Below are 53922 nucleotides of genomic sequence, written 5' to 3'. Positions count from 1 at the left end.
GTTTCAATTGATAATTTGGCGGGACTGCCTGGGAATCGAACCAAATAAACGAAGACGTTGGCACACCAGCATTATGCGTATGTATCCTAAACAACTATGCAAAATTTGTGCAAAATTATTTTTATAAAATTAACCTATCCTTAATTTCAAGCCAGCACTTTTTATCTTTATCGGTGCTGGCTCTTCTTTTTTCAAACCGTTAATAAACTGAGTAAATGTTTCTGCCTGGAATACTTGAAATGGGTACTCTCCATCGATTCCGTAGCGCTGATCACTAAGAATCAATACATGTGGAAAAGGCGCTGCCATTATTCCGCTATTATATAAATCGATATATCTATCTAATTTTTCATTCATTAACTTATCTGAGTAAACGGTCCTTTGAACTTCAATGAAGAAATTAGTCTTTCTATATTGGCAGAATACATCCGGTTCCACAATTCCCTTCTTTCCATACTTAGGTTCAACTAAAAATGTTCCAAGGTTGCCCAGCCGCTTTATTTCCTTATAGACATTTAAGATAGCCAGGAAGTGCCCTATCTTTTGTGAATTTTGTTTTATACTGACATCGGGTCCAAAGTAAACGTATGGAGTAAACGCTGTTGACCGCTGGATTTCGCCATCTCGTAACAATCTTAATAAAACATTATTGGCCGACTTTTTGGGATCTTTTGTTTTTGAAAAATAAATCTCTGCTATACTATCCCTATCCATAACACGAAATTTATTGAGGTCCTTAATTATTGTTCTGTCACGATTGGTCAATGACATCTGCAAACACGTCCTTCTCAGTTAATGCTTGTTGCTGCTTAGTTTCCTCTGGCCGTTCAATCACTTCTTGCTTTTTATAGTTGTGGTTCTTCCAATCAGCCTTTTTGTATGGCATAAGAATTTTTTCTGTTTTATCCTCGTTTAGATATGGCGCTCTTAGTTCTGCTAGTTCATCTAGGTTTAAAAGAAATGTTCCGGGCTGATCCTTACTAATTTTTTCACTTCCCGGGGTTTCCCCAATCAATGCATTACGCTTATCAACAGTTCTAAAACCCATTCTCACTGATAACAGGCCTCTTACCTCTGTGGAAAGAATACGGTGTGAAGGGCGCTGCATAGATAAGATTAGATAAATACCATAAGCCCTCCCTAGGCTTGCAATCTGGAGCAAATCAGTCATTATATCGTCATCTTTAATCATTACAAACTCATCCACACAAAGAACAATATAGGGCGGTTTCTGTCCATCTTGTAGCTTGTTAATATGTCTTACTTTGTGGTCCTTGAGTAATTGGCCACGTTTAGTTAATTCCTTTTTTAAATGGGTTAAAGCTGGTGCAAAATCCTTTGTAAGATAACTGATGCTTTTTACATGCTCCACACCTTCATATAGGTTTAACTCACTCATTTTGAAATCAGCTAAATACAATTGAATCTGATCAGTCGAATAGTATTGAATTAAAGTAGACAAGATAACGTGTAAGATGGAGCTTTTGCCGCTGCCTGGTTCACCGTATATCAAAAGGTTCGGGCTATTGGTTGCATCATAAATCCTAAGTTTTTCGTTCTCATCTCCTCCACAGACTATTGGCAGCAAGATATTTTCTTTTTTGATGATTTCGAGAAGCTTAGGGTAGTCATAAATAATTTCAGGTATTTTCTTGCTTTCCTTAATGCTTAAAGTAAATTTTTTAAACTCTCCATCCAGATAAACCCCATCACCGAATATCTGCTGAAAGACATAGAATTTCTTTTTTAACAACTTTGGATCCACACCATTAGGAAGGGTAAAAACATAATAGTCATATTGGCCATTAGGAATCTGATGAATTTTAGGGAATATCTTTCTTTCATCAGTTCCAACGGTTTTATAAATCCCGCCTTCTTTAAATGCTTTAATGAGCTTATTTCGAGCCTTTAGGGTTTGGATTAGTTTCACCTTAACCACCTCAACAACGCATTAGTTTCAAGAAAATAAACCCCAAGCGCCATAGCTGTTAAGGGAATAGCTATTTTTAAAATAGTTCCTAACCAATGAATCCCTGTTTCCTCTAATACTTTATCTGTTACTGCAATGACTACCGTTGTCCCAGCTGATAATAATAAGCCTGCTGAAAACATTATTCTTCCCCCTTCAACTCATCGTAACAATCAAAACAAAGCCAGCCATCAAAGGCATTACTATAAATCCCATGTATACGATAGGTTTCTTCTCCGCAATTTTCACATGTGTGCATTACCATTCCTCCATTTCTTCTAAGTCTTCATCAGACCATTTATATCCACTTGGTAAATTCTCGTACATTCCACACAAGCTCCGTTGCAATCTCTGCACCAACCACAATCAGGATCTAACCACAATGCAATTTCTCCGCATTCATTGCAAACATTCATGACTATCACCCCCTATAAATATTTTCAATCTCCCCCGGACCCCCTCTTCAGGCCTTCCGGCTTCGCCTCCCTCTTAACAAATTTTGTTTTTGGCTTGATTATTTGATTTCTTCTTGTACAACCGAGGTTATGTTACTGAGTAGCTACTGTGTAAAAACTTTAAATTAACTTAGGTTGGTACTAAATAGATACTGTGTAGCTTTCGTGTTAATAGCCTATGCCCATAATTTCGTGATATTGCCTGTCCATCAAAGAAAAATTAAATTTTTATCAAATTATTATTTGAAAGGTTTTTAAGCAATCTTGTGGAATTGGTTATTTAAGGATTGGAGGATACATATGTTTGAGAATAAGCTCGACTACTGGATGGAAAAGAGAGGAATGAAAAATAAGCATATCGCAAAGCTTTGCGGAGTATCAGAAACAACCTTTTCGAAGTGGAGGAAAAATAAAACCCAGCCCGAATTAGATTCTGCGGCTATAATAGCTAAAGAGCTATCAATTACAGTTGATCAGTTAATATATGGAGAGGAAGAGGAAGGAATTTGAAGAAGTTATTACTTTTATTAATGGCAGCCGCCCTTTTAACAGGATGCCAAAAATACTCCGGAGGGGAACCAGTTAATAAACCAAAGGAAGAAAAGCTGAAAGTTGAGGAGATAAAGAAGGAAGAACCCAAAAAAGAGTTAACGCTCGAGGATAAAGTGACTGCCGCGCTACACAAAGGCTTTGGTAAAAAGTTTAATGATAAGGATAGTGTGCAGGAAATTAAAGCAATAAAAGGTGTGGATGAATCTGCCCGGGTCAACGTAAAGGTCTATGCCAAGGATAGTATTGGAATGAAAACAACCATGCTGAATAGCATTACATCTACATTGAAAGAGTTGCAAAATGAAAACGAGATTGAAACAATTTTCTTCATGATTATTTTTCCGCTAGTTGATCAGTACGGAAATTCCGAAGATGGCACAATTGCAAAAGTTGAAATCTCAAAAGAAACTCTTGATAAAATAAACTTTAAAAACTTTGTCTATAATCAGATACCAAATATTGCAGATGAATATTGGGAGCATCCAGCAGTAAGTAAATAATGGTGACATGGCCATGGCTGCCCATAAAGCCATTATGGAGTTTGAAGAAAGTGAAAAATAACCGTCTCATTAAGAGGCGGTTTTTATTATTCTAAGTGTTCTTGGTTGCCCAGGAAGCCACGTTATATAACCCTTTAACTTTAATCTTTCCAAATATCCTTGAACTGTGGATGATGAAGCCAGATTAACCATTTTTCCAATATCTCTAACTGAAGGAGCATAACCATGTTCATCTACATATGTGTTTATTGCAGCAAAAATCTCCAACTGCCTCTTTGTTAATTTATCCTTATGCATAATATCGATCCCCTTTTTGCTTTAATAGAGCAACAGCAAGAATCGACTCAACCCTAAAGATTCTTGTTTGCTTTTTAATTAAGCAAAAAGCTTTTATATAGCTATCATTAATAGCTCTTACCGATATGGTTCTTTTTGAAAATACGTTGTCTTTATTACAATAGATTATTTCGACTGGGAATTTCTCTTCACAAGCTCTTATGAGTAATCGATTCATGCTGCAATCCTCCTTTATTTATTAAAACCATACACGAACGAACGTTCCTTTTCAAGTTGATTCTCGAACAAATGTTTGTATAATAAAATTAAGGAGATGAATAAAATGATTCGTGACCGTGGATTAAAAAAATGGAAAGGGTTCTTCATGCCTGAACATATATCAATGCTAAATAAATGTTATGTGGACGGAAAGAAATTGAAGAAGCCTGTAATTGATGAACAGGAATTCGAAGAAATAGGCGTAATCGTTATGGAATCATTGAATTATTTAGTACAAATTAAGTTAACTGTTTGGCAGGAGGGTTATTTTAAATATCATTCAGGAGTGGTAAGCAAGGTGGATCAGTTAATGAAGTACATACTATTAGAAATCGAAGGAAGAAATGAACGAATAATGATTGGTAATATTACTGGGGCGGAGAGGATTTAAATGACCAGGATTCCAAATGATGATCGAGACATAATTGAGCAAGCAATGTATCTTCCAATGGTACTAACTGTGCTCGAAAAGGACCGCCTTATAATTGATAAAGCACCTTTCAAGCTAAAGCAGCCATATCTAAATCTTGTGGAGGAAACAATTAAGGCCGTACAAAGGGATTTTAAAGTTACAAAGGAGAATATGCGCAAAGGTAACATGAAACTGCAGCAGACCGGCCGTGATGATACATTTACGCAATTTATGTTTTTCTATAAAGGTTATGAGGAGCAGCATAATTACTTTAATCCCCGGATCCGGAACAAGGTGAATGAGCTGCTTGAACATTATTTATATAAACGATTGAATTCATAAATTTGTCACAAGGACTTTCTTCCTGGGTATCGAATACTTAGGCAGGAGGGATATGGGTGCTTGCATTTAAAAAGAACGGGGTTGCATATCATATTTTTGCTACAAAGAAAGAAGTGACAGTTATCGCCAAGACTAAAACATTTACAGTGCATGCTAAAGGCGAGAAATTTAAGGAGACAATTGCAAAGGCTAAAAAGGCAGTACGAGAAGAAGCCCCTCTCAAGTGAGAAGGGCTTTTATTTTTATTTAACGGTATATAATTTTGTAGTTTTGCTCTCGTTATTATAGATAACTTTTAAACCTAAGAGCTCTGCAAACTCCCTAACTTGCACGTATGTCCTACCATCTTTAATAATGGCCGGTATTGGATTACTGTCATTGAACAATACTTTTGCATTAGGTTCCACCACAGCCGCAACCTCCACTTTTGTTTCCTCCTTCTTTTTTAATCCAAATGCTTTATCAAGACCATTTACGTGACCTTGTGCAATTTTATCAATAAATGCAGCCTGTTTTAATTTAGCAGCATCCGATGAGTTATCAATAAAACCATTTTCAGTTAGCAAAGCCGGCATTTTTGATTCACGAAGCATGTGAAAGTTTGCCTGCTTCTTTCCACGATCGAAAAAATCTACTTGTTTCATAATCTCTTCATGAATGGCATTTTGGAATACTGCAGTTGCTCCACCTAATCCAGGATAGATAAAGTCCTCATATCCTGTTCCGCCTCCAGCATTGATGTGCACCGATAGCAAATAGTCAGCTCCCCAAGCGTTAGCCATGTCAGTACGTTGTTTAAGTGATAATGTTTGATCGTCTTCTCGGCTTAATTTGACCAGAACGTTTTCATATTGAGTCAGTATATCCCTAATTCTTTTAGAAATCGTTAAGGTTAGCACTTTTTCGAGCAAGCCATTGCCGACTGCCCCTGGATCCGTTCCACCGTGCCCTGGATCGATAAAAATATTAATCATCTGGATCACCACCTTATTTTTTAGTGACAATTTTTGATTGATCAAACAAGCCAGCTGCAGACAAACCAATCATTAAACCAAACATAATTTTTTCCTGCAAAGTCGGCACGTCTACATTAATAATACCCGCTAGCAATCCAAGTAAAACGGATGCTGCAGGTAAGTATCTTACTGGCATAAAACCTAGTCGCTTAATTAATTCTGTTAGTGCTAAAACGACAGCTATGATTATTGTAATCTCAAACATTATTTATCATTCTCCTTTTCTAAAGCATCAATTCTTTTGTGCGCGGATTTTACGCTTTCATCTATTCGAACAACCTCTTTATCTGTAGTTGCCCAGCGAAGCTCACTTGTTTTTAAGTCTAAAACAATCGTATTAACAGATTGATTAATGTTATCTAATTTAGTCTCTATTACAGCGTTTCTTGAAGCATCGCTTTTAACATCTTTGTCCCGGTTTCTGGCAAATGTCAAAATACCAATCACAGCACCTAGAATAGTGCAAACAAAACCTATGACAGTTATTAATATACCAATATTTACCGTCATAACTCACCATCCATTTACAAAATAAAAAGAGGACTGAATTTCTCAGTCCCCACACATTTATTAATTTAACTCTTTATACACAATTACTTTTAATGCTTTTAATTCTTATAAAGGTAATGTTCCCTATTGATCTTTTAAATATAATATTCTAAATTTCAACTCGTCATTGGCATCTAAGACCCCTATGACAATCTGATTATCTTCAGTTATTGTGACATACCTTAAAGTTTCATTACCTTCGGTCATAAAGTTTGTATCCGAAGGTGTCTCCATCTTTGCAAAGACAGTTTGTGTGTATTCAAGCGGAAGAATATTATCTATTCCTTCCTCTGGTCTACCGAGCCACTTAAACATGAAATCTTTCAGTTTCATTTGTTCAATTATTGATAAACTTTTCTTAAATGCTAGTTTGTCTATAGTTACTTCTGTCAACTTTACCACTCCTTGTAGTAGGTAAAGTTTATACGTAAAAAATCCTAACAGCAAGGGTATCCCGATTACAATCACTTTACATTTTAATTACTTGCTAGGTAAGTGTTTATATACCAGTTTTATTGCATAAAAAATACACCACGATGGGTGTTAATGTTGTTGTTTTCATTCTAATTTCCATTGATTGGTTCTGGCGGTGGTTGATAATCACCTGCTAAAAACTCTACACCGCTATCTTTTAGGTGCTCATAAACTTGTGGTTTTAAACTGTTTGGTACATCCTCAAATGCTGTTTTTCCTAAAATTACTCTTTGTGCAAATAATAATGCCATCATTAAATCATCTCCAATTATTTTTATTAAAATTTGTATTAAAAAACGGACTATCATGAATAGACAAGCATCGCCATTTCAGCGATTAAGTCCTCGTGAAAATCCGTTCTATCCGTAAGTGTTTGATTTTGTGCTTTTAATAAAGTGTTTTCCTCTTTCAATAAATCAAACTCTTCTTTTGGAACTTCTGTATAAACAATCCTTTTTTCAATCACTAAAGGATTAGGTGAAAATACAAGAAACTTATCATCAAAGTTTATTTGTTCACCTATAAAATACAAACCATCCGAAGTTTTTTCGTTAATAATGTTTTCCCTTTGTACATCAGTTTCATATTGAATAGTCAGATTCACACAGGTTCAACTCCATCCATAAATATAGGTACAGGCTTTTCGACCCTTATATCGATTTGCTCAAATCTCGCTTGTCCATAAGACAAAGTTCCATAAATGGAACGCCCTCGAACCTCTAATACATCCCCCGATTTTATGTTGAGGTCTATGTCTACATAAGCTGTATAACCAGTTGCAGGTGGACCGGCAACCGAAACACCATTTAGATAAAGTGCTACAATCCCGTATTGTGTAGGGGTCGAATCATACCAAAAATTTTGTAACCTTGTCCCAAATAATCGAACTCTTATACTACCATTCATTCTCATAGTAGCTTTCCAAAAGTTTGTAAATTCTTCATTTTTAGTAGATGTATACCTTCCATCCACTCTTTGAAAAGCAAGTACATTAATAGATGCCTTTGGAGAATAAGCCAATTCAAGAGTATCCACCCCTGCCACCAACTGTGCCGCAGTCGGTGGATTGCCCGTGACGACACCCCCTTTACTGACAATAGCGTCACGGACGGAATTTATCTTATTGTCAGTATCGGACTTTAAATTATCAAGTTCCGTTTGTACATTGCTTCCTGCGGTTGTAGTGACGTTTTCTGCGGTTAATTCCATGTTTTCAACCTGTTCTTTTAGCTGCGTAAAATGTTCTAAATGGGAATTGATAGTTTGCTCTAAACTTTGAATTCGCGAAGCCAAATTAGCAGCTACATCTCCGCTCAAAATATCTTGTAACGTAGCAAGCCAAGCAACAAAGTCTGCCTGCTTAGCTGTAGTAAACTCGCCAAACCAGCTTTGATACTGATTAAACAAGGTTGTTGTATCAACTTGCTGAACAGTACCGTGGACGATTCCACAAAGGCTTGTGTTTAGCCTTAGATCAGCTATGTTGGATTGTGTAATGCTCGTTATCCCTTTACCAACATAAATGTCAGCCAGAGCTATTTCATAAGCATCTGCATCTCTTTTTAACGTTGGAGCTACTGGAGTGCTTGCGAAAGTTCCCTTTTTAACAACGGGAATTATTTCTCGATTAAAATAGTTTAATTGTAAAACTATGCGATCTATTCGGTTTAAAACTCCGTCTGCTACATCTATTGATAAGTTATAGTCAGAATCATTTGTAGTAAAATAACCATTAATCCATGCCTTTCCTGCTTTTAAACTTACGGTCATAATGTTATTGGCCATAACTTGAAATCCGTTAGAAGGATTGGGAAAAACACCGTTAGCAATAAACATGGCGAAATAGGAAGCAAAGTCCTGGGCTTTATATCGCCTATCACCATTCACACTGTTAAAAATTCCGCTTTTAATTGTCATAAAAATCACCTCATCTTCTGTGCAATTCTATCTATTAATGTAGGAATATTGCTGCCGAAATTGACTTGAATATCCTTATTGTTCTTCTCGTAAATTTCCTTTACTGATGTAATTCTTGTATTAAGTGTTATTCCCCACCGGTTGTTCTGTATCGTCACCTTATCCCCTAAATCAAAGTCTTGTTTATAAATAAGATTAGACAATACAGAAATACCCGATTCAAATGTTTGAATGGGTTGTAGTTCAGCTAGTTTACTTTCCCCTCTACTAACGAGCATAGCTTCATATTCGTTTTCAGGAATAGGGGTATCATCCTCTTTTTCAAGCGAAATATCACGAGCATCTACAAATAACTCCCTGCGCTCAAAGCCAGTTACATTGTTGTTAATTACAGCCAATTTCCTTTCAGCGCCTTCACCTTGACCAGCGATTAAGGCCACATTCTTAAATCCCGCATAAGAATCCTTGAATGATTGTTTAAGTATATTTTCATATTCAAGTGAAAAGATTGCTTGAGGATTTACAGTTTGATTAACGGATAAGTCCTTCCCTTCATATACATCAAACAAAAATTTTTTATTTTCTAAATCAAAAAGAACACGCCAGCCAACTTCATATTTGAGAGCAAGTTCCTCTGTTAGATCAGCTAAATTTCCGTAAGAGTTAACCTCATTTGCTGGCTTACTAATTCCTCTGTTAAGAGATAACATTAAATTTGGAATAATCCGATTAAGATCAATTGGAGTTATTGCATTCATTTTTACAAACAGCTTTATAACTTCTTCAATGTTTCCTGTATAGGACTGTTGTCCCCACACAATCCGTTCTGAAATAAAGTTATCTATGAAGAAACCGCTGACTTCTATAGTTTCGGAATCTTCATCATCAAGGACTATGTCTTCGATGTAGGCTGCCTCTTCTGGACTATCATCCTTCATGATTATATTGCCTTTTTGAAGAAGTGATATTATTTCCGCAGCAAACTTATCTAAATCAGGAAGAGTTACATGCAGTTTAAATGAGCCAGTTTTATAAAACTCTCTATCCCAAATTAACGACTCAAAACTATCGATAATTCCTAGTAGATTAAATGACTTATCAAACACATAGATGTCCATTGCTACACCCCTGCATATTGTGGAGTATGATAAATATCTACTTCTAAAGCATCAAGGTTTTCATCAGCATCATATCGGAACAAGTTGTCTCCAATGTCTAATTGCAAGAAATTACTTCCGAAAACCATGTTGTTAAAGATGTTTGAAACCACTCCATTTTTGGTTGACTCCACTCGCTTTTTTCCTTGATTTGTGTTAACTGTAATTACTTCACCAGCTGTCATTATTCGATTCAATTTAAACCATTCTCTTGTGTTGACGTTAAATAAGGAAGGATTTCTTACAGTACCAAGTGCTTTAAATTTAATGATCAATCCAATAGGTACTTGTCCATCATTCTGCACATTAACAATCAGTGAAGGAGATCGAATCCCCATTTCAATCCCATCTAACGGTATCTCTAAAGGAAATTCGAAGTTTGATTCCCACAAAGCTATTTCTGTTTTTTGAATTTCAAGCTTTCGGAAGAAAGGTGATGGGCAAATTAAATCAACAACAGCTACTTGAAAGGTGTTATCTCTATTGCTTTCACCAGAAGGAAATGTTGGTCCATTCTCTACAACAGCATCTATTTCTAAGATCCCTGATCCAAAATCATATTGTAAAGTGCCTAGTCCTAGCATCGAATTCAATACTTGAGAAATAAGTGCCCTATTCCTAAATAGCTCTTCCTGGGACTGAGCTTTAATTAAGAAGGATAAAGTTATTGGTCGTTCTGAATAGTTTGCACCTGTGAATGTCTGTCCATCTTGAAAAGCTAGTTTTCTCATTTGTACATCAGTTCTTGCTCCCCCAGTACCTTCATGATTAAGCAGTATAAAAGGGGCTGCGTTTCCAAGTTCAACGCTTTGCCCCTTCGAATTTATGAATATGAATTTTTCTTTTATCATCTTAAGAGCCCCGCTTCCATTGCTAATTGGCGTGACACTTGTAGATTCCTTCGTGCTGTTTCAGCTGGTGAAAGATGTTTTGGACTATTTATTGTGATATTTTGGATAAGCCCTCCTCCTGTAAACGGGGTATGTCCTGAACCAGCATTCACTCCACCTGAAGCATTGATTTTTGGTATTTTTATATTAGGGACGTTAGGAATCGTTGCATAAGCAAGTTTTTTAGCAGAGTTAGTAACCATTGAAACCATATCATCTAACCCAATCACAAGTCCTTCTCCCACAAAGTTTCCGATTTGCACCATAACTCTTGATGGAGACTTAATCTGTAAAGCGCTTCTCATTGTAGCAGCTACAGCATCCGCTATTGATTTAGCTTTTTCCATTAATGCACCTTCCATCGAAGAAAGTCCATTTATCATCCCATTGATTGAATCCTTACCAATTTGAGTAAGACTAGACTTCATAGCGTTAAACTCGCCAACGCTCCCCTGTCTAATTTGCTTTATTTTCAAATCCCACTTAACCCGAAGTTTTTCCAATTGTGTAGCTGAGTTGGCGTGAAGCTCTTCAATTTTCTTTTGAGTATCTTTCTTTAAACCTTCAAGTTCTTCTGTCGCCTGTTGACGAGCCATCTCATTTTTTGTTCTCCAAAGCTCTGTGTACTCTTGAAGTTGGCTGTCAGTTAGACCGTTAAGAGCAGCAATCTCTGCTGCAGCTTGTGGACCCATACCGCGTAATTCAGCAAGTAACCCTTCATCTATTCCTCTATGAGCGAGAGTTTTAATATTGGCAGACCACTCTGCAAACGTAGTAACTTGACCGCGAAGATTCTCAATTAACTGCTGGCCAGACACATCTGCCTTTTCTTTGATCTCATCAAATATTCCTGCGAAGCTATACAATGACCTTGTGCGGTCCTCAACAGCTTTTCTATACTCATCATTGAGAGCTCTTTCACCTTCGATCAACTTTTGATTGATTTCTTGCATTTTGCCTACGTATTCATCATTTAGAGCTGTGAGTTTATCGTGGATTTCCTTCTTCACTCGATAAATATTTTGCTCCGCTTCTTCACGTTCCTTGGAACCGACTTTAAATCGAGCCTGGACTCGTTCCCATGCTGCCAATTCCTCAGCAAGAGGCAACTCATTCATTTGCTTCTTTTTATCAATCCAATTCTTAGATGAATCGAATTTTTCTTTTTGAAGAGCCTCGAGTTCTTTCACATACTTTTTCTCAAGGTCTAGGATTGCTAGATTTACTTTGCGTACCTGATCGGGAGTTTTTGCATAATTAGCACGTACTTTTTCTAGCGATTTAATGTGAGCAACAGCATCAACTTCTCCGATTTTAAAACGATAATTAGCAGCATCTAGAGCTTCTTTAAAGTTCTTGGCTGCGGCTTGTGCGTTTTTCTTGGCTGCCTTTTCCACTTCTTTTTGTTTTTTACCAATCCCATCTGCGAATCCTTTTCCAGTTTCTTCTCCTAGCTTTGTAGTAACTTTGGATGGGGAAGCAATTCCGAGAACTTTTTTGATGGTTTTACTAACTCCATCAGCAATCTCTTTCACTTTATTCCACACAGCTGAAGCCATTGATCCAATACCATTGACAAGTCCTGTTATGATGTCTTTACCGACTTGACGAAGATCAATGCCACGGAAGAAAGCCATGACCTTTCCCCAAAGATTTTGAATGGTTGTATTGACAGTTCCCCAAATCGACTTGATTGAGCTTAACATGGCATTAAAAGCAGTCGTTATTCCGTTCTTTATCATGGTTGCGCCGTTTATCAAAAAGCTAATTAAGCCTTCCCACAAACTTTTTAATCCATTTCCTAGGGAGGTAAATATAGACTTAACAACGCCGCTAAATGCTTCAAATGTGGACGCCCCTCTTGCTTTAAAAAGATTGAAGAGAGTGATCACCGCATCAACAAAGTTCCGGAAAAACCCTACTACACTATCTACAAATCCTTTTGCTAGATTTTGTCCGGAAGTGGTGAAAGCTTTAAAGAGTCCTACAATACCATCAGCCATACCTTTTACAAGATTGACTCCTAATTTAGCTAGATTAGTAAGTAATGTGCGTAGACCTCCCACAAAGGTTAGGGTCATCCAGCCAATGATTAAATCAATTGCTCCTAAGAATATTTGTTTAATCCCTTCCCACATTTTGCCGAAATCTCCGGTAAACAGCCCGCTGAACACTTTAATTAAGCCCATGATTACATTTAACGCGCCATCAATTACTTGCTTAATAGCAGTCCACACCATATCAACAATAAAGAGTATTCCTGGCATAACAAAGTCCACAACCGCCATAATTCCATTAAATACATTCTCGAATGCAGCTAAAAACTGCGTTCCATTCTCATCCCAAAACTGCTTAATCTGAGCAATTTTTTCACCTATGAAACTAGCGACAATCCCGAAGGCTTGAACGGCAACATCTTTCACTTTGTTAAAGATATTTGTCACTGAATCTCTAAATGTCTCACTATTCTTCCACAATGCGACTAAGGTAGCTCCTAGTCCGACTATTGCCGCTACTGCTATTCCAATTGGTCCAGTTAATATCCCGATTGCTCCCCCTGCTCCTCCAATGGCTCCGCTTAGTCCTGCAAAAGCAGTTATAGCAGAACCAATTCCGGTTATCATTAATCCCAATGTAGCTAAGACAGGGCCAATGGCTGCTGCTATAGCACCAATTGCGATAATGATCACTTGGATAGCTGGATCAAGATTCTTAAACCATTCTGCCGCCTGTTCTAACATGTCTAACAAAGGTGACATCGCATCCAAAGTGGACAATAAAGCAGGAATAAGTGCATCTCCTATTGTGATGCCAATGAGTTTAACTCGATTCCACAAGATCTGAAATTGTGATGCTGTGGTCTTATATCTTTCCTCAGCCTCTTTTGTTAGTGCTACATTTTCCTCCCAAGCCTTTGTACCAATTTCAAGAGATTCTCTAAATAAATCTCCTGCACCACTGGCACGTAACAATGCATCACGAACTCGAATCTCTGATAAACCTAAATCCTCTAGGACTCCAAAAACATTTTTTCCTTCCTTACTCATTTTGTCGAGACCTTCAACAAAAGCAATAATGGCTCCTGCAGAATCTTCTTTAAAAAGTTTCTGGAAGTCTTTTGCTGACATTCCGGCAACGTCTGAAAAAGCTTTTATTGCATCCTCACCATTTGCCGATGCGTTTGCAATCTCAATCATTACTCGTGAAAAAGCACTTCCTCCTGCTTCCGCTTCAATACCAACAGAAGATAGTGCTCCTGCAAAGGCTAAAATCTGTGCTTCTGTTAACCCAACTTGTGATCCCGCCCCAGCAATTCTTAATCCCATAGCCACAATCTCGGATTCCGTTGTAGCTAAATTGTTTCCAAGGTCTACAATCGTTGCTCCTAATCTATCAAACTGATCCTGTGGCATTTGTGTGATGTTAGCTAACCTCGCAAGAGCAGTAGCTGCTTCATCACTACTCATATTTGTTGCAACGCCCAGGTCAACCATAGTCCGGGTAAATCCCATGATATTTTCTTTTTTAATCCCTAATTGTCCGGCCGCTTCGGCAACTATGGCAATTTCTGTAGCCGCTGCAGGTATTGTTTTGGACATTTCAAGGATTTCTTTCTTAAATTGAGCAAATTCCTTTTCTGTCGCATCCACGGTTTTTCGAACACCTGCAAATGCTGTTTCAAAATCAATTGCTGATTTAACCGATGCAGTAGCTAAACCGACAATAGGCAAAGTAACTGCAGCAGTGAGAGTTGAACCAATAGTTGTTAAATCGCTTCCGATGTTTTGCATTTGTCTACCAAACTGCCTCACTTGGTTTTGAGCTTGAGTAAATGTGCTAGACATTCCGCTCGCATTCCCTAATATCCCAACGGTTAAATTACCTAATAAACTCATGGTTGACCTCGCTTCTCTGGACGTTTAATACGATCACCATAATATTTGTAAAAAGCTTCCCGGTCCGGTGTATCATTGTAGTCCTTTTTCTGCTTTTTCGGCTCTTCTTCAACACCAAAAAGGCCAACCGCAATGCGATTGACCAAGATGATTGATTTATTTTCTTCATGTTCCAGGCCGAAATCGTAATACATGAAAATTTGATCTAAGGACATATAATCAAGCATGTAATCCGGGGTTGCCCAAGCAAACATACTGCCTACTCTCGCTAATATACGCCCCATTTCTATTGGTTGGGGCTTGCCTCGTTTTTTCCCTCACCATCAGTTCGATCTTTAATTGGTTTAAGAATAAATTCAACTAATGCCAGAAGTTGATCAAGGCTAGTATTGTCAATAATCCAATCAGACGTAATATCTGGTTGTGACGGCTTGCATATTTTGACCACTAAATCTAATAGAACAGGAAAGCTTTCTTCTGAACCACTTTTTAAAACATCCGATTTCTTAGCAATTTCTAATGTTACTCGAGAGGGAATTTTTGAAACGTCGATTTCTTTTCCTGCTAGTCGAATGATGCGCTGTTCGGGGATTAATTTATCTAAATCAAGAATTTCTTGAGCCATTTTTATTCCATCCTTTCAATTCAATATAAAAAAGCACCCATAAAATGAGTGCTTAAACTGTTGGTACTACTCCTTGCTCGTCGTAAATTTCGAATAGTTGCTCACCCGGATCACGCTCTGCATCTAAAGTTCCTGTCATTTCAATCGGAGTCATTGCTGGATCTTCTCCGTCAGCTTCAGGGAAGGTGATATTTAAACCGCTTGCCGCATTCGCTTTGAATATCTTGATGCTAAATGCTTCATTTTTATCATTATAGTTAGTGATTTTAACAATTCTAGGTTGGAAAGTGCTAAGACCGCCAGACAATAGTTTAATAGCCGCCTTTTTACCCGCTTGAGAATCCGCTGCTACTTCCTCATATTTATCGATTCCGCCACGAAGTACATGGAGTGTTTTAAGATTAATCTCCATCAAGTTGCCCGCAATCTTGGCTGTATGATTCGTGATTCCTGCCGTGATTACTCCAGCGTTATCAGATTTCACTTGGATTTCATCCCATGATTCTTCGAAAGATATTCCTCTCATAGCACCAAGGTCAATGAGTGTTTCCTCTGTTTCCCCTACTTCGAATTTTGCTGAGCCAAAACGGATTGTACTTTTCTGTTGTACCGTTGTCATATTCCTCATTGCATTCACTCCCAATAAATAATTTTTATATCAATAATTGCATTGTGCAACATTGTATCTTTTTCGTATAACATGTATTTACCTGCAGAAACACCTTGAATTACACGAGTGTTGCCCATTTTACCTTTAAATCTTTTTAAAGCATTTTCAATTTCTTTTCTAACTTGCTTCGCCTCTGTGTATCTAGTAGAAAAGCAAGAAAACTGAAAACGCGGGAACGCTACATCAATGTCATGATGACCTGGTGCCGATATTTCGTTGTATGCTATAGCTGGTTTCGTTCCATTTTCAGGTATAACACCGGGATAAATTCTACCACCAACTAAATCCTTTAATGGCTGGTAGTTTTTAAGATAATTAACTAAATCAGTTTCTAGCAAGCTATCAACTCCCTTGCCTTGCTATGGCTGCTCTCAAGCCTGCAATAAGGTGAGCCCTTATCTTCGATTTGCTTTTATCTAAAGAAGGTCTCATGAATGGTCTAGGCTCCTGGCGCGATGTACCGAGCTCGTAGAATGTGATGTAATATGGATCGGTTTTTCCCGTACCGTTTCCGACGACAACATTAGCATAGAAAACACCTTTGTCATTTTTACCTACTTCAATTCGCAAAGTGTTTCTTGCCTTACCGGATAAAATAGGTACACGTGCATCAGCTTCACGAAAGACGATTTCGGCGCATTCCGAGATAAGATCATGCAGCTCTTTTTGTAGCGCTTCGTCAGCTCGTTGTAGAGCTCTAATAATATCCTCCACCCCATCGACTCGAATCCTCATATTGCTATTTTGTCTCATTCGCCTAGCCATTATTGACGCTCCTTACACATAATCTGCAATTCTTCATTTGCATAGTTAGTGTTGATTACATACAAGAATTCAAATTCATTATCGTTATAAATCGCCTTCATAGTACGATCAATTCCAGTTCGATAACGAATAGTTATTCTTGCCGTAACCTCTGCGTTTACCTGTTGAGCCGTAAACAACTCTCGACCCCTTAATGGTTCAATAGCCGCCCATGTTTCTGCAATAGGAATCCAATCGTCTAATGGTTGTCCTACTTCATCCACATCATCGGGACCAGGTGCTTTGAGTATACTGATTCGATGTCTAAAGCGCCCAGAATTTTTCTTAGGATTATACTTAAATGGTTTCACTTGAATCACCTTCTTTGAGAGCCTTCTCAAGTGCTAAACTATAAATCTGGCTCAAAAAGTTGTTATTAAAAAATTCTAGAGCATCGTTATAAACATACCGGGAACGTTCAAAAACAAGCTCCTTGAACACTTCATCTATATTAATGTCATAAGCCCCGCAGATTCTTTTAAGGTCAGCATTAGACGCAGAAAGGATGCGTCTTAGGTTTTCATCTTCATGATCTCCCAAGTGCATCCTCTCTTTGAATTCTTCTAAAATAGTATCAGTGATGCTCATAAACATCACTCCTCAACTTTTTCGATAAACCTACATTTGTATTTCGGATGCTCCTTAGAAAGCTCACTAATACGTTTTTTTGTAGGTTTATAATCACCCTTTGGATAAATACCCCCTACTTTATAGTGGATATTCCCGTTCTGTAAATCTATAAATTCATTGATTACTTTATACATTTAACCACTCCTATTAAACTGCCGGAGTTCCTGCTGCGAAATTAATATCTAAATCATATAGAAGTGCAGTCTTATTATCCTTTGGCTTACCATTAGCAAACTGTTTAATCGTATAAAGCATTGCGTCTTCAATCGCGAGAGTTTGGTCAAATTTGTTAAGTTTGTACCCACCAGCAATAGCAGCTAAATAAGCGTCTTTTACGAAAAATAGCGCCTTCTTCTCCGGCACTTCTTCTGATTCCACAACCTGGACATTATATGGCAAAGAAGTAACCCATTGCCCGTTGGCTGTTTGAATCGTGTTACGTGCCTGCACACTGATTGCATCAACTGGATTAACAAGCATTACTACCTTATTTAACACTTTGCGTGCTTTACCATCAGCATCAACAGAAAGCGCCTTAATTACATCGTGTAATTCGCCAGCCACAACTTCACCAAATTGGGATGGCGCGAATGTTAATGTACCGCTAGATGTTTTATCAGTTACCGCACCTGTATCTTTATTAACATTTTTCATAAGTCCAATCGGCTCGTTTTTCGATGGTCCTCGACCATTTACAAGTCCATATTCAAGGCCAACAGAATAGGATTCTACTAAAAGTGTACGAACATAACGCTCAACCCATTCTGGACCAAGTTCAAGCATATCCTTTGGAATAACAGCAAATGCAGTAAGCTTTAATTGTCCAATTTGCTCTTCATGGAAGGCGCTAGACACTTGACCTTTAATGTCTCCGAACAATGCGCCCCATGCGTATGCTTTAGTCGGATCAGAATAAATAAAGCGAGTAATTGCACCTAAATCCTTTAATCCGATTACATCTAAAAGTGGATGCTGAGATACTAAATCCTCAAACACACGCTCTTGTGTAGTTACTGGAAGTATCGTATCTTCTGCAAAGCCACCGCTATGAATAACTTCGTTAAAGAATGTGCGCTCTGTTGACGTTAATACATTTTGGCCACGAGCAGCTAAAATTTGAGCATCATGTACTTCATTGCGAGCTTCATTTGTAATCTGTTCAGTTAAATCTGATTGAAGGGCAGTAAACATTTCATCGAATGCTGTTTCCAACTGTTCAGGAGTTGAATTTTCAGCTTTCATAACATTCATGTACGCTTGTTTCTTTTCTTTAAAATTTTTCATTGTGCCTTTTAATTTCATAACCATAGTTCGTTACCTCCATTTTTTTAATAAATTAAAAGAACCTTTTCCATTTTCCACAGTTGTTGTGGCAGTTGGAGAAGGTTCTTGTTCTTGGTTATTTGGTTTTAAAATATTCTTTAATTCGTTCATAATTTGGCGTTTTTGTTCATCACCTAAAACTGAATTACTTGCAGTAATATCATCGTCTAATGCAGTACCCTTTGCTTCAGTAGCAAAGCCGATTTCAACAGCCTTTTTAGCACTGAACCAAGTTTCAGCATCAACCTTCTCTCGAATTTCCTCACGACTAACATTTGCTTTTGTCATGTAAATATCAATAATACCCTCTTCTAGTTCATCTAGAATGTCAGCTTCTTTTCTCATTTCAGTTTTAGTACCCCACACAATGTTGCTTGCTTCATGAATCATCATCATCGATCCAAGACCCATGATTAATTCATCTGCTGCCATTGCAATAACTGAAGCAGCTGAGCAAGCCCATCCATCTACAAAAATTGTTACTTTTCCTTCATGACGTTTCAAACGATTGTAAATAGCAATTCCCATAAAGGCATCGCCGCCTGGGCTATTTAAATGAATTTTAATATCGTTTTCACCAGCTTGATTTAAAGCCTCGTCCATGTCACTTGCGGAAAAACTATCACTCCACCATGATGTACCGATAACACCGTAAATTGTAATCTCACTAGTTTTCGTTTCTTCATTGTGGACGACATTAAACTTTTGTGGGATTTCTTTTAATTGTTCAGTATACGACTGATTTTTGAATAACTTAAAGAAATCTTCTTTAGTCATATTTCTCACTCGTTTTCACCTCCCTCCACAGATTCAGCAGATTGATAGTTTTTAGTGATGACAAACTTATCTAATTCCGGATTATCGGAAGGTTCATCACCAAATTTCACCCTAACCTCATTTCGAGTATAAGCTCCAGAAGAAACTAGTTTATCTACTGCTTCAGCATTCTCAATAACATTCATATCAGTAACACCTCGGACCTCTACCTTTGTACCGTTAAGATAATCCTCTTTTTCAATTAACTTTGCATTCAACTCATCAGAGATTTTTTTTATTAATGGTCCAATGCAGAACTTCACATATGCCTTAATACTAGTTTCATACTCCGATAATTCCCCATGGATCAGAGCATTAGGAATGCCCAAAATATCTGCAACATCATCAATTAAGGATTTCTTGAGTTTAATAATCTCTTCGATGGATTTTCCGTTAACATCACCCTTAGAGACCTCGTTATAATCAAAGCCTTTTAATTTCGGGACGATGGCAACCAGATTATTCTTAAATGCATTGAACAATTTATCGATAAAATTCTGTAACTTGGTTTGATTTTCCTCATTAAGGGATTGTGTGGAATCAATACTTACAGTACCGCGGATCTGATTTGCCCTCTTGCTTGTTTCAATCATCCTACTAAACAAATCACCAAAATCTTCAAACATACCTTCCATAAATTTTGATAATTTTTCATTGTTGTAGGTAAGGTAAATAACTTCATCCATCTTGAATGAGCGTTTGAAAGTATAGTCTTTGACAGTAACATCAGTAAAGACATCAGGATAAACTGCATAATCATTTCGGGTAAAATCATCAGCAATCAGTAGATCATTGTTATCTGATAAGATGACTAGAACCTCATTCTCATGTATTAATTCATAAATAAACCTCTGCCAAAAATCTGCTACGGATTGATCTGTGTTTGGCCTAACATTCATCAAATAATGCCAATCGTTTAGCTGTCGCTTTCCATTCTCCATAAATCTAAAATCAGATTGGCTTATCGTCCGGCCGATAAAGTTTATACATGTTTCTAAAGCCATCTTTTTTAAATAAGCTCGATGTGGAACGTTTTCGGAAAATAAATCAAGATCAAACATCGATTCAAGTTCCTTATTGCGTCTTAATACGCTATCTAAAAATCCCATTTCACATTTTCACCCCCTCCCTAAAAGTTAAGTGCATCTAGTATATCTAAGGCATCTGAAGCATCGTAATTATCTAAATCTCTAGATGCCCATACACCATATAAAAACATCATAAAACCATCCGTTTTGCGTTTGACTGGTTCTTTTTTGCGATATAACTTATTGCCCTTACCATCAATAACAACCAATACATTGTTTGTATACCATCGCATTACTGGATTGTCTCCAAAAATAACATTATGATTATCGAATGCTAATTCAATTTTTGGAGCTAACAACGCACTTGCCGCATCTGGATTACGTATGATTTCAACCTCGAAGCCTTCTGCCTCAAATAATGGTCTCAAAATCTCCATCCGGAAATTATCGCCGACAATCTTAATGATATTCCAACCTTCGTTTCTTTTATCAACAAACCATTTAACAATTAAATGTGGATCCATCGTATCTTTGTGGAGGACTGTTAAAAATCCTTGCTCTTCCCATTCTTTAATAGGTGCGAATTTACGATGGTCTTTTTTATTGTTACCTTCCGCTTTATTGCCGCTATATGCATAATGCTTATCAGCAAAAGGTTTACACACAAATGAATGTGTTAATTCTTTTGGTAAGATGAATTTATCGCCTTCCACAAACAACAAACCATTGGCTACAAAGTCGCGAATAGAAGCATAGTCAATGCAACCAATACATTCACGTTGTTTTAATTTCTCCAAATCGTATTCTTGATCTGTCGCTTCAATTTTGTCCCATGATGTTACCGATTTTTCTAAATCGACTTTCGGTAAATTCATTCTCTTCGTGATGAAGTTTTCATAACCTGAAGAATCGTTTTGAAGTTTGCGATATTGTTTCAAGACCTTTTTGTAAAGCGTTTTTGCATAAGTAGATAATGACGGATGGAACATTGGATTAGCTTTTTGCCACATGTTCATATCGTGCATTTCATCTTCGTTATCGATGCAGCACATAAATGGGAATAATGAATCTTCTTTTACCGATATCTCACGCTTCAAAATACTCAATGCGCGTTCTTTTAAACGGTCAATAAAGCCATCGCGAACAAACCCATCGGTACCAATAAAAAATTCCCGGCTGTCTTCAACTTTACCAAGACCACCCGAGAATACATCAACTACGTCATTATTTTCATATTCATGCACTTCATCATAAACTACACAACCATCACGCAAACCATCTTTCGTACTGGCATTAGAGGTATGAAACTGAAAGATTGATTTTGTATCAACTGATTCGATAACAGCCTTTTGATGTTTGAAGTATTCTTTCAAAGCATCATTCATATCAATCGCATTATAAACTTCCGTAAATGATGTTTTTGCTTGTTTTTCACTATTGGCCACAATTGATACATTATAAAAATCAATGCCATGGAGTTCACTTATAAAATAATTAACAAGCGCTGAAACAAAACCATTCTTACCAGCACCACGAGCCATGTAAATAAAAAATTCATCAAAAACTAAGTCATCTGAATCCTTATAACGCAAGAAAATGAAGCACGTTAAAAATTTTTGGAATGGTTCTAATGAGAAATACCATTTGTCAGCAAACTGAATGAAATTTTCAATCTGTCCACTATCAAAATAAATATCCCGCATCATCAAGATGTCTTGTTCTAACCATTCGATGAGCATAATTCGCTCTTTATTTAAAGTGATTTCGCCTTCTCGCCACTGACGAATATATTCATTGATATAGCTATAACTAATCAAATTAAACTACCACGCTTCGGCTTGCCTTCCACAGATGATGATGCAGGGGCAGGAGCTGCTTTCAATTTGAATTTAATCGATTTTTCCAATGCGATTTTTTGAGCATTGATTTTCATCTTCTCATTCATACTAGGATGACTCTTTATGAATTTTTGAGAGCCATTTTCGATGACAATACTTACTCCGTCACGATCAATCACTTTATCGCATTCTGCATCTAATTCATTCAGCCGAATTAAATCATTTACTTTCTTTACTTCCAGCAAATCATCAGTATCGATACGTGCTAATAATTGTTTTTTTAATTCGTTAAAATTTACTTTTTCCATATTACCCCTCCCCCCAATCACCCCTAATGTGAAGGACTTATTTTAAATATTTTCAGAGAGTTGACCCCGCGACCGGTCTGCAGCCAAAATAAAAATGGCAAAATTATTTGACGGGGGGCATTACCACTTTTCGTCATTCCATTTATTTTCCTTTATTGGTTTAAATCCTTTATCGTGAATCAGATTATGATGATATATACAAAGTGTCTCAAGGTTATCCAATTCAAGAGCAAACTCTGGATGATGTTCAATCTCTTTGATGTGATGGACGTTTAACTCAACCTTCTTCCGTTCACCCTCTTCCTTTACGGAATCCACATGAACTAATCCTTGACGCTTACACTCTTTGCACTCATAGTTATCCCGTCCCAATGCTTGCTGCCTTAATTCATCCCAAGCAGATCCATTATAGAACTTTTTCTTTTGTTCTTTAGTTTTATATTCCATCATACTAACAACAAGTCCTCGCTCTAACCCTCATAGGCTTATTGATCAGCACCTGAGATCGCAAACGATTATAATCACTCTGCTTGACACTTACAGCTGGATGAATCAACTTTGGATACTTAGGTAAATGTTGAATATAATCTTTAGCTAAAGACTTAAGTACGCTCCATGCTTTCTTTATCTGTTCAACTAAAGGTCTACAAACTTCAGCAAATGCCTTAATTGCTTGAGATAGCTTTTCATAATCAATTTCCATTTCTCTCACCCTGCTTTCTCCAAAATAAAAAGCACCTCTCAAATTAGAAAGATGCTCTTAAGAATATTCTAACTTTCTTATTGTTCTATTTTATTTATTTTACTTTTATATTCCTTATATAATTCTCTTAATAAGGCTACGTCACTATTGAACTTATTTAATTGAAATTCGTTATTAACTTTATCTCTAACAATAACTTTAGTGATAAACTGTAGATTGAATATGAATCCAGTGAATTTATTTATCACTTCGTAAACTTCTAATGAAAACAAATCAACATCTAGCTGCTCTAATCGTTTCTTTAAATTAATTAACTCAGCTATATTTTCTTTAATTTCTTCATCGTAATTAACCTCATAAATATTTAATCCCTTTCCCCTTTCCATAATGAAGAATTCTAGATGGTCTACTAACAATAACATTTGATAAAGTATCCAGCTCAGACTTACATACCCTTTGGTTTGTCTTTCAAGATATGTAGTCTCCCTTATTAAACGATCATTTTCAATTTGTTGTTTTGTCGCTCTATGTGTAATAAAACCGGCTAGTCCAGTTCCTAAAAATGTTGAAAGTAATGTCAAAATCGCTATAGTCATTCAATCACTCCTAGTATAATTAAAAGCACCCGATTATTCGGATGCCTGTGTTTCTTTTCTTAAATTCTTCCAACTTGTGATAAGTTCCTTATTAACAACATCATTCGAAGTTATTATTAAAGTTTCAAACGTTTTTACTTGATTGATAAAACTACTCCCTGTCTTACATAACCAATTTGTTATTTCTTCATCTATTAATCCACAAGGACCGTTTTGAATAGCTGATCCAGAAACCCTTAATTCTAGTAGATTTTTATTACCTTTCGTAAATAAGACTGCTTCATAATCTCCATTTTTCACAGTCCTATTACACTTAATTTCCTCTACATTCTTTTTCTTGTATTCTTCTTCTCTAATTTTTTCTTCACGATCTCTTTGCCTAACTACGGCTTGCGCCTGTGTACTTTTGTTTTGCATGTCATATCTAAACCCCATTCCACACACCTCCTCCACTCTCAATTATGAGAAAAAGGAACCAACTGGACAAACACTATCGTTCGTCAATTTATGACAATACCCATAACAAAAAGCACTCCCGAAGGAATGCTTAAAGTCTAATATTTTTTTAATTGAGATTCTAATTCATTAATACTTACCAATAGTTGATTATTATATTCATTAATCATTTTCTTAATATACAAGAGACCATCCATCGCATCCTCAAATGAAGATTCCTCAATAAATTTCCACACAGGTAGTTGTTTTTCTTCTTTTGAGTATAAATCAACTTTGATAACCCATTTTCTATCTGCTTCTAGAACATATAGTAAATTGTCTTTAGAATTATAACCAACAATTGGTCCTCTACCAGATTGATATTTAATTCTAGGGTGAGTGAAAGTAAGTTGTTTTTCTCTTACCCAATCAATAGCTGGTTTTAATTGGTCAATCGTTTTAGAAAATAAATTTTTTTGAGCTTCTAATAATTCTTCAATCTTCTTCCTATTTGCTTCATAGTGTTCATGAACAACCTCAAAATCTTTAATTAGTTCCTCTGAATTAATCTCTATACTCATTATCATGCACCTCCTTCCGCCTAATTAATTCGACAAAAGGAGATGTTTTCCTGCAACTATTTTACTATTTTCTTCTTATCGCACCTCCAACACATTTATATGTATCTCTTCTTGCTCCCATCAAGTCCTCAATGTCTCTTCTGCTTAATGCAGCCTCTTTCTTTTTCTTCTTAATTACAGGTTTAGCTGATGGTTTAACTTCCTTCTGTTCTATATCTCTTTCTGATCTTCTAAGCTGATTAAACTTCCGAATATCGTTCTTTGATGAATGATCAATGAACTTCAATTTAATCACCTTCTTTTGCAAATAAAAAAAGCACTCCCGAAGGAATGCTCAATAAATTCAATTCTATTAATTATTGGTATTTTGCCATCTTGCCTGGCATTTCAAAAACATTTCTAAGTAACATTTCAGTGAAATCTAAAAGCTCCAAAGCATCTTCTCTTTTCAGGTTAGGTATTTCGTGAGTAGCTTCATTTCCCTTTTTTCTAATATGATCGACCCAACCTTTACCGCCTGGTGGAATAAAGTGATTATTATCAAGAAAATCTACATAAACTGCAAATTTTTCTCCAGCTTTAGCCCCTTTAGAAAAAGCTACATTCATAAGTAACTTCCTACATGATAATGCAGCAGAGTTATATGCATGTACTGATATACAATTTCTTGCCTCGTTATAGATTTCTTTAATTTCTTTCGGAAGAAATGGAATATCTTTTCCTAATCTCGGCTGTGGCGTTTGCAAATTATCATTTATTTTATTAATAAATGTAGGCAGATTGCATTTAGGACAAATTGCTAATATACCAGATGTAATGTCTCTAAACATATAGTCTTGAGTTGTAGAATAATATCCTTGGGATGGTGCAACATCGTTGTTGCAGAACCCGCAAGTATAAGACACAGAACCGATGTTACTTACATTTTTCCATACACCACGAAAGTCCATTTCCTCTTTTTCGTTTTCCTCGTCTGACATTAAATCAAATTCCCTATTCATTATTACCACCTCCCTCAATCTACTCAATTCGACAAAAGGAGATATTCCCCTGCAACTATTTACCTATTAAACAAAAAGAAAAGACGACACTCCAATATGAGCGCCGTCTTGATAAACTTGCTATGCTATAAATTTAACATATATAATTCCTAATGCTCTGCCCTCTTCCTGACAAAATCCTGCCATTTATTAATTAGTTTGCGATTCTTTTTTTTACTTGTAATCTTTTTTCTGTACTTAAAAAATGTTTATAAATATCAACCAAAAAGTTATTTGAAAAGGAAAGTCCTAATGCTGCAATACTACACAAATCACCTATGTACTGAGGTATTGAATTAGATATTCTGTATAAAACATACGCGGGGATTACAACGATACAGAAAACAACTAATATTAACTTCCACTTATTTAAATATTTTTCCTGTGTTTTATCATATAAATCAGAATTGTAAATGCTGGTTATTATACTAATAAAAAATATTGATATTGCCAAAATCAAAGAAATTACACTCATATCATTCATTAATTTAAATCCATTACCTTGAAATGCTTTACTAATAAATAAGCCTATAAATACTAATAATATTACTACCTGAAATATTTTATTGTATAGATTAAACATTATTCAAACACTTGCCAATTGTATAATTTTTCAAATAAATAATTTGAATACATAATGTAATCATTAAATTCACCCACATCAATTGTTCTATTTACAATCGACACATTGTTTTGATACATAAGTATATCACTATTCTCAAAAATCCCAACACTTCCATATACTACATGATTACTATTCTCTAAAAATATGAGTTCTTTTGCTGTTTCAATATCTTTTATTTTTTTATTTATATGAAACATGAACGAAATTCTCTCTAAGTTTTCATCTACAAAAATTACTAATTTGAATTTACCCTTTTCTAGTTCAAAACCTACAATAAATGCTGGATCTTCATTGTCTTTTTTATATTTTAATTCTAATTCGTCTAGAATATTCTCTATTTTCTCTAAAATTTCCATTATTTAATTATCCCCTTTAGAAATCTATTAACCTAACACCCTTCGTACCATTCAATTTTATATTAAAATCGTTTTGGTGGTAGTGAATACCTATAGTTTTATTGATAAAATATTCTAATATAAAATTAGTAATAACACTTAGGGTATTTTTCACTTCGCCTTCCTCTTTTGTAACAATTGAAAAATATATATTCTCTTCATAAATAGTAACAGAAAGGTTTTTTTCAAATTGAAATGCATCAAAACTATTCTTATTTCGTTTATATTGTAAATTAAAAAATTGCTCAGTTATTTCTTTTAAGTATTTTTGCTTTGTCTCATTAAAGACCAATGAAAATGCTAACATTGGCAATACTCCCTTATAAAAAATTATTTTATTTACTTTTTTTTTTGCAAATTAATCCTTAAAGAAATAACTACCTAGTCGAGTTCCCATTATTTTTTCTGTAAATCCTTTTTTCTTTTCTTGTTTATCAAAGGGCTTAACTTCATTAATATGATTGTAATCTGTTAATTGACGTTGTAATTTATCAAAAAGTTCAACATAATCCGCAGTAATTTCTTTCTCCCAGTTAAAATGACATTCTTCAACCTCTTGTAGAAAACTAGCAGAAAGCCCTACTTTCCTTGCAATCCCAATCATTTGTTCTCTTCTATCCTTAGTGAAGAAAAATAATCCGAATTGAATCATTTCTTCTTCAACTACTTTATTTCTCTCTTCTAAATCTTTATCCTCAAGTTTTATCTTATATCTTCGCTTAGTTATACTATATCTTTCTTCACGCAAACTATCAAAATCGGTCATTTCCCATAAGACCACCTATCAGTGCCGTTATTTTATATTAAACATTAGAAAATTTGCACTTTCTAGGTAAATTTTATCATTTACTTTTATGAATGTACATATGAAACACACAAAATGAAAAAGCACCCAATTAAGGATGCTCACTTTTATAAACCTCTATCTTCAGCAGTAAAGCAAGCTTATAAAATATTCTCGCTTTTAGTCGATAATACCTTCTTTCACTGTAACCAATTTCATTATAAAGCTCATAATCAAAAATCTCTTCATCTTCAAGGTACCTTTTTATTATGATTTCTCTTTCTTTATAATTTAGTCGATTTACTGCCTTACGGATCCGTTCAATGTATTCTTCTCGTTCCCTTTCAAAATCCATTTTATCAATAACTACACTTTCTGTAGATGAATGAAATTCATTAGAAAAAGCAGGAGGAACAATTGAATAAGATACTGTTACTTTTGGCAGCTGTTCTTCTGGAACAGTCAATAAGTAAAAGCGATATTTCTCAAGAGCTGCTTCCACAGCCTGCTTTGTTTTCTCTCTATCTATTTCAGGAAGTATAAATGACATTTGACTATGCACAAGGATCCCTCCCTAGTGTTATAATAAAATTGAGCGCGCCGGGAGAAGTCCTGGCTTTTTTCATGTGAAAGGCGTGAACATTTCATAGACAAACATATTGATTTAAACACTATTTATGACTTTATCGAGTATCCAGACAAAATAATGGCCGTTGCGATAACTGCGACAAAACCCATTTCCAAAGCTCTATAAGCGAAGGCAAATTAATAAGAAAATGTAGTAATTGCGGGATGAAGAAGATCATTTAGCTTCTTCGTCCTTCTTAGTTTTTAATTCTATATCCTTAATTTTTTCTAAAGCTGCAAGTAAACGAGTCTTTTCTTTTTCAAGTAGTTGTTTGTTTAAAATTGGAACAGGCTCGTTTTTCATTCGTTTTGACAAAATATCACTCCTTAATTAACTGTCTCTAACTTTTGTTTCCTTAATAGACGATATTATTACTTACTGATTAGGAACTTTAATAACTTTCTTAGCAATTAGACTTCCAATTAAAGCAGAGAAAGCAGCGACAAATGGCATATAATACATTTTAATTTCATTCCATGGTGTTATATAACTTACAATGACTACTACAATCAACATAAAAATTACTGCAAATATTGACTGTTTTGTATTTAGTTTCAATAGATTCATAGCTTATCTCCACCTTTTTCCACGAAATTCACATATTAATTATATCTAACAGATCCTACCTTTTGTTTACTTACTCATTCAAAGTTTCTTCAAGTCTGTTATAAGAATCGTTATAATGTTCTTCTAGTTCGGAAAGGTCAATACCTAAAGAACCGCTTAATTTCCGAATAAGCCATAACGCATCCTTGATTACTTCAACTTCTACCTCTACCGTTTTCATCATCTTCCCCTCCTAATCAACTGATCTATCAATCTTGTTTTATAAAGGAATTTATAAAAACTTGTAGAATAATAGTATTGCAAGCCATTCATGAGAGGAGAAAATCAACATGACTACAGAATTAAATTCCTTGTTAAAAATTACCCTAGACTCTGAATTCTATCCAAAGACAACTGAAGAAATTAACAGAAAGATTAAAGAACTAGAAGAAAAAGTTAATACACTTAAATTAAAAATTGATATTCCTGAAGATTACTCAAAAACGATATCTAAATTCGCTTCTGTTCATCAAAAATCAAAGGCTCAGCTTAATAAGCTTTATCCTGAGTTAGATGCAGATAAATTTTTGAAAGTAATGATTTCTACACCAATCCTTACAAGTCAACTAGATTTACAGATTATTATGAAGCTTATATCTCTATATAACCAATCTAGACCTATTCAATATGGTGAGTCTAATATTTCTGCCACATTAACAGTCGCTGAGCATCGCCCTAATTATGAGCAAGAATCTATTTCGATCGAAAATTATATCAAATTGTTTTTTAATCAAATTCTACCAATTATTTTCTTCATAATTTCACAATACCAATCAAATGCAACTACTGAACAGTTAAACCACATGCAAAATCAGTTAAATCAAATTATTGAAGAGTATGAAGGAAATAAAATTGACGAAAAGTATGAAATTAATCTACCAGATGATTTTTCTGGCGGTATTAGCTCTTAAAGCAGGATAACTCCCTGCTTTTTTTTAATAAACATTTTTACTCTTGTGTTTCCATGTCATGAATCTCTTTGATATATTTAAAAATCGGATATATCTGCTGCGGAACAACAGCATTTCCTAACGCGATTAATCTACTCTTGTCCAATTCTCTGGAAACCCCATCATCCACTCTACGTACTGAGGGTTGATGTGATATCCAATGTGCTCTGGGTACTTCTCTCCAATTCCTCCCGGTAGTGTTTTCCCGTGTGATCCGTTTCTTTCTGATGGAGCTAACTTTCTGATTGGTTTGTAATTCTGACTTGCCGTTGGCGTGGGCAACAATAAATACCCTGTATCTTTCGTGATTGGCTCCGACAGATGCAGCCGGTATAACAAACGGCTGCCAGGTGTAACCGATGCTCTCCAAGTCATAAAGTACTGTGTCGAGACCCAATGTGATGTGCCCAGCAACATTTTCACCAACAAACCAATTGGGCCTGATTTCTTGCAGTAGTCGCTTAATTTCTGGCCAGAGGTGACGGTCATCTTCTTCGCCTTTTCGGTTCCCGGGAGAACTGAAAGGTTGGCAAGGGTATCCTCCTGAAATAAGCTCAATTGTTCCAACATCAACACCCCTTTCTTCCAACACATGTTTATTCAAAGTACAAACATCATCGAAAATCGGAACGGATGGCCAATGTTTTCTTAAGACCTTTTGACAAAATGGTTCACGTTCACAGAAGGCTATCGTTTCGATTCCAGCCCATTCAGCTGCAAGGGCAATTCCTCCAATACCTGCGAATAACTCGATGCTTTTCATTGGCTCACTTCCAATCTAGTAAACTTAATAATTCATTTGTTTATTAGTTTTTTAATAAATTGTATAACAATGTATTTTCTTACATGGTACAATTTTGATAACTAAAAAAATTAGGAGTAAATAGAGATGGAGCAACTTCAACTATTCTTCACTAATTCTTGGGTAATCAGTTTTTTGACTGGATTAGTCGTATATTCCATAACAAAAATTTGGGAAAATTTTAGAACAAAAAAGAACTATATTCGAGCTGTTGAACTTGCAAACAAAGAAGTTTTCAACACTTTGAAACTATGTGTACCTGAAGATACATTACCAAACATATATAGTCTTCGTGCTTTACACTTAGCCACTTCTAAAAGATATGGTGTTAAACAAAAAGATTTGGATTCACTTAGCCTGATAATTTTTGACCTAATTAAAGAAATTATGGATTCAAGCTTTCTTTCTTATAATGACAAAATACAATATTGCAGGAAGCTTGAAAGTTTAGAATCCTCTATAAATGAAATTAAAACTGAAACTGAAAATGATATTGACTCTAACCCCTTTGAAAAACAGATTTATAATATTATTAAAAATAAACAAAGTACCCTGCTAACTAACAGTTCTGCATTAATTCTTGGATTAGCTAGTGTTATTATAAGTTTTGGTATTGAAAAAGCTTCATTTAGTAAAATCACAGATAGTATAAATTCATTTGAAATTATCTTATTAATAATTTCGTTTGGTTCCTTACTAGTAGCATTAATATCTTTTAAGAAAAATTAATAATCTTTGATATGCTGGAGTAATAGGTTGATCTATATTACTTCTTTTGTTGTTTAATAATCTAACACTCCGGCTTATTCCTTCATGTTTGCATCCACCTTCTTACCCAACAATAGATCGCCCCAATTTCTGTAACATACTAGTTCATATTTTTCCCTACTTTTCTCTCATAGCCTCATGCATACAATCAAGGAAACATAATACAAAATCTATTTCTTTATCCTAGGGATCTCCGACCCACCCAACCTCTTACAATCCATTCCAAACCGAGAAGAACATCTTTTAAAGAGAGAACAGCGCACACACACTGCTCTCTTATCCTCTTCGATCATCCAAGGTTTACGATCATCAGCAATGATTACTTGCATAAGATTCGGTCCAATACGTGCTTATCGATTGAATTGAGTATTAATCGTTCTGTTGTCGTAAACCTTGTAAAACAATCCTTACATTCCCTTCGACGTTGTACATATTTATCATGAGCCCTGCTGTCATTAACTCTGGTGCTTGCTCCACAGACAGGACACTTCATTTATCCCACACGCTCCTTATATAATTCCTCGAGCTTTTCATCTGACAAGGTGATTAAATATTCTCTCAGAAACCCTGTGCGCCATTCTAGGACAGAAATCATTTTTTCTCTTTCCCAGGCATCGAGTTTCATTTCAATACCTCGCTTTCTGACGTTCAATATTTACGCCCGACTTTGTATAATAAGCAACTTCCATTTCAGCGATTGAAAGCCCAAGTTTCAAACCAATGCATATCAAATTTTCAAATGCAGCTTGCCAATAATCTTTAGTATTCAATTCATTCTTAAACAGATAATTGAACAAATACAGAATTGGCACCTTTTTATATTCATGCGGATTAATCTCTAAAACCTTTCGATCAAACTGCCTTGATATTCCGATGGATAGTAGGAAGGCCATACAATCGGCTAACTCCTCTAAAGTCTTTGCTTTATCCATTTCATGCGATTGTTTCCAGTATTTAAAGAATGAAATTTCGTTCGCAAACTCAGCAACCTCGACTTTAAATGCGATTACTCGTTTATGGATATTTTCTAGCTCATTAATGTCCGATCGTGTATTTCGGGCGATGACTAAATCTACATTGCGTTGCACATCATAAAGTGGTTGTAAATTCATCTTCTATCCCCCTATTCGATATTCTAGTTTTACGTTTATCAACTGGCTCAGTAATCGCTCTTTCAACATCCCATTTTTGGTTATACACCCTATTCATGACTGTGTTCATACCGATCCCATTTGACGATGCAATTTCAATTTGTTTCAAGCTCAACTTTGGTTTACGCGGCAGATAAAAAGCATCTTCAGGCTTCATCCCTTTACGTACTCGCTTTTGAAACGTGCTATACTTCAACCCAATTTCATCACACTTTTTTCGCCATAAAGAGCGATCTTTGGACGATTTATTAAGGGGTGTATTAACTGTTTTTTCAGCACTCCAACCAAGTGAGTAGAAGCGATGGTATGCAGTTTGACGAGATATTCCGTTTTGCTCTGCTAATTTGTAATCATCATCTGTTAAATGCATATTGTACACATCATATTTGGGTAGTTCTTCAAAGTTGATGTTCATTCTTTAACACCCCAGCTTTCACAAATATATTTCGCCAAGCCTTCTCCGTCCGATATTTATCAAACTCTTTACAACGGCGGGCAAGAGATTTGCCCAACCGACGTTTACGTTTTTTCATATTCGCCATTATTTAACTACCTTCAATTTCGGTTCTTCTGCATCTTCATCAATAGACAATTGACCATCTGGAACCGAGACATTTCCATTACCGTCCACAGAATATTTAATGCCTTCATGACCATCTTCATAGAATTCTTCAATCGTCATTTGAGAAGGTTGTAGAATTAGAGATACATTTTCACCAGCATAAGGATAAAGCTGATTTACCTTTTCTTCTGCATCGTTCTTAACATTAAACTTCAATACAGTTTTCTTATTATCACGTTGGATAGAAACAAACTCTGCTCCAATTGCTTCGACTTCGCTTTCTTCCACAGTTAGAAGAGTAATTGATCCAGGCATTTTTAATAATTCATCAGCATGCGGCAGTTCATTGCTAACTACATGGAACATTAGGACCTCTTTTTTATCATCCTTTTGCATTTTCTTGAATAGAACGTTTAATTTAATGTTTGTCATATTTTTTTACCCTCTTTCTTTTTTTAAATAATTCCAGTTTTAAGATAGTGTTTCGCTTGATAATAAAAATGGTGATATATCCAATTACCGCTGTATTTTTGATCTAAATACACAATCTCGAAATTGTATCTAGCTTTGAATGTATTGAGCCGCCCTAGCAAAGCTAATGGATTGTATTTTGAACGATACTCACCTTTAAGCATTTTTTCGTAACCATGGAGATCTTCCACAATTAAAGTGAAGGGAATGTCCTTTGAGCGAATCAATTCATTTTCAAATGCTGTTGCCGTATCTTTTTGGAGATTCCCTGTGATTTCATCTATGTGAGCCTTGCGTTCCACTCGACTGCTTAAATATATATCACGAGCAATTCCTAGCTCTTCATTTTTCGGTATCATGCAGCCATAATCTCCAGTGTCTATCTTTTGAATATTTACTGGAATATCCTTTTGGCGCAAATAATCAAGAATATGGCCATTTACATTTTCTCGAGTATCAACAACTATCGTTAATGTTTTGAGTATTTTATTTAATTCCGTATCCGTGTAATGATAAAAAATCAATTGTTAACACCTTCTTTATTTTTGAGTTTTGGCATATGTAATAGCACGGTTGTATAGTTCTTTAGCCAACGCATTAGATTCATCATTTTCAAATTCACGGTAATCGTCGTATATGTCTTTCCAGCCATTCTTCGCAAGCACGATCATCCAGTCATTGAATAAATCTAGTGAATCTACTTCAACGCATAACCAATCATTTATTTTTTCGTTATGCTGCCAGCCACAGATTTGATGGACCATTTTCATAAGAGTGATTTTCTCCGAGCTGGCATCTTTCCATGATTTAAACCATTCATCGATTGACTTAAAATTTTGTTCAGCAGCTTGCATTACTTGGGCTGGAATTAAATTTTGATTTTCTATCGCAATTCGATCATCGCTTTTATCAAGATAGATATTTGCACCCGATTTCCAAATTAGGCTTAGAATTTTTAAAACTTGCAAATCTATCACCTCTGTTATTCAAAACTACTAAAAAGTGTTACGGAAAAACGGTTAAAAATAGCACGTGTTACTAATTAGTAACAACGCTAATCCCTACAGCCCCAAGGGGTTTGAGTCCTTCGGTTACTTTTGTTACCTCAAAAAGGTATAAGCGCTCCTAATAAGTACTTATATATATATTTATTTTTTTGTTTATATATATATTTAGTAACAAAAATAACAAAAGTAACTTAAAAGTATCTCTAACCCTTGATATATAAGGCTTTTAGGTAATTTTAAATGTGTTATTTTTAGTAACACTTTCTCTGTTCTCATCGTTTTCTAGTAACTTTTGCTGAAAAAAAGTATTTTTTCGCTCTATCAAAGTAACACCATGAATGAAATACTTGTTTCTATTACCGCGTTCTCGTTTAAAACCTTGCGATTCCAAAATTCGATAGAATGCTCGATTTTTTAATTGATGTTCGCCATTTTTGAAACACCAATTTGCATAAACTTCATAGAGTTCTTTCGCTTCAATTTGTGCATTTTCTTGTTTGAAGCAACATTCGAACATAAATGGCCCGAGAATATCCATTTCTTCTTTGTAATCGCCAGTTGCCTTCATAACGATTGCTGGATCATTTAACCCCGACTGCTGCCACTTCAAGCACCCCTCAATCGCCCAATTCAGAATGCCTGGCATTTCCAAACTTAGTTTCTCTGGGAGCCTCTTATCTCGTTTTTCTTTTGGCAGCTGTAGATTGAACGGAATTAAGCGAATCCTACGCCAGATACCTTCATCGACACCTTTGATTACCGGCTTATGGTTTGTTGTAAAGAACACTTTGAATTCAGGTGTAAACTCGAAATACTCTTGTCGAAGGAACCGCGCGAGTACCGGCTCGCCACCCGTTATTTGCTTTACAAATGCTTCCGATAGTTGCTCACCATCTTCACTTTCGATTGCAGAAACAAAGCGGGAGCCTACTAATCTAGCAATGTCATTATTGGCGCCAGTTTCTTTCTTCTTGATGAAAGTATCTGATTTAGCTTGCTTACCGTATTCGCCCATTAGGTCCTTAATGGTGTTTATAAAAGTTGATTTACCATTGGATCCACCACCGATTAGAAAGACCATTATTTGCTCTGTGATTTCTCCAGTTAGAGAATATCCGATTAATCTTTGCATGTACTCGACAAGCTCTTGATCACCTTGAAAAATTTGATCTAAGAAGTTGATCCATTCTGGACATTTCGCGTTTTCATCAAATTCAATGTTGGTGATCTTAGTAAGATGCAAATTACGGTCATGCTGCTGCAGCTTACCTGTTTTCAAATCCACGATGCCGTTTTCGACATTGAACAAATATTTATGTCGATCAAAGTCTTCACGTTCTCCTGGAACCAATGGCATGAGGTCCTTAATGCTATTCATTCGAATATTTCTTCGTTCACACATACGGGCCCATTTTGTCTCTGCTTCATCATCGGATTTATATAGACCTCGGATCACCTTTGCAGTAATTTTTTCAATTTCTTTTTTGGTGTCTAATTTCCAACGTTTGCCGTCCCATATTAACCAACTCATATCGCTGACATACTTGATTACATGACCATATTCATAGGCGATCCGTTCTGCGTTTCCGAGCTCGGTTAATCGGAATTTCTTCTTCGGCTTTTCCTCCACAACTTCTTCAACATTGTGGAAGTCAAAGGAAAATTCCGCGAATTGCTCTTTGTTATCTAATATTGTTGTAGAAGTGGAAGAAATAGCAGTTGCAATGGTTCTTTCTCCGTATGTTTCATTCGTATCTCTAAAATGGATTACATCCCATTTATCACGCATGAGAGCTGATTCTCGGAACATCGTATCCATCCGAGTTGCTGAGTTACCTGTCCAAAATGCAAGATGGTTACATAGCGCTAAATCACTTGATGAATGATCACCATTGATTAATTGGCCGTTATACAGGGAACGGATTTCATCACCATTTTTACTGCGAAAAATTCTTTCCCATAAAGCATCGTTTGAAATCTTAATTTCGTCTTTTTCAAAATCTGCTAAGTTCACGCGGCCTTGAATGTCTCTATCATCGAAGTACTGTTCGAATACTTCCGCCAGCTCTTCTGTCCGTTCATAAACATCATTAGAATTTTCACGATTCCCGGTGAAGCTAAAATAACGGCCATAAGAGTAAACTTCTAAACCGTGCTTTGTACTTTTACGGCCAGTCCCTAAAACAGATTGTGGAAGTTTGCCTCGAATGATGATGTGAATGCCTTTTCCACTTGGAGAAAATTCAGTGTAGCTGTCTAATGAATCAATAATTTCATTAGCAAAAGTATTCGGCTTTCCATCCACAACACAGTTATCAATATCAATTCCGATGTAGTTATCCTGTCTGCTAAAAACGAACCCTATACCGTCATAGTCACCTTCCAAATAGAATTTGACTGCCGTTGCAAATGTTGACCAGGTACGTCTATTATTTGCCTGCGCCATTTCCCCAGTTATCTGATATGGCACCTTTGTTGGCTTGTTATTTCGCTTTTCCGATCTCCACAAAATCCATTGAGGAAGGGCTTTTAATTCAGCAGGGATTTCGTTAAAATTGTGCGGATTTTCTTTCATTTCGCCCTCCAAATAAGGTTTTTAGGTATAAAAAAGAGAGGCCAGCAAAAACCAACCTCTCTATTTAGTTATTTTTAGAACGGGAGATCATCATCCCCGATATTGATTGCACCAGCTGACATAATCGGATTTACATCGGACACATCATAATATTTTGCTTTAGCAGCAGTCCGTTTTTGTTTCTCACCATCAACCACTTTTTCATATTCTTCATGTTTTACAGTGATTTTTAGATTTTTATTGATAAGCTGCTTTGACATATCATCCGGGGAGCTAAATGGATGACCATTTGGGAATCCGCAAGCTTTAATTAATGAGTTGACGATCCTTACTGAAACTTCATGTTCAAATGTGAAAGTGTTGTAAAGAACCTTTGCACCTTGATGGTTTTGCGGAACATCACTACGAATCTCAAAATCTACTGATAATTTAGGTTTGCCTGCTTGAGTTTTTCCTGCTTCAGCGTTCACGATAACAGCCTCATATTTACCTTCTGCTACTAATTCAAATCCTGCGCTTGCGTTTGATTCATCAAATTTAAAGAATGACATTGTTTATTTCCCCCTGGTTTTAATTTGTGGATGACACTATTAGTTCTTCTTGTACGCATCCCTTGCGATCATCTAAATGGTTTTTTGCAAAGATGCTTTGATTACCTTCGAGCATAAATCCTCTCGTACCATCTGCCTTTCTAAGCAGTCTAGCGACTACATGTACAATCCCCATAACATGATTGACGATTTTATCCCTAATATCCGGGATGAATTGGTTATACTGCTGCCCATCGTCATGGATGATGTTGCGTGTAGTTTCCCAAGCAGTATAAATGACGTTGGCATCTAATCCGTTGAATGTTTCAACAACCTTTAGCAAGTGATTGTCGAATAGAGCATAATCTTTTAATTCCGGCATACCACTTTTCGTTTTTTCGCCTTTATTCATCAACCAAAGCTTTTGGTAATGAGTAAGGTTGTCCACAAAAACATTGTCATAGTTTGCGATATTTGCTTTTGCGAATGCGTAAAAGTCTAAAATACTTTGATGCGGATCGGCTGGATTGATCTTCGCGACATCTACATTTGAATAACCTTGTAACACCTGGCTAGTCCCATCAATATCGAGCACTATAGTTTTGCCTGGTAGCAATCCAGCAACGGTCGTTTTACCATCACCTGGCTTTGAATAGATGATGATTTTTGCCTTTTTGCTTTTTGTAATTTGAGCACCGTTTGTGAATTCCAATTAACTCACTCCTTTCTAATTAAAATAATGGAAGTATTTTATTAACCTCATCTTCATTCTTTTTAATAAAGGCTTCAATTTGTTCAATTGTTTCAATATGCTTTTCATTAGCCTCTTTCAGCATGTTGATCGATTCTTCTTTATTCTTAATTTGAATCAAGTTATCCCCATGCTGCCTTTTATGGTATTTCAGGGTGCGCTTCAATTCGTCTAGAATTATTTCCATCTAACTCACCTTCCCAGCGAATATCAATATCAGTTAAATCATGAAATCTGGCGAATTTCCTCATTTCTTCTTCAGCTATTTCAAAGGGAACTCCATTATCGAAATGAATTTGAAACCTCAAGTACACATCATCTTCGTTCGGTAATATCCCGTATTCATCGAAGCAATGCCTTATATAGGAAAATATTAAACTTTGAATATTTGATTTAAGTTCCACCCTGATCTTCCTTAAAAACTTGATCAAGATATTCATAGGTTTCTACTAGATCATCAAACAAATTGCTCCCGCCTATCACTAGATGATACTGTTCAAGGATTTTATAAAACGGCTCCAACTTTTCATTTTGTGGACTGAAAACCGTTCTTTCCTTCGAATCAAAATAAGGCATTATTTTTTTCCCTCCTGTTATTGATTTCTAGCTGTTACATCGTCTAAGATGTATGTATATATTGTTTTACTTTTGGACTCCTGTTGCAGCAGGGGTCTATTTTGCTATTGTAAATTCGAATCCTAAAAACTCAATCAAGTAATCTTCTAAACTATCCTCAAGTACCATTTCTCCATTTGGCAGCAATATTTCACTGTCACCGGCCAGGACTTCATTTCCAAATATATCTGTTCCCGAGTGTTCTGGTTGTGCGACTATGTTTGGGTATCCGGTTTTATTGATTTGTGTTACCATTGGATGCTCAAGCATTATATTCACCTCCGTTCTTTTTTGTTTGACACCCAACCCAATAGCTTAATACGCTCTTCCGAGGTTAACGCCAACCAATGTTTTGCTTTAATCTTCATTTCTCATCACCTCTTTTAAAGTTCCAATCACCAATCACAATCCCGACGACTACCAATAATGGGGCTCCAAAAAAGAGAAAAGATTCAGCCGCGTTTGCCCTCCTATTCAGTTTTCAAATTTTTATTCATGATTTCGTTCATCAAATTCTGCAAAGTGGGTAAAAAGAGAAAGCTCATTCAGCCTTAATCATCACTTGTGACTTTAACTCATTAAATTTCTCTAAGACGTAATAAGGCAGATCTACATATCTTACAGCTCTATAATTCCCATTTGATTGATGCTTCCAGTAGCCAACCAGTGGACAGCATCGCCTTCAAAGTGGCGAGCTAGAACTTTGTATTTACCATTTTCTGAAATCCACAGAAGACGAATCATTTAACTCCCCCTCCCAAAAATCTGAATAAAATTCCTCTCTAAAAATTCCTGCATCTGCGATGCTATAAACATCCACTTCTCTCCGCGGCGTTCAGGATAATATACAAACCCACCATTTTCTAAATCAAGTAACCTCTTATATGTCGGTCGGAGCAGAATGTTTTCCTTTAACCAGTCATCACTGTACCCGGTGACCTGCTCTAAATCCTTCATCGTCCACCAAATTTTTTCCATGGTTCACCTCCTATCCACTACAGATTTTCTGTAGTTGATCCTTAAAAAAAATAATTTCGTTTATTTTTACTTTTGTTAATGAAACAAATTTCATGGCGGTATCCATCCGAAACACTTTGCGATATTTCTCGTATTGGATGTACGTTTTTTCAGACATGCCAAGCCTTTTCGCTATTTCTACTTGTGTAAATCCTCCCAGTATTCTTGCTTGCTCAATGGTGTATTTCAACGAGCCCACCTCCTTCTTGATTACAACTCTACTACAGATTTTCTGTAGTTTCAAGAGAAAAATACAGTTTTTCTGTAAATTTTTTATTTTTATTAATTGTTAATACAGATAAACTGTATAAAACTACAGAAATAGTGTATAATTTTAAATAAAAGGAGGTGAAACAAGAAATGAAGGTTGGCGACAAAATAAAGGAATTGAGAAAAGCAGAAAGGTTAACGCAAGCGGATCTCGCTAAGAAACTAGGTGTTGCACCTACAGCGGTATCGGCTTGGGAGGGGAATCACAATAGGCCTTTAATGGATAAGATAACCGTTCTAGCTGAGTTGTTCAACAAGCCGATTACATATTTCTTCGATGTAGAAGAATTAGGCAATACTGGGGATGCAATAATTCTTCCGGTGTACGGTAACATTAGCTGTGGAACTGGAGCTGTCTTATATGAAGAGACTGGTACTTATGAGACCACCCCAAAGGATTGGCTTAATGGTGGAGAGTATTTCTACCTTAGAGCCAAAGGTGACAGCATGACAGGGGCCAGGATTCATGAAGGCGACTTACTCTTAATAAGAAGACAAGACGATGTAGAGAACGGAGAAATAGCTGCAGTTGTTGTCGAGGACGAAGCACTTCTAAAAAGAGTATTTAAGTCAAATGATTCTATTGTTCTTCAAAGTGAAAATCCTAATTACGCTCCAATCATATACAATCCTGAGCAAAACAAACAGATAAAAATAGTAGGAAAACTTAAAAAAGTAGTTTTAAATTTCTAACGTTAGTAATTTAAAATTTATAGGTGGGTAGCTCCCGCCTTTTTTTATAGGAGGAGCATTAAGTGGCCAGTATTCAAAAAGTAGGTAAGAGCTGGCAATACCGAGTTTCTTACAAAAGTAATGAGTTGGATAAAAACGGAAAAGTGCAGTATAAAACAAAAACACAAGGTGGATTTCGGACCAAAAAGGAAGCATCCATCGCAGCTGCTGAACTGGAGAGTAAATTTAAGAGAGGTCAAAACATCGATGCTGGCGAACAGTTTTTTTCAGATTATATGAGAAATTGGTTTAATATTTACCATAAGGGGAAACACAAAAACGAAAAACACGAAAAAGATATTGAGCGATCAGTTTTACTAGTAAAAAAACACTTTGTTGAAATTCGTATGAAAGATTTGACCAGGGACATCTATCAGGATTTTCTTAATAAGATCGGTCCTGAATATTCCCAGGAAACCATTAGAAAAAGGCATCTGTACATCAAATTATGCCTGAAAGATGCGCTCGAAGATGAAGTAATCCGCAAGAATCCGACATACAAAGCGGTAGTAAAAGGACTGAAACCTACCAAAGAAGAAGATATGAAATATCTCAATTTTGAGGAGTTGAAAAGACTTGTAGCAGAAATCAGAGAAAAAATGACCTCTCGATATTTATCCCGTTTTATTATATTGTTTGCTATTGCAACAGGAGCCCGATTTTCAGAAATATTAGGGATGACTTGGGATTGTGTGGATTTTGAAAATATGACTATCACTATCAACAAAACATGGAGCAGAGATAACAAGGGTTTCGGAGATACAAAAAACTACTCCTCAAAGCGGACAATTACGATTGATAAAGATACGTGCAATCTTTTAAGAATATTAAAAAATGAACAAAACAAAAATGCTGTCAAAACAGGACTAAGGAATAAAAAGAACCTTTGCTTTGTTAACACCAAATTAGAGTTAGTGACAAACAACGCTGTCAATAAAACCTTAAAATCTCTATGTAAAAAAGTTGGTGCAAAAGAAATAACATGCCATTGTTTACGGCACACCCACGCATCTATGTTGCTTTATAAAGGCGTGAACATTAAATATATTTCCCGCAGGCTTGGGCACAAAGATATCGTGACAACTCTACAGACCTATTCTCATATAATGGACGAGATGGAACAAAAAGAATCACGCCAAGTGGACGTGACCATGGAAGAACTTTATTGTGCAAAATAAATGCAAAATTATTTCTAAATCTATATGATTCTTTAGGATTCTGCGAAAATCCAAAAGAGCCACAAACGTTTTTATATCAAGGGTTTAACTTAGTTCAATCAAATTGTCTAGGATACTATGGCGGGACTGCCTGGGAATCGAACCCAGCTGACCACACACGGTGGTCACAGATAGTTTTGAAGACTACGGAGGACACCAGTACCCCATTCAGCCCCATATATGGACATGTTTATTATAGTATTTTAAAATATATTGGGCAAGTGAATTGTCTGAATTATAAAGTGTAATCGCTTAGCTTGTCTGTATACTGTCAAGAGTTTATAATAAAATAAGGAAAAATTATTTGTAGGTGAGTACATATGCTAGATGGATGGTTTCTATGGTTTATTCTATTTTGGGTGGTTGTTCTAACGGGATCATTTGCAATTGGCGGCTTTTTCATGTTCCGTAAATTTCTGAAAAAAATGCCTAAAGAAGATGGAAAATCAGATATGGATTGGGAAGAGTATTTTGTCAACCAATCTAGGCATCTATGGGATCAAGAAGGAACAACTCTCCTTGAAGAGCTAGTTAGTCCTGTCCCTGAGCTTTTCCGTGATGTAGCAAAACATAAAATTGCTGGAAAGATTGGCGAGCTTGCACTTAAGGAAAAAGTTTCTTCTATAAATGAAGATTTAATTATTAGGGGATATATTGTCGCAACGCCAAAAAGAGACCATAAATTTTTGAGAAAGAGGTTATCCGAAAAAGAAATCAATATGGCTCCATATGAGCACTTATTTTAGTCATTCCTATATTAGGAATGACTTTTTAATATTTAAAAAATGCCGCTGAAATTCGAGTTTCAAGCGGCAAGCACATGATTTAATTTTACAGTAATAAAATTTATTGCAGTTCACGCTGCATTTTAAGAAAGTTCCTATACATCGCTACTCGCCATGGAACAATCATACCGAAAGCCAGTATCCAAAACATACCGCTTAGTTGCCCAAGATGAATAGTAGAGCTCAAAATAAGCTTACCTGTGATCCTAATAATTAATAAACCAATTAATATAAAAATAAATGCTTTAGATCGCTTTAAATAAATTTGATTGTCCCTTATTTCAAACTTCGAGGTTTTTATCAATAAAATTGAAAATAGCATTCCTACTAGAAGAGCTTCTACGATCTCAAGAGGCGTAACTCTGAAAAAAGGATCAATAAACATAAGGGCACCAGTACTCATAAAAATCGGTGGCAAGATGATTTTTTTTGCAGATGCCGGCTTTTTTGCAGCCTTCATACGGATGAACATGGCGAGTATTGCCATACAAATGGCCCCAACCGATGAAATAATTACGAAGTTCATATTTTTACATCCCTTATCTTTTAATTTTATAACGGTATTATATCCATCATTTTAAGGAAAGGAAAGAAAACGAATAAAAGCTGCCTCAAATTCAGCTCTAATTAGGATTATTCCTATTTAGAGAACCAATTGAGTCAGCTTGCACAAGTTTAACTTAAAACCCGATTGACAGCCTCCAATACCCGGCCTTCATCAAATGGCTTGACAATAAAGTCTTTAGCCCCTGTTTCAATAGCTTCAACTACCATTTTTTGCTGTCCCATCGCCGAACACATAATGACTTTCGCACTTGGATACTTCCCTTTAATTTCCTTTACTGCCTCAAGACCACTCATTTCTGGCATCGTAATATCCATAGTCACTAAATCTGGCAACAATTCGCTATACAGCCTGACAGCTTCTTTCCCATTTTCCCCTTCACCGACAATTTCATGATCAGCTTTTCTTAAAATATTAGATAATGTAATTCTCATGAATTTTGCATCATCTACAATTAGTATTCTAGCCATCACCGTTTCCCCCTCGAATACTGCATTGAAACTTTAATATCACTTAATAATTGGATCATTTCTATAATGTAGAGAGAATATATCTATCTTTTCTTTCATCTCATGCGAAAAAGAGCACATATTCAAATATAGACAAAAATGTACAAAATTTCAATTTAAAGAGAACGACAAATTTCGCCTATCCTTCTATTTTATAAAAACATCAGTATTTTTGATAAGTTTTTAAAAACCAGTAAATCCGCCAAATAGCCCTTGGAAAACATTAATAATTTTTGTCATCCAATCAAAGAACAGCACAACACCCATGGCCATCATGATATAACCGCCGATTTTCATAAACCTTATGCTATACTTTCTAATCCCTTTAAGTTTTCCAATAAAGAAAGAGAGAATGAAAAACGGTATAGCAAAACCAAGTATGTAGGAAATCATATAAATCATTGCAGAATTAGGATTTGTAGCACCTAAGGAAACAACAGCACCTAATATGGGGCCCATGCATGGCGTCCAGCCCGCAGCAAAAGCCATACCAATCAAAACAGAACCGAGAAGGCCGGATGGCCGGTTTTTAAACTCGAACCGCCTTTCTTTAAGTAAAAACTCTGGATTAATAATACCAACAACCATTAAACCAAAGAAAAAGATAAAAATTGCACCAATTTGCCTAATTAAATCTTGATAATCAGCAAAGAACCGCCCTAGAAATGAAGTTCCAAAGCCAAGAGCGATAAAAATAAGCGAAAATCCGATTAAGAAAAACAATGTATGCAACATGCTTCTCTTTTGAAGCATCGCATGCTCCTCTTTGAGTTCCCCCACTGACATTCCTGTAATATAAGATAAAAAAGCGGGATACAATGGCAAACAGCAAGGTGAAATAAAGCTTAAAAATCCTGCACCTAACGCAATGAACACATTTAAATCAGTCATCATAACATCTCCTGTTCAAAACGATTCACTATTTATTCTAACAAATGTTATTATAAAATGATAATGTTTAGATTTGAACAATTTGTGTCCTTTCCTTTATAATACTTAACCAGGCCGTTTGTTCAATAAAATAAAATAAAATAAATATAATATAAGTTTCTTTTGAATTTATTCCCAAAATTCGCTATACTATTGCATATATTATCATGTTGTCAGGACAACTATAATATTTTTTGTGGAAATATTTTATTCTGAAAGGATAACTTACATTGTCTAACAAAGATTTACTCCTGTTAATTGAACAAAAGCGAATCGAACTCATACAAGTAGCGATGAAAGATGGATTGGCTTCATCTACAGCTATAAAATTTAGCCAAGAGCTTGACAATTTACTAAATGAATACTACCGAAAACATACTAAAAAAATAGCTTCCCATTAAGAAAATCCAGCCTAGGTTAAAATTCCTCTGCTGGATTTTCTTTTGTATGAAAAAATAAAAATTCCGGGATTCGTATGTTTTTATAGTTATACAACATCGCTGACTTTTTCAGAAGAACTATTTTGCAGTAAATACATTTTATGATATAAACTGCGATTCGCCAAAAGCTCCTGATGGTTCCCTCTTTCTACAATCTCACCTTGATGCAAAACTATTATTAAATCCGCATCTTGAATCGTTGATAGTCGATGGGCTATTGCGATAGTCGTTCTCCCTTTCCGCATTTTCTTAAGGGCAATTTGGATCGCTTCTTCTGTTTCCGTATCAATATTGGCAGTTGCTTCATCCAGTATAAGAATTTTCGGATTGGCCGCGATTGTCCTTGCAAAGGCAATTAGCTGCCTTTGGCCGCTAGAGAAGGTTGATCCCCTTTCAACGACCTGTTCATCGTAGCCATTCTCGAATTTTTCAATAAATGTATGGGCCTGGACGAATTGAGCTGCATCTATAATTTCTTGATCACTTAATCGATCATTGTGGAGTCGAATATTATCCTTAATCGTACCGAAAAAAAGAAAAGGATCCTGGAGCACTAGGCCCATCTTCTTCCTTAATTCCTCTTTCCTATACGATTTTAGTGACTGACCGTCTATTAAAATATCGCCTCTTTCAAATTCATAAAATCGCATCATTAAGTTAATGATTGAACTTTTCCCGCTTCCTGTATGGCCAACAAGGGCAACCGTTTCTCCCGGCTTTGCGGTAAAGGAAATATTCTTCAATACATCCCTTTCCCCATCATACGAAAAGCTGACATTATGAAATTCAATTTCTCCATAAGTAATCTCGCTTTTTGCATCTTCAGGCTGTTTAGGAGCAAGTTCTGTTTCATCAACTAGTTTAAAAACTCGCGATGCTGCAACAATGGCCTGCTGATACATTGAAAGCCTCATCATCATTTGATTGACTGGCTCAAAGAAACGATCTAAATAGCTAATAAACGCGTAAATAACTCCGATCTCGATAGGACTGTTGAAAGACGTGATTCCAAAAAAGCTGAGGATCAAAATTAATGCAAAAAAGTAAACTAAATCAATGGCCGGTCTCAATAGAAGACCATCAATTTTGATATTTTTCATCCCTGCATGATAATGCAGATCATTAATCTCGCCAAATTCCTGCCTAAGCCGCTTTTCTTGCCGGAAAACTTGAATCATTGCCATCCCTTGCAATGATTCACTAAGCTTGGCGTTAAGTTGACTAAGTCTCTCTCTCATATCCTGATAAAATACCGAACTATACTTTCGATAAGTCCGCATAATGAACAAAAGGATAGGCAAGATAACTAAACAAAATAAAGCCAATTTTACATTTAAGATAAACATCGCGATAAAAATACCTGTTAGCAAAAATGCTCCTTGAATAAAGGTTACGATGACACTAACAAACATATCTTTAATTGCTTCGGTATCATTTGTCACCCTCGAAACAATGCTGCCTGCAGGGGTTTTATCAAAATACTTTAGTCCGAGTTTCTGTACCTTCGTAAATACATCAACACGAAGCTGCTGTATGATTTTCAAAGCAATTTCTTGGAATTTCAATAATTGAAAATAGGATACTAGGACATTCATAATCTGTATCCCGATAAAAGCTGCCCCTAATGTAAACAGAGGTTCGAAAACTAGATTTTGCGGCCTTAAATAGTCGTCTATGAAAATTTTAATTAAGATTGGTCCGAGAATATCCCCAATGGTTGTCACTAGTAGAAGGCCGAAAGCTAAAACCATTGTTTTCATATGTGGCTTCGTATAAGAAAGAAGTCGAAAAAGAACTTTTCTCTGCTCCTCCCCTTTGATTCCCTTTATTTGATCCATCATTTTATCCTCCATGCTCAACAAGTTCCTCTAGCTGCTGTTGCAAATACATATCTTGATACCAGCCATCCGCTCTCATTAACTGCTCATGGGTGCCTCTTTGAACAATTTTCCCTTCATCAAGCACAATAATAAGATTAGCGTGCTGAATGGCACTTAGTCGATGAGCTGTAATAATGGTCGTCTTCCCTTCTCGCTCCTTTCTAAGCGCTGTTAAAATGGCTTCCTCTGTCTTTGCATCAACAGCTGATAATGAATCATCAAGAATTAATACTTCAGGATTCATAAATAACGCACGAGCAATTGAAATTCGCTGTTTTTGCCCGCCGGAGAGGGATACTCCCCTTTCCCCAACAACTGTTTCATAGCCGTCAGTAAAGAGTAAAATATCTTCATGTATATTAGCTAGCTGTGCAGCAGCATAAATTTCTTCTAATATTGCATCAGTTTTTGTAAAGGCTATATTATCCTTAACAGTAGCTGAAAATAAAAAGTGATCCTGAGGGACATAACCGATTGCTTCTCTTAACTTATCAAGCTGATAGTCATTTAATGGTTTGCCGGCAAACTTGATATTCCCTTTATAGCCTTCAAATTCACGAATTAATAATTTTAATAAAGTTGTTTTCCCAGCACCTGTCCTACCGACAATTCCTAACGTTTCCCCTCTTTTCAATTCAAAGAAAATATCTTTCAATAAGGGCTTAGCTTCTGGATAGGCAAATTCGGAAATATTAAATTCGATATGTCCGCTAGGAACCGAACTAATGGCACCAGCTTGATCAAATATATCAACTTTTTCATTTAAAAGAGCGGTTACACGGTCATTGGAAGCCCGCCCTCTTTCAACAATATTAAAAAGCCAGCCGAACGCTAGCATTGGCCATATAAGCAATCCTAAATAAGTGGTGAATGAAACGAGCTCACCAATTGTCATTTCGTTATTAAGCACAAATTTTGCCCCAAATGCAATAGAAAGGAAGTAAGAGATACCGACAATAATTGATATAGTAGGATCAAATAAAGAATCAATTCTTGCTACAGAAATATTTTTTTGCACTACATCCTCAGACTGCTTCCGGAAATCTTCAATATCTTCGTTTTCTTGTCCAAAGGTTTTTATAACCTTTATTCCCGTCACACTTTCCTGCGTTTTGTCATTTAACGCTGAGAAAGCCTCTTGTGCCTTATGAAAGCGCTTATGCAGCATCTTCCCATACCAGCTAGTTAAAACGGCCATAATAGGCATCGGAATTAAACTGATTAATGTCAGCTTCCAGCTAATCGTTGCTGCCATTGCGATGATGACAAAGCCCCCAGTTGTAATTGAATCAACGAATGTTAATACACCGGCTCCTGCAGTTTGTTGAATGGCTTGTAGATCATTTGTTGCATGTGCCATTAAATCACCAACCCGCTTCTTCTGATAAAAAGATTGGGACATTGTTGTAAAATGCTGATACAGGCGTTCTCTTAAAATTTTTGATAATTTAACAGCAGAGCCAAAAATCATTATTCTCCAATAATAACGCAATATGTACATGATAAGGGCTGAAGTGATTAAAAGGCCGATTAAAAATAAAAGAGTGTTTGTAGTTAATGTTTGATCTTGAATATGATCAACAAATAGACCTACTACCTTTGGAGGAACGAGCTGCAGCAAAGCTACAAATATTAACATTAAAATTCCGGTTAAATACGCTTTTTTTTCTTGTTTAAAAAACCACATTAAATCTAAAAAAACTTTCATATTTTGTCCTCCAAGATTGTAAAATAGCTCAAAGTCTTTTTCCTTAAAAATTGGTCTCGAGGCATACTTTTAGACCATATATGGATGGCGTTAATAGTTTATCAAATATTACAAAAAATAGGAAGATTTATATATAATGTTATTACTATAAGAGCCATTTTCTAAAAAAACAAAAAGCACCCATTACTGAGTGCTTGTCCGCCATTATTTGCCTGTTTGCTTGTTCATGGCGTTCATCATTTGATTGATTTTTTTCTGCGAAGGCTTTTGACCCATTTGCATCATCATCATTTTTAACATTTGTTCATTAATTGGCGGATTTTTCTTTAAATAGCTCATCATGTATTTTCTAGCAATGAAAAATCCTAGTGCAACACCAACAAGCAGTGCCACTACGATTAATAAATATCCCCACCAAGGCATATTGTTTCCTCCTTCATGTTGTCTACATACAGTGTACTAAACCAAAGGCTATTATACAATATTTGCTTGTGTTTTGTATCATATTTTTAAACTAATTTTCTTTCTTTTATTGGCTTTAGCCAGCCATAACGATGATGATTAATATCAATGGCCAAAAATGAAGCCTCGCTTTTCCTTAGTATTTCAAAAAAGCTCGCTTCCGCATCATAATTACCATTAGATTCCAATATTAAGCATTGATCTTTAATTTCTAGCCTGGCTCTGCTCTTTTTTCCTGTTTCTATATAGTATACACCTTTATTTGTCAGAAAATCTTTATTTTTATACATCTGCTGATTTATGTATTGATGAAGCTTTAATCCCGGTATCGGCTTTGTGATAAATTGAATTTGTCGAGCAAGGATGGATTTCAAAGCGCCAGTCGCATGCTCAAATTCATGAAATAACTGAAAAAACATTTTCTCCCTGCCAAAATAATGGGAGGCAAATTCATCTTCAATTAAATATAGCTGATAGGATCTCATCCTAACCTCTCCTTCCGGGACAACCCCCTTTCCTTCTTATTATAATGATGACGAATTGAACATACTGTCTTAATCCGTCAAAAACATTCGCTAGTTTTGTCGAATCTCGAAGTATTTCAGGAATCCATAGAAAAAGAAGAGCGAATTCGCCCTTCTTTACTAATTATTTATCTAAAAGCATTTTAACTCGGGAAACGACATTTTCAACCGTGAAGCCGTATTCTTCGATAATTTTTTCGCCAGGAGCGGATGCACCAAATTGGTCGATACAAAGAACATCCCCTTCATCTCCTGCATATCGGTGCCAGCCTAAAGAAGCACCCATTTCAATAGCTAAGCGTTTCTTCACATCTTTAGGGATAATACTTTCTTTATATTCTTTAGATTGCGCTTCGAAACGATCCCATGACGGCATACTTACGACAGATGCTGCAATGCCTTCACTTTCTAAAGCTTCTTGGGCCTTAACCGCTAAGCTAACTTCTGATCCGGAAGCAAGTAATAAAACATCTGCTTTTTCTTTGTTTGCTGGAGAGACAATATAGGCCCCTTTTGAAACCCCTGTGTATGCTGTTTCATTGGTACCTTTTAATGTTGGTAAATCTTGACGTGTTAAGACAAGAGCTGTCGGGCGATCTGTGGATTCAACAGCAAGCTTCCATGCTGCTGCTGTTTCATTTCCATCTGCTGGTCGGATCACCGAAAGATTAGGCATTGCTCTCAATGCTGCTATTTGTTCAATTGGCTCGTGTGTCGGTCCATCTTCACCAACTGCAATACTATCATGAGTAAATACATAGGTTACTGGAAGCTTCATTAACGCAGCAAGTCGGATAGCTGGACGCAAGTAATCAGAGAATACGAAGAATGTACCACCGAATACTTTTATTCCGCCATGTAGAGCCATTCCGTTTAATGCTGCTCCCATTGCAAATTCACGAACACCAAACCAGATGTTTTTTCCATCGAAGCTTTCTGGTGTAAAGTCTGCAGTACCTTTAATCATTGTTTTGTTCGAACCAGCAAGGTCAGCTGATCCGCCCATAAATGATGGCAGATTTTTTGCAATTGCATTTAACGCTTCTCCTGATGATGCACGGCTTGCAAGACTCTTACCTTCCTCATAAACAGGGATCTCGCTCGCCCATCCTTCTTTAAGTTCTCCATTGATTGCAAGTTCAAGCTGATTAGCAAGTTCAGGGAATTCATTTTTATATTGAGAAAATAGTTCTTTCCATTCTTGCTCTTTCTTTTCTCCTTGCTCAGCAACTAGCTTCTTGAAGTGCTCGTACACTTCTTCAGGAATATGGAAATCTTCCTCGAAAGTCCACTTATACGCTTCCTTTGTCAATTTTAACTCGTCTGCACCTAGTGGAGCCCCGTGGACATCGGATTTGCCGGACTTATTTGGTGATCCATATCCGATAACGGTTTTCACTTCAATAAGTGTTGGCTTATTCACATCTTGCTTTGCTTCTTCAATAGCATTAGCAATTTCAGTTAGATCGTTTCCATCTTCCACTCTTAAGTACTGCCAACCATATGATTTAATTCTTTGTTCTACACTTTCAGAGAAAGACTTATTTAAATCTCCATCAAGAGATATATCATTTGAATCGTAAAGGACTATTAATCTTCCAAGCTTTAGATGCCCTGCAAGTGAAGCTGCTTCAGCAGAAACACCTTCCATTAAATCCCCATCTCCACAAATACTATATGTATAATGATCAACAAGATTGAACTGATTTTTGTTATACACAGCTGCCATATGGCGCTCTGCCATCGCCATTCCAACAGCCATTGCAATCCCTTGTCCTAGCGGACCAGTTGTAGCATCTACACCAGGTGTATGGCCAAACTCAGGATGTCCAGGAGTTTTACTTCCCCATTGTCTAAAGTTCTTTATATCATCCATTGACACATCGTAGCCAGAGAGATGCAGAAGGCTGTATAACAGCATCGAGCCATGTCCCGCCGAAAGAACGAAGCGGTCACGATTAAACCATTGCGGATTTTTAGGATTATGGTTCATAAATCGAGTCCAAAGAGCATATGCCATTGGCGCAGCCCCCATCGGCATACCCGGGTGACCCGAATTTGCTTTTTCAATTGCATCAATAGATAAAGTTCGAATGGAGTTTATGGATAAAGCATCATTTTGATCAAACATGTGATACATCCCTTCTTCAAGTTATTATTACTCTTCTGGAGGTTGTTCAAAAAGTACGGGAAAAATTCCTCTAAAAAGAAAAGCACTTTTTCTTCGTGTGATGTGTTTTCGAGAAGATAATTCAAAAAGCTCTCGAATTTCAGCGTCAGCTTGCATCTCCGCTCCTCACGTATTAAAAGCATACGTTCTGGGAACTTCTCGGCTCTTTTTGAACACACTCTTCTATATTAAGGTGAGTGAGTTTTTTATACAACCAAATATATGAATTATAATAAAAAAACTATTTATTTAATATGATGACCTGTAAGTCTTTGTATATGTAAAGATGGAAAGAATATAGGAATATTCCTTCCGCTGAAAATAATGTTAGTCTTAGTGAAGATTATTTTTGCTCTGGATTTCCTTTAGTTTTGCAGGAGTAACATCATTACCTTCAGGGTCTATAATGGTCACGCCTTTAAGTGTTGTTAGCATGGAAGAACGGAAGGTTTCTAAATATTCCCTGCGAAGAGCTGATTGTTCCTTCGCCTCTTGTTCAGTTAAGCCAGCCTCTTTTGCTTTTTTGGAAAGCACATTAATTCGATCTAGTTTATCTTTTGGTAGCATACTTTAGCTCCTTTATTTTTCTTTGATTTCAAATGTCATGTTACTAAAAAAGTACTCTTTTGACAAGAATGGCGTACTGATAACAAATAGTCCAAACGCCTTATCACACACCGACAAGCATAAGTCGGTCCATTCGGAAAGGTGTTCTTTACCTTTCTGTGGGGAATGGCTTATGACCACGAGGTCGACAAAAACGCGACGCATCGCTAAGTCGACACTAGTACGTCATGTACGTCGGTGCTAGGCACTGGAGCTAGACATTAAAAACTATATCCAAAAAATGATAGAGCTCTGATGAACATTAAATGATCAATGGTTTTCACTTTTTTCCGAATCTATGTATTCCTGATATCTTCTATGTACTGTTGCTTTTGAAATCTTATAGCCAAACCCTCTTAATGTCGCAGCAATTTCTGAAAAAGTTAATTCATTTTTCCTTAGCCTTACAATTTCACCAATTGGAGCCTCTATTCGGTCCCTTCCGGAATTGATCCCCTTATTTATAAGGTTTTTTTCGGGTTTGTATCCATTTTGGACTGCTCTTTTCATTCCACGTTTAATTTTAATATTATGTATTTTCCTTTGATATTCCTCTACGATACTAACAATATTTAAGACCATTGAATCAGATTCAGACAGCTGAAGTTCTCCGTTATGTGAAATACTATAAAGTGATACTCCTTCTTTCATAATACAATGAAGAAGAGCCATCTTGGCATTACCTCTTCCTAATCTTGTTTCATCTTGAATGAGTACGTAGGAGACTTCCTCTTCCTTAATAATCGAAAGAAGCTCAACAATTCCATCCCTGTCCAAATCATAACCGCTTGCTTGTTCCCGAATTA

Annotated in this window: 83 protein-coding genes, 1 tRNA gene and 1 pseudogene (1 of these 85 only partly in view); 12 read left to right on the top strand and 73 right to left on the bottom strand. The window is 36.1% G+C overall.

From position 1 onward, the window contains the following. Positions 1-129 precede the first annotated feature (129 nt). The 3 genes from F7731_RS08760 to F7731_RS08750 are packed head-to-tail and all read right to left on the bottom strand — an operon-like array spanning position 130 to position 2112. Positions 130-771, bottom strand: a complete 642-nt coding sequence (locus tag F7731_RS08760; protein ID WP_151534378.1) for a hypothetical protein — start codon at positions 769-771, stop codon at positions 130-132. Further along, complete coding sequence (locus F7731_RS08755; protein ID WP_170289661.1) at positions 752-1930, bottom strand: FtsK/SpoIIIE domain-containing protein; 1179 nt, start codon at positions 1928-1930, stop codon at positions 752-754. The genes F7731_RS08760 and F7731_RS08755 overlap by 20 nt, the downstream gene beginning before the upstream one ends. Then, complete coding sequence (locus F7731_RS08750) at positions 1927-2112, bottom strand: cupredoxin domain-containing protein (protein WP_151534376.1); 186 nt, start codon at positions 2110-2112, stop codon at positions 1927-1929. The genes F7731_RS08755 and F7731_RS08750 overlap by 4 nt, the downstream gene beginning before the upstream one ends. 612 nt (positions 2113-2724) lie before the next feature. Between F7731_RS08750 and F7731_RS08745 the strand changes: the two genes are divergently transcribed. Then, positions 2725-2934 carry a helix-turn-helix transcriptional regulator gene (locus F7731_RS08745; protein ID WP_151534375.1) on the top strand — a complete coding sequence of 70 codons (210 nt, stop codon included), beginning with the start codon at positions 2725-2727 and terminating at the stop codon, positions 2932-2934. Then, entirely contained in the window at positions 2931-3476 is a 546-nt protein-coding gene (locus F7731_RS08740; protein WP_151534374.1) for a hypothetical protein, read from the top strand. Before F7731_RS08745 ends, F7731_RS08740 begins: the two co-directional genes overlap by 4 nt. 69 nt (positions 3477-3545) lie before the next feature. Here F7731_RS08740 and F7731_RS08735 read toward each other — a convergent pair whose 3' ends face one another. After that, entirely contained in the window at positions 3546-3773 is a 228-nt protein-coding gene (locus F7731_RS08735; protein WP_151534373.1) for a LexA family protein, read from the bottom strand. Further along, on the bottom strand, positions 3766-3990 hold the full coding sequence (locus F7731_RS08730) for a WYL domain-containing protein (RefSeq protein WP_151534372.1): 225 nt from the start codon (positions 3988-3990) through the stop codon (positions 3766-3768). The genes F7731_RS08735 and F7731_RS08730 overlap by 8 nt, the downstream gene beginning before the upstream one ends. Before the next feature lie 105 nt (positions 3991-4095). Between F7731_RS08730 and F7731_RS08725 the strand changes: the two genes are divergently transcribed. From F7731_RS08725 to F7731_RS26425, 3 genes are read left to right on the top strand one after another with little or no spacing between them, the layout of a single operon-like run. After that, positions 4096-4422 (top strand): YolD-like family protein, encoded by a 327-nt coding sequence (locus F7731_RS08725; protein WP_151534371.1) that lies wholly within the window; start codon positions 4096-4098, stop codon positions 4420-4422. Then, a complete protein-coding gene (locus tag F7731_RS08720; protein ID WP_151534370.1) occupies positions 4423-4785 on the top strand; it encodes a YhjD family protein in 363 nt (120 codons plus the stop codon). A 56-nt stretch (positions 4786-4841) separates the two neighbouring features. Further along, positions 4842-5012, top strand: coding sequence for a hypothetical protein (locus F7731_RS26425; RefSeq protein ID WP_170289660.1), 171 nt, complete (start codon positions 4842-4844; stop codon positions 5010-5012). Between the two features lie 15 nt (positions 5013-5027). Here F7731_RS26425 and F7731_RS08715 read toward each other — a convergent pair whose 3' ends face one another. The 35 genes from F7731_RS08715 to F7731_RS08555 all read right to left on the bottom strand — a co-directional run bounded on the left by F7731_RS08715 (position 5028) and on the right by F7731_RS08555 (position 28435). After that, positions 5028-5759: an N-acetylmuramoyl-L-alanine amidase gene (locus F7731_RS08715; protein WP_151534369.1), complete on the bottom strand. Its 732-nt coding sequence runs from the start codon at positions 5757-5759 to the stop codon at positions 5028-5030. A 13-nt stretch (positions 5760-5772) separates the two neighbouring features. After that, the gene (locus F7731_RS08710; protein ID WP_151534368.1) at positions 5773-6006 is read right to left on the bottom strand and encodes a holin; all 234 of its coding nucleotides are present in this window, start codon (positions 6004-6006) and stop codon (positions 5773-5775) included. Then, the gene (locus tag F7731_RS08705; RefSeq protein ID WP_151534367.1) at positions 6006-6311 is read right to left on the bottom strand and encodes a hypothetical protein; all 306 of its coding nucleotides are present in this window, start codon (positions 6309-6311) and stop codon (positions 6006-6008) included. Before F7731_RS08705 ends, F7731_RS08710 begins: the two co-directional genes overlap by 1 nt. Positions 6312-6434: 123 nt before the next feature. Then, the gene (locus F7731_RS08700; protein ID WP_151534366.1) at positions 6435-6743 is read right to left on the bottom strand and encodes a hypothetical protein; all 309 of its coding nucleotides are present in this window, start codon (positions 6741-6743) and stop codon (positions 6435-6437) included. A gap of 170 nt (positions 6744-6913) precedes the next feature. Continuing rightward, positions 6914-7078, bottom strand: a complete 165-nt coding sequence (locus F7731_RS26420; RefSeq protein ID WP_170289659.1) for a hypothetical protein — start codon at positions 7076-7078, stop codon at positions 6914-6916. Positions 7079-7128: 50 nt separating this feature from the next. Next, positions 7129-7428, bottom strand: coding sequence for a hypothetical protein (locus F7731_RS08695; protein WP_151534365.1), 300 nt, complete (start codon positions 7426-7428; stop codon positions 7129-7131). Further along, positions 7425-8741: a hypothetical protein gene (locus F7731_RS08690; protein ID WP_151534364.1), complete on the bottom strand. Its 1317-nt coding sequence runs from the start codon at positions 8739-8741 to the stop codon at positions 7425-7427. Before F7731_RS08690 ends, F7731_RS08695 begins: the two co-directional genes overlap by 4 nt. Positions 8742-8746: 5 nt before the next feature. Continuing rightward, positions 8747-9859: a siphovirus ReqiPepy6 Gp37-like family protein gene (locus F7731_RS08685; protein ID WP_151534363.1), complete on the bottom strand. Its 1113-nt coding sequence runs from the start codon at positions 9857-9859 to the stop codon at positions 8747-8749. Between the two features lie 2 nt (positions 9860-9861). Beyond that, complete coding sequence (locus tag F7731_RS08680) at positions 9862-10749, bottom strand: phage tail family protein (RefSeq protein WP_151534362.1); 888 nt, start codon at positions 10747-10749, stop codon at positions 9862-9864. Then, complete coding sequence (locus tag F7731_RS08675; protein ID WP_151534361.1) at positions 10746-14684, bottom strand: phage tail tape measure protein; 3939 nt, start codon at positions 14682-14684, stop codon at positions 10746-10748. The genes F7731_RS08680 and F7731_RS08675 overlap by 4 nt, the downstream gene beginning before the upstream one ends. Next, complete coding sequence (locus F7731_RS08670; RefSeq protein WP_151534360.1) at positions 14681-14938, bottom strand: hypothetical protein; 258 nt, start codon at positions 14936-14938, stop codon at positions 14681-14683. Before F7731_RS08670 ends, F7731_RS08675 begins: the two co-directional genes overlap by 4 nt. 32 nt (positions 14939-14970) lie before the next feature. Beyond that, positions 14971-15309 carry a hypothetical protein gene (locus tag F7731_RS08665; RefSeq protein WP_151534359.1) on the bottom strand — a complete coding sequence of 113 codons (339 nt, stop codon included), beginning with the start codon at positions 15307-15309 and terminating at the stop codon, positions 14971-14973. A 52-nt stretch (positions 15310-15361) separates the two neighbouring features. Beyond that, positions 15362-15937, bottom strand: a complete 576-nt coding sequence (locus F7731_RS08660; protein ID WP_151534358.1) for a hypothetical protein — start codon at positions 15935-15937, stop codon at positions 15362-15364. 5 nt (positions 15938-15942) lie between these two features. Continuing rightward, positions 15943-16317, bottom strand: coding sequence for a tail completion protein gp17 (gp17, locus tag F7731_RS08655; RefSeq protein ID WP_151534357.1), 375 nt, complete (start codon positions 16315-16317; stop codon positions 15943-15945). A 4-nt stretch (positions 16318-16321) separates the two neighbouring features. Beyond that, a complete protein-coding gene (locus F7731_RS08650; RefSeq protein ID WP_151534356.1) occupies positions 16322-16744 on the bottom strand; it encodes an HK97-gp10 family putative phage morphogenesis protein in 423 nt (140 codons plus the stop codon). Then, complete coding sequence (locus F7731_RS08645; protein ID WP_151534355.1) at positions 16744-17094, bottom strand: phage head closure protein; 351 nt, start codon at positions 17092-17094, stop codon at positions 16744-16746. The genes F7731_RS08650 and F7731_RS08645 overlap by 1 nt, the downstream gene beginning before the upstream one ends. Continuing rightward, complete coding sequence (locus F7731_RS08640; RefSeq protein ID WP_151534354.1) at positions 17081-17377, bottom strand: hypothetical protein; 297 nt, start codon at positions 17375-17377, stop codon at positions 17081-17083. The genes F7731_RS08645 and F7731_RS08640 overlap by 14 nt, the downstream gene beginning before the upstream one ends. Next, a complete protein-coding gene (locus F7731_RS26415) occupies positions 17377-17547 on the bottom strand; it encodes a hypothetical protein (protein ID WP_170289658.1) in 171 nt (56 codons plus the stop codon). Before F7731_RS26415 ends, F7731_RS08640 begins: the two co-directional genes overlap by 1 nt. 13 nt (positions 17548-17560) lie before the next feature. Beyond that, positions 17561-18721 (bottom strand): phage major capsid protein, encoded by a 1161-nt coding sequence (locus F7731_RS08635; protein WP_151534353.1) that lies wholly within the window; start codon positions 18719-18721, stop codon positions 17561-17563. A 6-nt stretch (positions 18722-18727) separates the two neighbouring features. Beyond that, positions 18728-19513: a head maturation protease, ClpP-related gene (locus F7731_RS08630; RefSeq protein ID WP_151534435.1), complete on the bottom strand. Its 786-nt coding sequence runs from the start codon at positions 19511-19513 to the stop codon at positions 18728-18730. A gap of 5 nt (positions 19514-19518) precedes the next feature. Continuing rightward, on the bottom strand, positions 19519-20661 hold the full coding sequence (locus F7731_RS08625; RefSeq protein WP_151534352.1) for a phage portal protein: 1143 nt from the start codon (positions 20659-20661) through the stop codon (positions 19519-19521). 20 nt (positions 20662-20681) lie between these two features. After that, positions 20682-22397, bottom strand: a complete 1716-nt coding sequence (locus tag F7731_RS08620) for a terminase large subunit domain-containing protein (RefSeq protein ID WP_151534351.1) — start codon at positions 22395-22397, stop codon at positions 20682-20684. Then, positions 22394-22726 (bottom strand): terminase, encoded by a 333-nt coding sequence (locus F7731_RS08615; RefSeq protein WP_151534350.1) that lies wholly within the window; start codon positions 22724-22726, stop codon positions 22394-22396. Before F7731_RS08615 ends, F7731_RS08620 begins: the two co-directional genes overlap by 4 nt. 120 nt (positions 22727-22846) lie before the next feature. Then, a complete protein-coding gene (locus tag F7731_RS08610; protein WP_151534349.1) occupies positions 22847-23176 on the bottom strand; it encodes an HNH endonuclease in 330 nt (109 codons plus the stop codon). Position 23177: 1 nt separating this feature from the next. Continuing rightward, complete coding sequence (locus F7731_RS08605) at positions 23178-23438, bottom strand: hypothetical protein (RefSeq protein ID WP_151534348.1); 261 nt, start codon at positions 23436-23438, stop codon at positions 23178-23180. A gap of 68 nt (positions 23439-23506) precedes the next feature. Beyond that, positions 23507-24025, bottom strand: coding sequence for a hypothetical protein (locus F7731_RS08600; RefSeq protein WP_151534347.1), 519 nt, complete (start codon positions 24023-24025; stop codon positions 23507-23509). 33 nt (positions 24026-24058) lie between these two features. Beyond that, positions 24059-24460 carry a hypothetical protein gene (locus F7731_RS08595; RefSeq protein WP_151534346.1) on the bottom strand — a complete coding sequence of 134 codons (402 nt, stop codon included), beginning with the start codon at positions 24458-24460 and terminating at the stop codon, positions 24059-24061. Between the two features lie 119 nt (positions 24461-24579). Further along, positions 24580-25041, bottom strand: coding sequence for a hypothetical protein (locus F7731_RS08590; RefSeq protein WP_151534345.1), 462 nt, complete (start codon positions 25039-25041; stop codon positions 24580-24582). Between the two features lie 64 nt (positions 25042-25105). After that, complete coding sequence (locus F7731_RS08585) at positions 25106-25348, bottom strand: hypothetical protein (RefSeq protein WP_151534344.1); 243 nt, start codon at positions 25346-25348, stop codon at positions 25106-25108. Positions 25349-25397: 49 nt separating this feature from the next. Continuing rightward, on the bottom strand, positions 25398-26042 hold the full coding sequence (locus F7731_RS08580) for a DUF4145 domain-containing protein (RefSeq protein WP_151534343.1): 645 nt from the start codon (positions 26040-26042) through the stop codon (positions 25398-25400). A gap of 193 nt (positions 26043-26235) precedes the next feature. After that, on the bottom strand, positions 26236-26664 hold the full coding sequence (locus tag F7731_RS08575) for a hypothetical protein (RefSeq protein ID WP_151534342.1): 429 nt from the start codon (positions 26662-26664) through the stop codon (positions 26236-26238). Beyond that, positions 26664-27062: a hypothetical protein gene (locus tag F7731_RS08570; protein ID WP_151534341.1), complete on the bottom strand. Its 399-nt coding sequence runs from the start codon at positions 27060-27062 to the stop codon at positions 26664-26666. Before F7731_RS08570 ends, F7731_RS08575 begins: the two co-directional genes overlap by 1 nt. 16 nt (positions 27063-27078) lie before the next feature. Then, positions 27079-27408 carry a hypothetical protein gene (locus tag F7731_RS08565; RefSeq protein WP_151534340.1) on the bottom strand — a complete coding sequence of 110 codons (330 nt, stop codon included), beginning with the start codon at positions 27406-27408 and terminating at the stop codon, positions 27079-27081. A gap of 51 nt (positions 27409-27459) precedes the next feature. Then, the gene (locus F7731_RS08560) at positions 27460-27867 is read right to left on the bottom strand and encodes a hypothetical protein (protein WP_151534339.1); all 408 of its coding nucleotides are present in this window, start codon (positions 27865-27867) and stop codon (positions 27460-27462) included. A 130-nt stretch (positions 27868-27997) separates the two neighbouring features. After that, entirely contained in the window at positions 27998-28435 is a 438-nt protein-coding gene (locus F7731_RS08555) for an ArpU family phage packaging/lysis transcriptional regulator (protein ID WP_151534434.1), read from the bottom strand. 164 nt (positions 28436-28599) lie between these two features. On the opposite strand from F7731_RS08555, the pseudogene F7731_RS27395 reads away from it, so the two are divergent. Then, a pseudogene (locus F7731_RS27395) lies at positions 28600-28695 on the top strand (DUF8096 family protein); the annotation flags it as partial. Here F7731_RS27395 and F7731_RS26410 read toward each other — a convergent pair. The 3 genes from F7731_RS26410 to F7731_RS26405 all read right to left on the bottom strand — a co-directional run bounded on the left by F7731_RS26410 (position 28688) and on the right by F7731_RS26405 (position 29300). Next, the gene (locus tag F7731_RS26410) at positions 28688-28828 is read right to left on the bottom strand and encodes a hypothetical protein (protein WP_170289657.1); all 141 of its coding nucleotides are present in this window, start codon (positions 28826-28828) and stop codon (positions 28688-28690) included. The pseudogene F7731_RS27395 and the gene F7731_RS26410 overlap by 8 nt on opposite strands. Positions 28829-28888: 60 nt before the next feature. Then, on the bottom strand, positions 28889-29080 hold the full coding sequence (locus F7731_RS08550; RefSeq protein WP_151534338.1) for a hypothetical protein: 192 nt from the start codon (positions 29078-29080) through the stop codon (positions 28889-28891). Between the two features lie 70 nt (positions 29081-29150). Beyond that, a complete protein-coding gene (locus F7731_RS26405; protein WP_170289656.1) occupies positions 29151-29300 on the bottom strand; it encodes a hypothetical protein in 150 nt (49 codons plus the stop codon). Positions 29301-29409: 109 nt separating this feature from the next. On the opposite strand from F7731_RS26405, the gene F7731_RS08545 reads away from it, so the two are divergent. After that, positions 29410-30030: a hypothetical protein gene (locus tag F7731_RS08545; protein WP_151534337.1), complete on the top strand. Its 621-nt coding sequence runs from the start codon at positions 29410-29412 to the stop codon at positions 30028-30030. Positions 30031-30067: 37 nt separating this feature from the next. On the opposite strand, the gene F7731_RS08540 is transcribed toward F7731_RS08545, so the two are convergent. Then, on the bottom strand, positions 30068-30832 hold the full coding sequence (locus F7731_RS08540; protein ID WP_151534336.1) for a DNA cytosine methyltransferase: 765 nt from the start codon (positions 30830-30832) through the stop codon (positions 30068-30070). 126 nt (positions 30833-30958) lie between these two features. Between F7731_RS08540 and F7731_RS08535 the strand changes: the two genes are divergently transcribed. Further along, entirely contained in the window at positions 30959-31600 is a 642-nt protein-coding gene (locus tag F7731_RS08535; protein WP_151534335.1) for a hypothetical protein, read from the top strand. 358 nt (positions 31601-31958) lie between these two features. Here the strand turns inward: F7731_RS08535 and F7731_RS27255 are convergent, their stop codons facing one another. The 18 genes from F7731_RS27255 to F7731_RS08460 all read right to left on the bottom strand — a co-directional run bounded on the left by F7731_RS27255 (position 31959) and on the right by F7731_RS08460 (position 40508). Continuing rightward, positions 31959-32132, bottom strand: coding sequence for an NrdR family transcriptional regulator (locus F7731_RS27255; protein WP_425481987.1), 174 nt, complete (start codon positions 32130-32132; stop codon positions 31959-31961). Then, positions 32133-32264, bottom strand: a complete 132-nt coding sequence (locus tag F7731_RS08530; protein WP_151534334.1) for a BH0509 family protein — start codon at positions 32262-32264, stop codon at positions 32133-32135. A gap of 1 nt (position 32265) precedes the next feature. Then, positions 32266-32751 carry a dUTP diphosphatase gene (locus F7731_RS08525; RefSeq protein ID WP_151534333.1) on the bottom strand — a complete coding sequence of 162 codons (486 nt, stop codon included), beginning with the start codon at positions 32749-32751 and terminating at the stop codon, positions 32266-32268. Then, complete coding sequence (locus tag F7731_RS08520; protein ID WP_151534332.1) at positions 32729-33205, bottom strand: hypothetical protein; 477 nt, start codon at positions 33203-33205, stop codon at positions 32729-32731. Before F7731_RS08520 ends, F7731_RS08525 begins: the two co-directional genes overlap by 23 nt. After that, complete coding sequence (locus tag F7731_RS08515; protein ID WP_151534331.1) at positions 33189-33332, bottom strand: DUF3983 domain-containing protein; 144 nt, start codon at positions 33330-33332, stop codon at positions 33189-33191. The genes F7731_RS08520 and F7731_RS08515 overlap by 17 nt, the downstream gene beginning before the upstream one ends. Further along, positions 33332-33784 (bottom strand): hypothetical protein, encoded by a 453-nt coding sequence (locus tag F7731_RS08510; protein WP_151534330.1) that lies wholly within the window; start codon positions 33782-33784, stop codon positions 33332-33334. Before F7731_RS08510 ends, F7731_RS08515 begins: the two co-directional genes overlap by 1 nt. A gap of 23 nt (positions 33785-33807) precedes the next feature. Beyond that, on the bottom strand, positions 33808-34347 hold the full coding sequence (locus tag F7731_RS08505; RefSeq protein ID WP_151534329.1) for an ERCC4 domain-containing protein: 540 nt from the start codon (positions 34345-34347) through the stop codon (positions 33808-33810). A 15-nt stretch (positions 34348-34362) separates the two neighbouring features. Next, positions 34363-34791 (bottom strand): hypothetical protein, encoded by a 429-nt coding sequence (locus tag F7731_RS08500; RefSeq protein ID WP_151534328.1) that lies wholly within the window; start codon positions 34789-34791, stop codon positions 34363-34365. A gap of 265 nt (positions 34792-35056) precedes the next feature. Further along, complete coding sequence (locus F7731_RS08495; RefSeq protein ID WP_151534327.1) at positions 35057-37405, bottom strand: phage/plasmid primase, P4 family; 2349 nt, start codon at positions 37403-37405, stop codon at positions 35057-35059. Positions 37406-37479: 74 nt separating this feature from the next. Continuing rightward, entirely contained in the window at positions 37480-37956 is a 477-nt protein-coding gene (locus F7731_RS08490; RefSeq protein WP_151534326.1) for a DUF669 domain-containing protein, read from the bottom strand. A 19-nt stretch (positions 37957-37975) separates the two neighbouring features. Further along, the gene (locus F7731_RS08485; protein WP_151534325.1) at positions 37976-38647 is read right to left on the bottom strand and encodes an AAA family ATPase; all 672 of its coding nucleotides are present in this window, start codon (positions 38645-38647) and stop codon (positions 37976-37978) included. Positions 38648-38666: 19 nt separating this feature from the next. Continuing rightward, positions 38667-38807 (bottom strand): hypothetical protein, encoded by a 141-nt coding sequence (locus tag F7731_RS26400; RefSeq protein ID WP_170289655.1) that lies wholly within the window; start codon positions 38805-38807, stop codon positions 38667-38669. Positions 38808-38826: 19 nt separating this feature from the next. Next, positions 38827-39090: a hypothetical protein gene (locus F7731_RS08480; protein WP_151534324.1), complete on the bottom strand. Its 264-nt coding sequence runs from the start codon at positions 39088-39090 to the stop codon at positions 38827-38829. Next, on the bottom strand, positions 39080-39262 hold the full coding sequence (locus tag F7731_RS08475; protein WP_151534323.1) for a hypothetical protein: 183 nt from the start codon (positions 39260-39262) through the stop codon (positions 39080-39082). The genes F7731_RS08480 and F7731_RS08475 overlap by 11 nt, the downstream gene beginning before the upstream one ends. 96 nt (positions 39263-39358) lie before the next feature. Then, positions 39359-39571 carry a YqaI family protein gene (locus F7731_RS08470; protein ID WP_246197156.1) on the bottom strand — a complete coding sequence of 71 codons (213 nt, stop codon included), beginning with the start codon at positions 39569-39571 and terminating at the stop codon, positions 39359-39361. Between the two features lie 348 nt (positions 39572-39919). Then, positions 39920-40045 carry a hypothetical protein gene (locus F7731_RS27055; protein ID WP_281352238.1) on the bottom strand — a complete coding sequence of 42 codons (126 nt, stop codon included), beginning with the start codon at positions 40043-40045 and terminating at the stop codon, positions 39920-39922. Further along, entirely contained in the window at positions 40046-40279 is a 234-nt protein-coding gene (locus F7731_RS08465) for a DUF771 domain-containing protein (protein WP_151534322.1), read from the bottom strand. 10 nt (positions 40280-40289) lie between these two features. After that, positions 40290-40508: a helix-turn-helix transcriptional regulator gene (locus F7731_RS08460; protein WP_151534321.1), complete on the bottom strand. Its 219-nt coding sequence runs from the start codon at positions 40506-40508 to the stop codon at positions 40290-40292. A 170-nt stretch (positions 40509-40678) separates the two neighbouring features. Between F7731_RS08460 and F7731_RS08455 the strand changes: the two genes are divergently transcribed. Together F7731_RS08455 and F7731_RS08450 are read left to right on the top strand one after the other, a co-directional pair. Further along, positions 40679-41281: a LexA family protein gene (locus F7731_RS08455; RefSeq protein WP_151534320.1), complete on the top strand. Its 603-nt coding sequence runs from the start codon at positions 40679-40681 to the stop codon at positions 41279-41281. Positions 41282-41343: 62 nt separating this feature from the next. Then, complete coding sequence (locus F7731_RS08450) at positions 41344-42498, top strand: tyrosine-type recombinase/integrase (RefSeq protein ID WP_151534319.1); 1155 nt, start codon at positions 41344-41346, stop codon at positions 42496-42498. 118 nt (positions 42499-42616) lie between these two features. Here the strand turns inward: F7731_RS08450 and F7731_RS08445 are convergent. After that, positions 42617-42713 (bottom strand) — tRNA-Sec (locus F7731_RS08445). 144 nt (positions 42714-42857) lie between these two features. On the opposite strand from F7731_RS08445, the gene F7731_RS08440 reads away from it, so the two are divergent. Further along, the gene (locus F7731_RS08440; RefSeq protein WP_151534318.1) at positions 42858-43283 is read left to right on the top strand and encodes a DUF2621 domain-containing protein; all 426 of its coding nucleotides are present in this window, start codon (positions 42858-42860) and stop codon (positions 43281-43283) included. Between the two features lie 100 nt (positions 43284-43383). Here the strand turns inward: F7731_RS08440 and F7731_RS08435 are convergent, their stop codons facing one another. From F7731_RS08435 to F7731_RS08425, 3 genes are all read right to left on the bottom strand, one after another. Beyond that, positions 43384-43848 (bottom strand): CcdC family protein, encoded by a 465-nt coding sequence (locus tag F7731_RS08435; protein ID WP_151534317.1) that lies wholly within the window; start codon positions 43846-43848, stop codon positions 43384-43386. Positions 43849-43997: 149 nt separating this feature from the next. After that, entirely contained in the window at positions 43998-44357 is a 360-nt protein-coding gene (locus tag F7731_RS08430) for a response regulator (RefSeq protein WP_151534316.1), read from the bottom strand. A gap of 222 nt (positions 44358-44579) precedes the next feature. Continuing rightward, positions 44580-45290, bottom strand: a complete 711-nt coding sequence (locus tag F7731_RS08425) for a cytochrome c biogenesis CcdA family protein (protein WP_281352237.1) — start codon at positions 45288-45290, stop codon at positions 44580-44582. Positions 45291-45556: 266 nt separating this feature from the next. Between F7731_RS08425 and F7731_RS08420 the strand changes: the two genes are divergently transcribed. Beyond that, positions 45557-45727, top strand: a complete 171-nt coding sequence (locus tag F7731_RS08420) for an aspartyl-phosphate phosphatase Spo0E family protein (RefSeq protein WP_151534314.1) — start codon at positions 45557-45559, stop codon at positions 45725-45727. An 86-nt stretch (positions 45728-45813) separates the two neighbouring features. On the opposite strand, the gene F7731_RS08415 is transcribed toward F7731_RS08420, so the two are convergent. The 7 genes from F7731_RS08415 to F7731_RS08385 all read right to left on the bottom strand — a co-directional run. Next, on the bottom strand, positions 45814-47604 hold the full coding sequence (locus F7731_RS08415) for an ABC transporter ATP-binding protein (RefSeq protein WP_151534313.1): 1791 nt from the start codon (positions 47602-47604) through the stop codon (positions 45814-45816). Positions 47605-47608: 4 nt separating this feature from the next. After that, entirely contained in the window at positions 47609-49354 is a 1746-nt protein-coding gene (locus F7731_RS08410; protein WP_151534312.1) for an ABC transporter transmembrane domain-containing protein, read from the bottom strand. A 204-nt stretch (positions 49355-49558) separates the two neighbouring features. Continuing rightward, a complete protein-coding gene (locus F7731_RS08405; protein ID WP_151534311.1) occupies positions 49559-49777 on the bottom strand; it encodes a YneF family protein in 219 nt (72 codons plus the stop codon). An 86-nt stretch (positions 49778-49863) separates the two neighbouring features. After that, positions 49864-50301, bottom strand: a complete 438-nt coding sequence (gene sirA, locus F7731_RS08400; protein WP_151534310.1) for a sporulation inhibitor of replication protein SirA — start codon at positions 50299-50301, stop codon at positions 49864-49866. A 163-nt stretch (positions 50302-50464) separates the two neighbouring features. Next, positions 50465-52471: a transketolase gene (gene tkt / locus F7731_RS08395; protein ID WP_151534309.1), complete on the bottom strand. Its 2007-nt coding sequence runs from the start codon at positions 52469-52471 to the stop codon at positions 50465-50467. A 372-nt stretch (positions 52472-52843) separates the two neighbouring features. Further along, the gene (locus F7731_RS08390; RefSeq protein ID WP_151534308.1) at positions 52844-53077 is read right to left on the bottom strand and encodes a DUF896 domain-containing protein; all 234 of its coding nucleotides are present in this window, start codon (positions 53075-53077) and stop codon (positions 52844-52846) included. Between the two features lie 309 nt (positions 53078-53386). Next, positions 53387-53922: the 3' portion of a YneB family resolvase-like protein gene (locus F7731_RS08385; RefSeq protein WP_151534307.1), read on the bottom strand. 121 nt of this gene lie beyond the right edge of the window; the window shows 536 of its 657 coding nt (coding positions 122-657); the start codon falls outside the window, past its right edge; it ends in the stop codon at positions 53387-53389.

Origin of the sequence: Cytobacillus depressus, from assembly GCF_008923245.1 — a bacterium.
Lineage (GTDB): Bacteria > Bacillota > Bacilli > Bacillales > Cytobacillaceae > Cytobacillus > Cytobacillus depressus.
Note: the sequence above shows the minus strand (reverse complement) of the source record. Positions and strands in the feature narration are given on the sequence as shown.

Bases quoted from the DNA above. Each gene is read 5' to 3' on its own strand.
- F7731_RS08575 (WP_151534342.1), bottom strand. From the start codon at position 26,664: ATGTTTAATCTATACAATAAAATATTTCAGGTAGTAATATTATTAGTA.
- F7731_RS08540 (WP_151534336.1), bottom strand. From the start codon at position 30,832: ATGAAAAGCATCGAGTTATTCGCAGGTATTGGAGGAATTGCCCTTGCA.
- F7731_RS08635 (WP_151534353.1), bottom strand. From the start codon at position 18,721: ATGGTTATGAAATTAAAAGGCACAATGAAAAATTTTAAAGAAAAGAAA.
- F7731_RS08675 (WP_151534361.1), bottom strand. From the start codon at position 14,684: ATGAGTTTATTAGGTAATTTAACCGTTGGGATATTAGGGAATGCGAGC.
- F7731_RS08415 (WP_151534313.1), bottom strand. From the start codon at position 47,604: ATGGATCAAATAAAGGGAATCAAAGGGGAGGAGCAGAGAAAAGTTCTT.
- F7731_RS08490 (WP_151534326.1), bottom strand. From the start codon at position 37,956: ATGTCATTCTTTAAATTTGATGAATCAAACGCAAGCGCAGGATTTGAA.
- F7731_RS08570 (WP_151534341.1), bottom strand. From the start codon at position 27,062: ATGGAAATTTTAGAGAAAATAGAGAATATTCTAGACGAATTAGAATTA.
- F7731_RS08535 (WP_151534335.1), top strand. From the start codon at position 30,959: ATGGAGCAACTTCAACTATTCTTCACTAATTCTTGGGTAATCAGTTTT.
- F7731_RS08515 (WP_151534331.1), bottom strand. From the start codon at position 33,332: ATGGCGAATATGAAAAAACGTAAACGTCGGTTGGGCAAATCTCTTGCC.
- F7731_RS08685 (WP_151534363.1), bottom strand. From the start codon at position 9,859: ATGGACATCTATGTGTTTGATAAGTCATTTAATCTACTAGGAATTATC.
- F7731_RS08720 (WP_151534370.1), top strand. From the start codon at position 4,423: ATGACCAGGATTCCAAATGATGATCGAGACATAATTGAGCAAGCAATG.
- F7731_RS08495 (WP_151534327.1), bottom strand. From the start codon at position 37,405: ATGAAAGAAAATCCGCACAATTTTAACGAAATCCCTGCTGAATTAAAA.
- F7731_RS08665 (WP_151534359.1), bottom strand. From the start codon at position 15,309: ATGGCTCAAGAAATTCTTGATTTAGATAAATTAATCCCCGAACAGCGC.
- F7731_RS26405 (WP_170289656.1), bottom strand. From the start codon at position 29,300: ATGAAAACGGTAGAGGTAGAAGTTGAAGTAATCAAGGATGCGTTATGG.
- F7731_RS08590 (WP_151534345.1), bottom strand. From the start codon at position 25,041: ATGAGTATAGAGATTAATTCAGAGGAACTAATTAAAGATTTTGAGGTT.
- F7731_RS08410 (WP_151534312.1), bottom strand. From the start codon at position 49,354: ATGAAAGTTTTTTTAGATTTAATGTGGTTTTTTAAACAAGAAAAAAAA.
- tkt (WP_151534309.1), bottom strand. From the start codon at position 52,471: ATGTTTGATCAAAATGATGCTTTATCCATAAACTCCATTCGAACTTTA.
- F7731_RS08425 (WP_281352237.1), bottom strand. From the start codon at position 45,290: ATGATGACTGATTTAAATGTGTTCATTGCGTTAGGTGCAGGATTTTTA.
- F7731_RS27255 (WP_425481987.1), bottom strand. From the start codon at position 32,132: ATGAAGTGTCCTGTCTGTGGAGCAAGCACCAGAGTTAATGACAGCAGG.
- F7731_RS08650 (WP_151534356.1), bottom strand. From the start codon at position 16,744: ATGGCTAGGCGAATGAGACAAAATAGCAATATGAGGATTCGAGTCGAT.
- F7731_RS08595 (WP_151534346.1), bottom strand. From the start codon at position 24,460: ATGGGGTTTAGATATGACATGCAAAACAAAAGTACACAGGCGCAAGCC.
- F7731_RS08555 (WP_151534434.1), bottom strand. From the start codon at position 28,435: ATGTCATTTATACTTCCTGAAATAGATAGAGAGAAAACAAAGCAGGCT.
- F7731_RS08725 (WP_151534371.1), top strand. From the start codon at position 4,096: ATGATTCGTGACCGTGGATTAAAAAAATGGAAAGGGTTCTTCATGCCT.
- F7731_RS08440 (WP_151534318.1), top strand. From the start codon at position 42,858: ATGCTAGATGGATGGTTTCTATGGTTTATTCTATTTTGGGTGGTTGTT.
- F7731_RS08705 (WP_151534367.1), bottom strand. From the start codon at position 6,311: ATGACGGTAAATATTGGTATATTAATAACTGTCATAGGTTTTGTTTGC.
- F7731_RS08610 (WP_151534349.1), bottom strand. From the start codon at position 23,176: ATGATGGAATATAAAACTAAAGAACAAAAGAAAAAGTTCTATAATGGA.
- F7731_RS08455 (WP_151534320.1), top strand. From the start codon at position 40,679: ATGAAGGTTGGCGACAAAATAAAGGAATTGAGAAAAGCAGAAAGGTTA.
- F7731_RS08470 (WP_246197156.1), bottom strand. From the start codon at position 39,571: ATGCTTGAGCATCCAATGGTAACACAAATCAATAAAACCGGATACCCA.
- F7731_RS08530 (WP_151534334.1), bottom strand. From the start codon at position 32,264: ATGAAACTCGATGCCTGGGAAAGAGAAAAAATGATTTCTGTCCTAGAA.
- F7731_RS08750 (WP_151534376.1), bottom strand. From the start codon at position 2,112: ATGTTTTCAGCAGGCTTATTATTATCAGCTGGGACAACGGTAGTCATT.
- F7731_RS08545 (WP_151534337.1), top strand. From the start codon at position 29,410: ATGACTACAGAATTAAATTCCTTGTTAAAAATTACCCTAGACTCTGAA.
- F7731_RS08760 (WP_151534378.1), bottom strand. From the start codon at position 771: ATGTCATTGACCAATCGTGACAGAACAATAATTAAGGACCTCAATAAA.
- F7731_RS08690 (WP_151534364.1), bottom strand. From the start codon at position 8,741: ATGACAATTAAAAGCGGAATTTTTAACAGTGTGAATGGTGATAGGCGA.
- F7731_RS08625 (WP_151534352.1), bottom strand. From the start codon at position 20,661: ATGGGATTTTTAGATAGCGTATTAAGACGCAATAAGGAACTTGAATCG.
- F7731_RS08565 (WP_151534340.1), bottom strand. From the start codon at position 27,408: ATGTTAGCATTTTCATTGGTCTTTAATGAGACAAAGCAAAAATACTTA.
- F7731_RS08475 (WP_151534323.1), bottom strand. From the start codon at position 39,262: ATGCCTTATTTTGATTCGAAGGAAAGAACGGTTTTCAGTCCACAAAAT.
- F7731_RS08600 (WP_151534347.1), bottom strand. From the start codon at position 24,025: ATGACTATAGCGATTTTGACATTACTTTCAACATTTTTAGGAACTGGA.
- F7731_RS08405 (WP_151534311.1), bottom strand. From the start codon at position 49,777: ATGCCTTGGTGGGGATATTTATTAATCGTAGTGGCACTGCTTGTTGGT.
- F7731_RS08670 (WP_151534360.1), bottom strand. From the start codon at position 14,938: ATGTTTGCTTGGGCAACCCCGGATTACATGCTTGATTATATGTCCTTA.
- F7731_RS26415 (WP_170289658.1), bottom strand. From the start codon at position 17,547: ATGTATAAAGTAATCAATGAATTTATAGATTTACAGAACGGGAATATC.
- F7731_RS26420 (WP_170289659.1), bottom strand. From the start codon at position 7,078: ATGATGGCATTATTATTTGCACAAAGAGTAATTTTAGGAAAAACAGCA.
- F7731_RS08525 (WP_151534333.1), bottom strand. From the start codon at position 32,751: ATGAATTTACAACCACTTTATGATGTGCAACGCAATGTAGATTTAGTC.
- F7731_RS08550 (WP_151534338.1), bottom strand. From the start codon at position 29,080: ATGAATCTATTGAAACTAAATACAAAACAGTCAATATTTGCAGTAATT.
- F7731_RS08640 (WP_151534354.1), bottom strand. From the start codon at position 17,377: ATGTTTATGAGCATCACTGATACTATTTTAGAAGAATTCAAAGAGAGG.
- F7731_RS08715 (WP_151534369.1), bottom strand. From the start codon at position 5,759: ATGATTAATATTTTTATCGATCCAGGGCACGGTGGAACGGATCCAGGG.
- F7731_RS08660 (WP_151534358.1), bottom strand. From the start codon at position 15,937: ATGAGGAATATGACAACGGTACAACAGAAAAGTACAATCCGTTTTGGC.
- F7731_RS08680 (WP_151534362.1), bottom strand. From the start codon at position 10,749: ATGATAAAAGAAAAATTCATATTCATAAATTCGAAGGGGCAAAGCGTT.
- F7731_RS08390 (WP_151534308.1), bottom strand. From the start codon at position 53,077: ATGCTACCAAAAGATAAACTAGATCGAATTAATGTGCTTTCCAAAAAA.
- F7731_RS08430 (WP_151534316.1), bottom strand. From the start codon at position 44,357: ATGGCTAGAATACTAATTGTAGATGATGCAAAATTCATGAGAATTACA.
- F7731_RS08745 (WP_151534375.1), top strand. From the start codon at position 2,725: ATGTTTGAGAATAAGCTCGACTACTGGATGGAAAAGAGAGGAATGAAA.
- F7731_RS08435 (WP_151534317.1), bottom strand. From the start codon at position 43,848: ATGAACTTCGTAATTATTTCATCGGTTGGGGCCATTTGTATGGCAATA.
- F7731_RS08560 (WP_151534339.1), bottom strand. From the start codon at position 27,867: ATGACCGATTTTGATAGTTTGCGTGAAGAAAGATATAGTATAACTAAG.
- F7731_RS08580 (WP_151534343.1), bottom strand. From the start codon at position 26,042: ATGAATAGGGAATTTGATTTAATGTCAGACGAGGAAAACGAAAAAGAG.
- sirA (WP_151534310.1), bottom strand. From the start codon at position 50,301: ATGAGATCCTATCAGCTATATTTAATTGAAGATGAATTTGCCTCCCAT.
- F7731_RS08730 (WP_151534372.1), bottom strand. From the start codon at position 3,990: ATGAATCGATTACTCATAAGAGCTTGTGAAGAGAAATTCCCAGTCGAA.
- F7731_RS08520 (WP_151534332.1), bottom strand. From the start codon at position 33,205: ATGAACATCAACTTTGAAGAACTACCCAAATATGATGTGTACAATATG.
- F7731_RS08710 (WP_151534368.1), bottom strand. From the start codon at position 6,006: ATGTTTGAGATTACAATAATCATAGCTGTCGTTTTAGCACTAACAGAA.
- F7731_RS08510 (WP_151534330.1), bottom strand. From the start codon at position 33,784: ATGACAAACATTAAATTAAACGTTCTATTCAAGAAAATGCAAAAGGAT.
- F7731_RS08465 (WP_151534322.1), bottom strand. From the start codon at position 40,279: ATGGAAAAAATTTGGTGGACGATGAAGGATTTAGAGCAGGTCACCGGG.
- F7731_RS08615 (WP_151534350.1), bottom strand. From the start codon at position 22,726: ATGGAAAAAGTAAATTTTAACGAATTAAAAAAACAATTATTAGCACGT.
- F7731_RS08735 (WP_151534373.1), bottom strand. From the start codon at position 3,773: ATGCATAAGGATAAATTAACAAAGAGGCAGTTGGAGATTTTTGCTGCA.
- F7731_RS08630 (WP_151534435.1), bottom strand. From the start codon at position 19,513: ATGACTAAAGAAGATTTCTTTAAGTTATTCAAAAATCAGTCGTATACT.
- F7731_RS27055 (WP_281352238.1), bottom strand. From the start codon at position 40,045: ATGATTCGTCTTCTGTGGATTTCAGAAAATGGTAAATACAAAGTTCTA.